Annotated in this window: 47 protein-coding genes and 3 pseudogenes (2 of these 50 only partly in view); 24 read left to right on the forward strand and 26 right to left on the reverse strand. The window is 67.2% G+C overall.

Annotated features, from left to right (window positions below; translation table 11 throughout):
* Positions 1-441, reverse strand: the 5' end (the start) of a protein-coding gene (locus BN4346_RS27675) for an LLM class flavin-dependent oxidoreductase (RefSeq protein ID WP_067968724.1). It extends 657 nt beyond the left edge of the window; only the first 441 of its 1098 coding nucleotides appear in the window; its start codon is at positions 439-441; the stop codon falls past the left edge of the window.
* Positions 442-600: 159 nt separating this feature from the next.
* Between BN4346_RS27675 and BN4346_RS27680 the strand changes: the two genes are divergently transcribed.
* Both BN4346_RS27680 and BN4346_RS27685 read left to right on the forward strand, forming a co-directional pair.
* The gene (locus tag BN4346_RS27680) at positions 601-1059 is read left to right on the forward strand and encodes a MarR family winged helix-turn-helix transcriptional regulator (RefSeq protein WP_067968726.1); all 459 of its coding nucleotides are present in this window, start codon (positions 601-603) and stop codon (positions 1057-1059) included.
* Positions 1060-1112: 53 nt separating this feature from the next.
* Positions 1113-2090: a phosphotriesterase family protein gene (locus BN4346_RS27685; RefSeq protein ID WP_067968730.1), complete on the forward strand. Its 978-nt coding sequence runs from the start codon at positions 1113-1115 to the stop codon at positions 2088-2090.
* Positions 2091-2105: 15 nt separating this feature from the next.
* Here the strand turns inward: BN4346_RS27685 and BN4346_RS27690 are convergent, their stop codons facing one another.
* Positions 2106-2681, reverse strand: coding sequence for a TetR/AcrR family transcriptional regulator (locus tag BN4346_RS27690; protein WP_067968733.1), 576 nt, complete (start codon positions 2679-2681; stop codon positions 2106-2108).
* Positions 2682-2776: 95 nt separating this feature from the next.
* Here BN4346_RS27690 and BN4346_RS27695 point away from each other — a divergent pair, with 95 nt between their 5' ends.
* Positions 2777-4105 (forward strand): oxygenase MpaB family protein, encoded by a 1329-nt coding sequence (locus BN4346_RS27695; RefSeq protein WP_067968736.1) that lies wholly within the window; start codon positions 2777-2779, stop codon positions 4103-4105.
* Positions 4106-4128: 23 nt separating this feature from the next.
* On the opposite strand, the gene BN4346_RS27700 is transcribed toward BN4346_RS27695, so the two are convergent.
* Complete coding sequence (locus BN4346_RS27700) at positions 4129-4722, reverse strand: TetR/AcrR family transcriptional regulator (RefSeq protein WP_096867620.1); 594 nt, start codon at positions 4720-4722, stop codon at positions 4129-4131.
* Positions 4723-4871: 149 nt separating this feature from the next.
* On the opposite strand from BN4346_RS27700, the gene BN4346_RS27705 reads away from it, so the two are divergent.
* Positions 4872-6200 (forward strand): oxygenase MpaB family protein, encoded by a 1329-nt coding sequence (locus BN4346_RS27705; protein WP_067968739.1) that lies wholly within the window; start codon positions 4872-4874, stop codon positions 6198-6200.
* On the opposite strand, the gene BN4346_RS27710 is transcribed toward BN4346_RS27705, so the two are convergent.
* On the reverse strand, positions 6137-7327 hold the full coding sequence (locus tag BN4346_RS27710; protein ID WP_067968876.1) for an acyltransferase family protein: 1191 nt from the start codon (positions 7325-7327) through the stop codon (positions 6137-6139). The genes BN4346_RS27705 and BN4346_RS27710 overlap by 64 nt on opposite strands.
* Before the next feature lie 104 nt (positions 7328-7431).
* Between BN4346_RS27710 and BN4346_RS27715 the strand changes: the two genes are divergently transcribed.
* Both BN4346_RS27715 and BN4346_RS27720 read left to right on the forward strand, forming a co-directional pair.
* Complete coding sequence (locus tag BN4346_RS27715) at positions 7432-8700, forward strand: DUF3068 domain-containing protein (RefSeq protein ID WP_078058459.1); 1269 nt, start codon at positions 7432-7434, stop codon at positions 8698-8700.
* Positions 8701-8707: 7 nt separating this feature from the next.
* Positions 8708-10399, forward strand: coding sequence for a hypothetical protein (locus BN4346_RS27720; RefSeq protein WP_067968742.1), 1692 nt, complete (start codon positions 8708-8710; stop codon positions 10397-10399).
* Here the strand turns inward: BN4346_RS27720 and BN4346_RS27725 are convergent.
* Entirely contained in the window at positions 10396-11175 is a 780-nt protein-coding gene (locus BN4346_RS27725; protein WP_067968745.1) for a PhzF family phenazine biosynthesis protein, read from the reverse strand. The two genes, BN4346_RS27720 and BN4346_RS27725, sit on opposite strands and share 4 nt — an antisense overlap.
* Positions 11176-11601: a thiol-disulfide oxidoreductase DCC family protein gene (locus BN4346_RS27730; protein ID WP_067968882.1), complete on the reverse strand. Its 426-nt coding sequence runs from the start codon at positions 11599-11601 to the stop codon at positions 11176-11178. It lies immediately after the preceding gene.
* An 82-nt stretch (positions 11602-11683) separates the two neighbouring features.
* Between BN4346_RS27730 and BN4346_RS27735 the strand changes: the two genes are divergently transcribed.
* From BN4346_RS27735 to BN4346_RS27750, 3 genes are all read left to right on the forward strand, one after another.
* The gene (locus BN4346_RS27735; RefSeq protein ID WP_235653539.1) at positions 11684-13015 is read left to right on the forward strand and encodes an amidase; all 1332 of its coding nucleotides are present in this window, start codon (positions 11684-11686) and stop codon (positions 13013-13015) included.
* A gap of 411 nt (positions 13016-13426) precedes the next feature.
* Positions 13427-13693, forward strand: coding sequence for a hypothetical protein (locus BN4346_RS47550; RefSeq protein WP_067968747.1), 267 nt, complete (start codon positions 13427-13429; stop codon positions 13691-13693).
* A gap of 14 nt (positions 13694-13707) precedes the next feature.
* Positions 13708-15270, forward strand: a complete 1563-nt coding sequence (locus tag BN4346_RS27750) for a PPE family protein (RefSeq protein ID WP_235653712.1) — start codon at positions 13708-13710, stop codon at positions 15268-15270.
* Here BN4346_RS27750 and BN4346_RS27755 read toward each other — a convergent pair.
* Positions 15249-16403 (reverse strand): glycosyltransferase family 4 protein, encoded by a 1155-nt coding sequence (locus tag BN4346_RS27755; protein WP_067968753.1) that lies wholly within the window; start codon positions 16401-16403, stop codon positions 15249-15251. The genes BN4346_RS27750 and BN4346_RS27755 overlap by 22 nt on opposite strands.
* Positions 16404-16446: 43 nt before the next feature.
* On the opposite strand from BN4346_RS27755, the gene BN4346_RS27760 reads away from it, so the two are divergent.
* Together BN4346_RS27760 and BN4346_RS27765 are read left to right on the forward strand one after the other, a co-directional pair.
* Positions 16447-17223, forward strand: coding sequence for a class I SAM-dependent methyltransferase (locus BN4346_RS27760; RefSeq protein ID WP_067968756.1), 777 nt, complete (start codon positions 16447-16449; stop codon positions 17221-17223).
* A gap of 54 nt (positions 17224-17277) precedes the next feature.
* A complete protein-coding gene (locus BN4346_RS27765) occupies positions 17278-18750 on the forward strand; it encodes an aldehyde dehydrogenase (RefSeq protein WP_067968759.1) in 1473 nt (490 codons plus the stop codon).
* A 98-nt stretch (positions 18751-18848) separates the two neighbouring features.
* Here the strand turns inward: BN4346_RS27765 and BN4346_RS27770 are convergent, their stop codons facing one another.
* From BN4346_RS27770 to BN4346_RS27795, 6 genes are all read right to left on the reverse strand, one after another.
* The gene (locus tag BN4346_RS27770) at positions 18849-19343 is read right to left on the reverse strand and encodes a hypothetical protein (RefSeq protein WP_067968762.1); all 495 of its coding nucleotides are present in this window, start codon (positions 19341-19343) and stop codon (positions 18849-18851) included.
* An 18-nt stretch (positions 19344-19361) separates the two neighbouring features.
* A complete protein-coding gene (gene modA, locus BN4346_RS27775; protein ID WP_067968888.1) occupies positions 19362-20114 on the reverse strand; it encodes a molybdate ABC transporter substrate-binding protein in 753 nt (250 codons plus the stop codon).
* Positions 20115-20127: 13 nt separating this feature from the next.
* The gene (locus BN4346_RS49670; protein WP_067968765.1) at positions 20128-21774 is read right to left on the reverse strand and encodes a PPE family protein; all 1647 of its coding nucleotides are present in this window, start codon (positions 21772-21774) and stop codon (positions 20128-20130) included.
* Positions 21775-22045: 271 nt separating this feature from the next.
* Positions 22046-23881 carry an acyl-CoA dehydrogenase gene (locus BN4346_RS27785; protein WP_067968768.1) on the reverse strand — a complete coding sequence of 612 codons (1836 nt, stop codon included), beginning with the start codon at positions 23879-23881 and terminating at the stop codon, positions 22046-22048.
* Positions 23882-23947: 66 nt separating this feature from the next.
* A complete protein-coding gene (locus tag BN4346_RS27790) occupies positions 23948-24574 on the reverse strand; it encodes a S1 family peptidase (protein WP_067968771.1) in 627 nt (208 codons plus the stop codon).
* Positions 24574-25428: an arylamine N-acetyltransferase family protein gene (locus BN4346_RS27795; RefSeq protein ID WP_067968774.1), complete on the reverse strand. Its 855-nt coding sequence runs from the start codon at positions 25426-25428 to the stop codon at positions 24574-24576. Before BN4346_RS27795 ends, BN4346_RS27790 begins: the two co-directional genes overlap by 1 nt.
* Positions 25429-25593: 165 nt before the next feature.
* Between BN4346_RS27795 and BN4346_RS27800 the strand changes: the two genes are divergently transcribed.
* Together BN4346_RS27800 and fadD12 are read left to right on the forward strand one after the other, a co-directional pair.
* Positions 25594-26334: a 1-acyl-sn-glycerol-3-phosphate acyltransferase gene (locus tag BN4346_RS27800; protein WP_235653715.1), complete on the forward strand. Its 741-nt coding sequence runs from the start codon at positions 25594-25596 to the stop codon at positions 26332-26334.
* 5 nt (positions 26335-26339) lie between these two features.
* The gene (fadD12, locus tag BN4346_RS27805) at positions 26340-27971 is read left to right on the forward strand and encodes an acyl-CoA ligase FadD12 (protein ID WP_067968780.1); all 1632 of its coding nucleotides are present in this window, start codon (positions 26340-26342) and stop codon (positions 27969-27971) included.
* Here fadD12 and BN4346_RS27810 read toward each other — a convergent pair.
* Both BN4346_RS27810 and BN4346_RS27815 read right to left on the reverse strand, forming a co-directional pair.
* The gene (locus tag BN4346_RS27810) at positions 27968-29386 is read right to left on the reverse strand and encodes a WS/DGAT/MGAT family O-acyltransferase (protein ID WP_067968783.1); all 1419 of its coding nucleotides are present in this window, start codon (positions 29384-29386) and stop codon (positions 27968-27970) included. The genes fadD12 and BN4346_RS27810 overlap by 4 nt on opposite strands.
* A gap of 44 nt (positions 29387-29430) precedes the next feature.
* Positions 29431-30663 (reverse strand): alpha/beta hydrolase, encoded by a 1233-nt coding sequence (locus tag BN4346_RS27815; RefSeq protein WP_067968786.1) that lies wholly within the window; start codon positions 30661-30663, stop codon positions 29431-29433.
* 89 nt (positions 30664-30752) lie between these two features.
* Between BN4346_RS27815 and BN4346_RS27820 the strand changes: the two genes are divergently transcribed.
* Genes BN4346_RS27820 through BN4346_RS27830 form a run of 3 tightly spaced genes read left to right on the forward strand, consistent with a single transcriptional unit; the run spans position 30753 to position 33882 of the window.
* On the forward strand, positions 30753-31649 hold the full coding sequence (locus tag BN4346_RS27820) for an alpha/beta hydrolase (protein WP_067968789.1): 897 nt from the start codon (positions 30753-30755) through the stop codon (positions 31647-31649).
* Between the two features lie 3 nt (positions 31650-31652).
* On the forward strand, positions 31653-32720 hold the full coding sequence (locus BN4346_RS27825) for an acyl-CoA dehydrogenase family protein (protein ID WP_078058461.1): 1068 nt from the start codon (positions 31653-31655) through the stop codon (positions 32718-32720).
* A gap of 1 nt (position 32721) precedes the next feature.
* Entirely contained in the window at positions 32722-33882 is a 1161-nt protein-coding gene (locus BN4346_RS27830) for an acyl-CoA dehydrogenase family protein (protein WP_067968792.1), read from the forward strand.
* A gap of 35 nt (positions 33883-33917) precedes the next feature.
* Here BN4346_RS27830 and BN4346_RS27835 read toward each other — a convergent pair whose 3' ends face one another.
* On the reverse strand, positions 33918-34886 hold the full coding sequence (locus tag BN4346_RS27835; RefSeq protein WP_208863214.1) for a MaoC family dehydratase: 969 nt from the start codon (positions 34884-34886) through the stop codon (positions 33918-33920).
* Positions 34887-34913: 27 nt separating this feature from the next.
* Here BN4346_RS27835 and BN4346_RS27840 point away from each other — a divergent pair, with 27 nt between their 5' ends.
* Positions 34914-36065 carry an acyl-CoA dehydrogenase family protein gene (locus BN4346_RS27840; RefSeq protein WP_067968795.1) on the forward strand — a complete coding sequence of 384 codons (1152 nt, stop codon included), beginning with the start codon at positions 34914-34916 and terminating at the stop codon, positions 36063-36065.
* Between the two features lie 8 nt (positions 36066-36073).
* Here the strand turns inward: BN4346_RS27840 and fadD4 are convergent, their stop codons facing one another.
* From fadD4 to BN4346_RS27860, 4 genes are all read right to left on the reverse strand, one after another.
* Positions 36074-37603: a fatty-acid--CoA ligase FadD4 gene (gene fadD4, locus BN4346_RS27845; protein WP_067968798.1), complete on the reverse strand. Its 1530-nt coding sequence runs from the start codon at positions 37601-37603 to the stop codon at positions 36074-36076.
* Between the two features lie 137 nt (positions 37604-37740).
* Positions 37741-39561 (reverse strand): phosphoenolpyruvate carboxykinase (GTP), encoded by a 1821-nt coding sequence (locus tag BN4346_RS27850; protein WP_067968801.1) that lies wholly within the window; start codon positions 39559-39561, stop codon positions 37741-37743.
* Between the two features lie 131 nt (positions 39562-39692).
* Complete coding sequence (locus tag BN4346_RS27855; RefSeq protein ID WP_078058462.1) at positions 39693-41246, reverse strand: AAA family ATPase; 1554 nt, start codon at positions 41244-41246, stop codon at positions 39693-39695.
* Positions 41243-42202 carry a hypothetical protein gene (locus BN4346_RS27860; protein ID WP_067968804.1) on the reverse strand — a complete coding sequence of 320 codons (960 nt, stop codon included), beginning with the start codon at positions 42200-42202 and terminating at the stop codon, positions 41243-41245. Before BN4346_RS27860 ends, BN4346_RS27855 begins: the two co-directional genes overlap by 4 nt.
* 245 nt (positions 42203-42447) lie before the next feature.
* Here BN4346_RS27860 and trmB point away from each other — a divergent pair, with 245 nt between their 5' ends.
* The 3 genes and pseudogenes from trmB to BN4346_RS48795 form a co-directional block, all read left to right on the forward strand.
* The gene (trmB, locus tag BN4346_RS27865; protein WP_067968896.1) at positions 42448-43209 is read left to right on the forward strand and encodes a tRNA (guanosine(46)-N7)-methyltransferase TrmB; all 762 of its coding nucleotides are present in this window, start codon (positions 42448-42450) and stop codon (positions 43207-43209) included.
* A complete protein-coding gene (locus BN4346_RS27870) occupies positions 43209-43904 on the forward strand; it encodes a PIN domain-containing protein (protein WP_096867460.1) in 696 nt (231 codons plus the stop codon). Before trmB ends, BN4346_RS27870 begins: the two co-directional genes overlap by 1 nt.
* A gap of 75 nt (positions 43905-43979) precedes the next feature.
* Positions 43980-46286, forward strand: a pseudogene (locus BN4346_RS48795) (MMPL family transporter); the annotation flags it as partial.
* A 124-nt stretch (positions 46287-46410) separates the two neighbouring features.
* Here BN4346_RS48795 and BN4346_RS27880 read toward each other — a convergent pair.
* Positions 46411-47451 (reverse strand): annotated as a pseudogene (locus BN4346_RS27880) (AI-2E family transporter); the annotation flags it as partial.
* 78 nt (positions 47452-47529) lie between these two features.
* Between BN4346_RS27880 and BN4346_RS27885 the strand changes: the two are divergent.
* Positions 47530-48804: a lysylphosphatidylglycerol synthase transmembrane domain-containing protein gene (locus tag BN4346_RS27885; protein WP_067968810.1), complete on the forward strand. Its 1275-nt coding sequence runs from the start codon at positions 47530-47532 to the stop codon at positions 48802-48804.
* A gap of 16 nt (positions 48805-48820) precedes the next feature.
* Here the strand turns inward: BN4346_RS27885 and BN4346_RS48800 are convergent.
* Positions 48821-49162, reverse strand: a pseudogene (locus BN4346_RS48800) (hemophore); the annotation flags it as partial.
* Positions 49163-49508: 346 nt separating this feature from the next.
* On the opposite strand from BN4346_RS48800, the gene BN4346_RS27895 reads away from it, so the two are divergent.
* Together BN4346_RS27895 and BN4346_RS27900 are read left to right on the forward strand one after the other, a co-directional pair.
* Positions 49509-52508: an MMPL family transporter gene (locus tag BN4346_RS27895; protein ID WP_067968813.1), complete on the forward strand. Its 3000-nt coding sequence runs from the start codon at positions 49509-49511 to the stop codon at positions 52506-52508.
* A complete protein-coding gene (locus tag BN4346_RS27900) occupies positions 52505-52999 on the forward strand; it encodes a helix-turn-helix domain-containing protein (RefSeq protein ID WP_067968816.1) in 495 nt (164 codons plus the stop codon). The genes BN4346_RS27895 and BN4346_RS27900 overlap by 4 nt, the downstream gene beginning before the upstream one ends.
* Before the next feature lie 23 nt (positions 53000-53022).
* Here BN4346_RS27900 and BN4346_RS27905 read toward each other — a convergent pair whose 3' ends face one another.
* Both BN4346_RS27905 and BN4346_RS27910 read right to left on the reverse strand, forming a co-directional pair.
* Positions 53023-53736 carry a hypothetical protein gene (locus BN4346_RS27905; protein ID WP_067968820.1) on the reverse strand — a complete coding sequence of 238 codons (714 nt, stop codon included), beginning with the start codon at positions 53734-53736 and terminating at the stop codon, positions 53023-53025.
* On the reverse strand, positions 53733-54449 hold the full coding sequence (locus BN4346_RS27910) for a hypothetical protein (RefSeq protein ID WP_067968823.1): 717 nt from the start codon (positions 54447-54449) through the stop codon (positions 53733-53735). Before BN4346_RS27910 ends, BN4346_RS27905 begins: the two co-directional genes overlap by 4 nt.
* A gap of 51 nt (positions 54450-54500) precedes the next feature.
* On the opposite strand from BN4346_RS27910, the gene BN4346_RS27915 reads away from it, so the two are divergent.
* Entirely contained in the window at positions 54501-56555 is a 2055-nt protein-coding gene (locus BN4346_RS27915; RefSeq protein ID WP_067968826.1) for a M13 family metallopeptidase, read from the forward strand.
* 16 nt (positions 56556-56571) lie between these two features.
* Here BN4346_RS27915 and BN4346_RS27920 read toward each other — a convergent pair whose 3' ends face one another.
* Together BN4346_RS27920 and BN4346_RS27925 are read right to left on the reverse strand one after the other, a co-directional pair.
* Positions 56572-57447: a L,D-transpeptidase gene (locus BN4346_RS27920; protein ID WP_235653540.1), complete on the reverse strand. Its 876-nt coding sequence runs from the start codon at positions 57445-57447 to the stop codon at positions 56572-56574.
* Positions 57448-57638: 191 nt separating this feature from the next.
* Positions 57639-57671, reverse strand: the 3' portion of a protein-coding gene (locus BN4346_RS27925; RefSeq protein WP_067968833.1) for an MFS transporter. The gene runs 1179 nt beyond the window's last position; the window shows 33 of its 1212 coding nt (coding positions 1180-1212); the start codon falls outside the window, past its right edge — the gene reads right to left on this strand; the stop codon is at positions 57639-57641.

Genomic DNA, 57671 nt, shown 5'->3' on the forward strand with positions numbered 1-57671 from the left:
TTCCTCGCGCCACAGCCGGCGCAGCAACTGATAGTTCTCCACCGTCAGCGGGAGCGCGGCCCGGATGTCCTTGCCGAACCAGGGGTACACCGGTCCGGTGTTGCCACGCCCCAGCATCAGGTCCACCCGGCCGTCGGCGAGGTGTTGCAGCACGCTGTAGTCCTCGGCGATCTTCACCGGGTCGTTCGTGGTGATCAGCGTGGTGGCGGTGGTCAGCGCAATACGCTCGGTCTGCGCGGCGATGTAGCCCAGCAGGGTGGTCGGCGACGACGGGACGAACGGCGGGTTGTGGTGCTCGCCGGTGGCGAAGACGTCCAGGCCCACCTCCTCGGCCTTCTTGGCGATCGCCACGGTCGCCTTGATCCGCTCGGCTTCGGTCGGCGCGCGGCCGGTGGTCGGGTCGACGGTCACATCGCCGACGGTGAAGATGCCGAACTGCATACCCGTGCTCGTCACGGCGGGCCCTCCTCGTTCATTGATCAATACTGTACCTGATAGTTGCTAACGCAACTAGTTGTTGTTCCATTCCCGCGTTCTCTAGCTGCTTAGCACGTCTATCCACTTAGACGATTGTGATTTCGTCAACTATATTTAGGTCCCATGGAGACAGGGTGGCTCAACGAGGAGGAACAGCGGATGTGGCGGGGCTACCTCGACAGCACGCGCCTGCTGCTGCGCAGCCTGGACCGGCAGTTGGTCAGCGACTCAGGGCTGAGCCTGTCGGACTTCGAGATCCTGGCACTGTTGTCCGAGGCGCCGGACCGCCGGCTGCGGATGAATGAGTTGGCCGACATCACCGTGACGACCCGCAGCGGAGTCACCCGAGCGGTCAAACGGCTGACCGACGCCGGCTGGGTCCACCAGGTCAAGTGCGAGGAAGACAAACGGGGGCAGTACGCCGAGCTCACCGAGTCGGGCCTGGACAAGCTGCGCGCGGCAGCGCCCGGTCACGTCCAAGCGGTGCGTGCCGGCCTGTTCGACTCGCTCAGTCCGCGTGAGGTGGAACTGTTCACTCACTCCTACGCGCGGATCCGCGACAATCTGCTCGAGCACCAGTAGGCATTCTCGGCGAAGGCAACCGGTCGACGCACCAATCTCCATACGATCGAGCCATGTCGCAGTGCCACACCGCGCGCGGACCCATCGATACCGCCGACCTCGGCGTCACCCTGATGCACGAGCACGTGTTCATCATGACCACCGAGATCGCCCAGAACTATCCGGACGCCTGGGGCGACGAGGACGCTCGGGTAGCCGACGCGATCGCCCGGCTGGGCGCATTGAAAGCGGCGGGCGTCGACACCATCGTCGACCTGACCGTGATCGGACTGGGCCGCTACATCCCGCGGATCGCCCGCGTTGCCGCCGGCACCGATCTGAACATCGTGGTGGCCACCGGGATCTACACCTACAACGACGTGCCGTTCTTCTACCACTATCGCGGACCCGGCACCATGCTGGACGGACCCGAGATCATGGCCGACATGTTCGTCCGCGACATCGAGTCCGGCATCGCCAACACCGGGATCAAGGCGGGAATCCTCAAGTGCGCCACCGACGAACCGGGCGTGACTCCCGGCGTTGAGCGAGTGCTGCGTGCGGTGGCCAACGCCCACCGGCGCACCGGCGCACCGATCTCCACCCACACCCACGCCGGCACCCGCCGCGGTCTGGAGCAGCAGCGCATCTTTGCAGAAGAAGGCGTCGACCTGTCCCGGGTGGTGATCGGGCACTCCGGGGACAGCACCGACCTGGGCTACCTGGAAGAGCTGATCGCAGCGGGATCGTATCTGGGCATGGACCGCTTCGGCATCGACCTGATTCTGCCGTTCGAGGAGCGCGTGAACACGGTGGCGGCCATGTGCGAGCGCGGCCACGCCGACAAGATGGTGCTCTCCCACGACGCCAATTGCTATTTCGACGCGTTGCCCGGCGACCTGAGTTCGGTGGCCGCACCAAACTGGCACTATCTGCACATCCACAATGACGTCATTCCGGCGCTACGACAGCGCGGCGTCACCGAGGAGCAGCTGCGCACCATGCTGGTCGACAATCCGCGCAAGATCTTCGAGCACTCCGGCGGCTACTGAGTCCGCACCCGGACGTCACCGCGCCGGCGCAGCAGCACGTAGCGCCAAGGACCGGGCCAGCGCGTGCAACCGCTGGTGCGTAGCAGCGTCGGGATCACTGAGGCGCAACCGCAGGAGTTCACGAGCGGCCGCCTGCAGCACGCGGGCGGTGTAGTCCGGATCGGACAGGTCGGGGTAGATGCGCAGCAACTCGCCCATCAAGTAGCCATGCACGACTTCTTGCGCCTGCGCCAGTCGCTCGTGCAGCTCTGGCGGCGCGCCCTGCGGCGGGAACAGGAACAGCCGCCAGGTCGCCGGGCAGGCGTCGGCAGCCTTGACCACGCTGTCGAATCTGTCGACCAGATCGCCGTCCTCGCCCGAGTCCGCCGTTTCGGCGATCACCTCGGCGAACTGAGCTCCCGCCCGCGCAACCTCGCGATCGATCAGCGCCACGAATAGGCCTGCGGGGTCACCGAACTGCTGATAGAGCAGCGATCGGTTGATCCCGGCCGCACGGGCGATCCGGTTCGGCGTCGCGGCGTGAAACCCCTCCGCATCCACGATCGCGTGGGTGACATCGAGGATCTGGCTACGCCGGGCCTCGGCTGTCATCCGCCGCCGCGACTGCGCCGAAGTCATAGTTGACAGCATAACTAACAGTCTGTTACTTGTGTAACTAACAATATGTTAGTTATCTGGAGGCGTTGATGCCCACGCACTACCCCGAGCTTGCGCGACGTGTTCACAGTCAGCGCGAACTGCAGCCGGGCCTCTACGGCGACATCGACTTCGACGCACAGCCGTACCGCACCACCACCGATCCGGCCGACCTCTCGGCGCTGCCGGAGTGGGTCGCCGACCGCGCCCCCTATCTGGCCGACGAACAAGCCGTCGAACTGATCCGCACCGCGACCCTGCTGGGCGACGTGGTGGCCGACCCCTATGCGGCGCTGATGTCCGAATACAGCGTCACCGCGTTGATCGACATGCTCCAGTTGGCCTGCCGTGAGGGCATCGATGCGGTCGCCGACGCACCGCCGGAGCTGGTGGCGTTCATCGCCGACATGGAAGCCGCCCCGCCGTGGCTGGACATGGACCTGGTGCGCGAAGGTGCGCGGCACGCACGCGTCCCGGCGGCTCTGGTGGCGCCATTTGTCACCCGAGGCGCCTTCATCGCGACCTTCGTCAATACCTACGCCGCATTGCCGATGGCGCTGACCGGCGCGTTGTCCGGCCGCCGTGCCGCGCGCCGGGTCAACGAGACGACGAGCTTTTTCGCCGTCACCACATTGCCCGGCGCGTTGGATCGCTACGGCCCGGGCTTCGAGGCCGCCGCGATGGTGCGACTGATGCACTCGATGGTTCGCTACAACGCGCTCAAGCGTTCCGAGAAATGGGACGTCGGCGTCTACGGGATCCCCGTCCCCCAGGTCGACCAAATGCCGGCCGGAATGATCAACCTCTACCTGCTGGCCACGGCTGCCCACCGGAAAGGGCACACCGAATTCAGCGCGAGCGAGCGCGCCGTCGTCGAGTTCACGCGCTACCGGGCGTTCTTGCTCGGCCTGCCCGAGGAACTGCTGCCGACCACACCCACCGAAATCATCCACCTCATTCACACCCGCGGCGCCCTGCTGCGTGAGGACTTCGACGACGCCACCTGCGGGGAGATGGTGCGCTCGACCATGGCTGCCTATCTGCGGCCCGTCGACACCCGATGGGAGCGCATCGCCGACGCTGTCGAGAAGAGCTACAGCAAAGCCGCTTTCACGAAGGCCTTCTGCAACGGCGACCGCGCCGCCGCCAAGGACAAGGGGGTGTCGATCGGCCTGGCCGACTACCTGCGCATCGGTCTGACGGCACCGTTCATTATCGGGCGCCTGCTGGTGGTGCGGCGCGCCAACCGCATCCCGGCACTGCGCCAGATCACCGACGACTATCTGGTGCGGCTCGTCAAGCGTCGGCTGAAGACCTACGGCAAGCCCGAATTCACTAGCGATGCAAGTGATTACACACCGGCCGGGCAGCTGGCGTAATGAGCCGAGGCTCCGCCGGCCGACTACCAGACCAGACGGGCAAGGTAAGTCTGAGCGTAGTTGCGGACGGCGAGGGTGTCGTTGATGTCGAGGACCCCGGCCCTGTTGGCGAGCAGTGATGCGACCAGGCGCACCAGGATCTCCGCGGTGGTAAGGACCGCTTCGTCGGGCATGGTCACGCCGCAGAGCCGCAGCGTCGCGGCGACCAGATGGCTGGCACGCACCAGAGCCTTTTCACCGCTGGGGGTGTTGACTCCGATGAGCAGTTCCGGTTCGCTTTCGATGACCGCGGTAGCCAGCGGACTCTCGGTGATGCGGCGCATGGCGAGGGTGAAGCATTCCACAATCGCGCCGGCGGCATCCTGCGCCCGGGCGGCGTTGCCGAGTTCGACGAACAGGGCCTGGGTGTCGGTCTCCACGAGTTGCTCGAAGAGTGCCTCTTTGGTGGGGAAGTGCCGGTACAACGTGCGTCGGCTCACTCCGGCGCGCTGGGCGATGGCGTCGATGTTGGCCCGGCGAAAGGCATGCCGGGTGAACTCCACCCGAGCGGCCTCAAGGATGGCGCCCGCCGTGCCACTCATCGGATCTCCGACCTTGACTGCTGCCGGACCGGCCATGCCATTCATCCTGTCATGCTCGGCGGTGAGCTGGGTCGACGTGCGGCCGCTGCCGGGTCTGTCCACCGGACTTCCTCGTGTTATCGTGACACAATTGCATGAAGTTGTGCCAATGTGCGGATAATCTGTCGTTTATTCGGAGGTCTTGGATGGCTACGCACTACCCCGACCTGTATCAGCGCGTGCGCCGCCAGGCCGAGCTGTTGCCGGAGCTCTACGGCGACCTGGACTTCGATGTGCAGCCCTACCGCACGGCCCTCTCCCCCGACGACGTCTCGTCGCTGCCAGGTAATCCGGCTACCCGGGCCAAGTTGCTGGCCGACGATGCCGCCGTCGAATTGATCACGACGGCCACCTGGCTGGGCGACGTGGTGTCGGACTCCTACGCCGCATTGATGGGCCAGTACAGCGTCAGCGCCCTGATCGGCATGCTCAAGCAGGCTTGTCGGCACGGTATCGACGCGGTGCCCGACGCGCCGCCGCAGTTAGTCGCGTTCATCGCCGACCTGGAGACCACCCCGGACTGGCTGGACATGGACCTGGTTCGCAAGGGCGCAGAGCACTCCCGGCTCCCGATGGCGCTGTTAGCACCGTTCGTCGTCCGCGGTGCGTTCATCGCGACCTTCCTCAACACCTACGCGGCGCTGCCGATGGCACTGACTGGTGCGCTGTCGGGCAAGCGTGCCGCCGGGCGGGTCAACGAGACCACCAGTTTCTTCGCCGTCACCACACTGCCGGGCGCACTGGACCGGTACGGCCCGGGCTTTGAGGCGGCGGCCATGGTGCGGCTGATGCACTCGATGGTCCGATTCAACGCGCTCAAGCGATCCCCGAAGTGGGACATCGGCATCTACGGCCTGCCGATTCCGCAGATCGACCAGATGCCGGCCGGGATGATCAACCTCTTCGTGCTGGCGATGGACGCCCGCCGCCAAAAACGCGCGGAGTTCACGCCGAGCGAGCGCGCTCAGGTCGAGTTCACCCGCTACCGCTGCGTTCTCCTGGGCCTGCCCGAGGAGATGCTCCCGACCACACCCGACGAGATCATCCGGGTGTTCAGCGCCCGCGCTGCGTTGCTGCGCGACGACTTCGACGACTCCACCTGCGGGGAGTTGGTCCGCTCGACGATGGCCGCCTATCTGCGGCAGGAGGACACCCTTCGTGAGCGCATCGCCGATGCGGTCGAGAAAAGCTACAGCAAAGCCTTTTTCGTCAAGACGTTCTGCGGCGGTAAACGTGACGTGGCAGCCAAGATGAGCGTCACGCTGGGCGTGGGCGACTATGCCCGGATCGCCCTGACGGCACCGTTCGTGATCGGCCGCCTGCTGGTGGTGCAACGCGCTGTGCGCACCCCCGGCCTGCGCCGGCTGACAGGAGCCTACATACTCCGGCTGCTCAAGCGGCGACTGAAGGCCTACGGCACGCCCGAATTCACCAGCGACTCCGCCGAGTACACCCCGTCAGGCAAGGCAGCCTGAGCGGCATCGGGGCGCTCGACCGGATGCCGCGTCTCCCAGCCCCGTAGCTTCTCTCGGCACGGCTGCTCCACCAGGGCATAGCTGACCGCGGCGATAGCGATGGTGAACACCAGCGTGAGCGCCAGCACCACCGCCATGTCCCCGGTGAATGCGAAGCGGCCGATCACGGGGAACACCATGTCGAGGGCCGCCAGGTGCCAGATGAAGATCCCGTAGGACCAGCGGCCCAACGTCACCATCGGCGCGCTGGCCAAGAACCGGTGCGGTGTGTCGGGCCGGTCCAGCACCAACGGCGCCAACAGCGCCCACGCCAGTACGCCGCCCATCGCCGTGCGCACGATGAACTGTCCGACGGTGGCCGAGGTCAGCCCCTCCGGCCCGGCCAGCGGTGACGCCGCCACGCCGAAGGCCACCAGGATCAGCAGCGCCATCGGCAGCCGTCGACGGGCCAGCCGGTGCACCCGCCCGACCGGGCGGTACGCCCACTCCGCCAGCAGCATGCCCGCGCCGAACCAGCAGCCGTAGGCCGGCGCCCAGTTCAACGGATTCACCCCGTAGGGCGTGTGGATGGGCAGGAACCCCCACCCCAGGCTGAGCAGCGCCACGCCCGCGATCGCCGGGATTCGGGCCCGCACCGGCAACCGCCGCGCCGCCAGCGCCAGCAGGGGTAGCACGATGTAGAAGCTGACCTCCACGGCCAAACTCCACATCTGGGTCAGGCCCGGTGTCAGGGTCAGCGGCACATAGATCTGCGTCATCGTGAGATTGGCCAGCCACACCACCAGGCTGGCGCCCCCGGCATCGGGCAATAGCGCCAGGATCACCACCACCGACACCAGGTAGGCCGGCATGATCCGCACCACGCGCGACCGCAGATAATGCCCGGTCGGCGGCGCCGGACGCAGCCCGCGCGCGGCCGCCGCATGGCTACGCCACAGCAAAAACCCGCTCAGCGCGAAGAACACCGCGACGGCCATGTCGAATCGACTCCACAGCCGGCCACTGATCCCCGCGGAGTGCCCGGTCTGAAACGCGACGTGGGTGATGACGACCCCGATGGCCGCGCAGGCACGCATACCCTCGACGGCGGGCAGGAAGCTGCGTACGCCACCCACCTGCTGACTCATCTGATTTCCGACCGAGGCATCGATGGACACACAGTAGCTGCTGCATCTGTTGCTGTTAGGGTCAAACAAATTTGGGTACGGGGTCAAAAGGAGGATGCGGCGACGTGAACCGAGCAATCATGATGCGTATCGCGGCATGCGCAGTCATGGGCCTCGGCGCCGCCCTGATGGTCGCGGCACTGTTGCTGTCCACTTATACGGTGGGCAAAATCGCCAAGATCCCACTCGACATCGACGTCACGCTGATCAGCAACGGCAGCGGCGCCGCGTTGGACCCCGAGTCACTCGGCAGTGAACACGCCGTGGTCGACCAGGACGTGCCGCTGGTGTCCCAGCAACAGATCGGTGTCGAGTCGCCCGCCAACGCAGACGTGGTGACCCTGCAGGTGGGCTCGTCGCTGCGGCGCGCGGACCGGCAGAAGGACACCGGGCTGCTGTTGGCCATCGTCGACACTGTGACGCTGAACCGCACGACCGCCGAGGCGATTTCAGATGACACCCACCCGGGTGGCTCGGTGCAGCGGCCGCGCAACTTTGAGGACGAGACCCCGCCCACCAACATCGCCCTGCCGCACGAGGGACTGTCCTACCGGTTCCCCTTCGACACCAAGAAGCAGTCCTACCAGTATTTCGACCCGATCGCGCAGAAGGCCTACGAGGCCAACTACGAGGGTGAGGACGACGTCAACGGGCTGACCACTTACCGGTTTGCCCAGAATGTCGGCTACGACGGCGACGGCCGCCTGGCCGAGCCGGTGCGCTACCCGTCGCTCTACGGCCACGACGAAGACGGTGAGATCACCGCGCCCGCCCGGCTCTGGAACATCGAAGGCGCCGACCCCGACGAGGACGTCACGATGACGCGGTACTACGCCGCGCAGCGCACGATGTGGGTCGACCCCGTCTCGGGCACCATCGTCAAGTCGAAGTTGCACGCCAACCACTACTACGCGCGGGACGCGCTCAAGCCGGAGATTGCACTGGCCGATTACACGGTCACCAGCTCCGAGGAGACCATCGAAGAGCAGGTCAACGCCGCCCGTAACGAGCGCGACCGGGTGGCGCTGTGGTCCCGGGTTCTGCCGATCACCTTCACCGCGGCGGGGCTGATCTGCTTGATCGGCGGCGTCCTGGTCGGCTGGTTCAGCCTGCCGGCCGAGGCCGCATTGGGCCGTCCCGACCGGCACGGCTCCGACGGTGGATTCTTCGGCGGTTTCACGCCCAAGGCGCCCACGGCCGACCGCCCGTCCGGTGCGGAGGCCGAGACCGAGAAGCTGCCGGCGCAACGTCCCCAGTTGGACCGTCCAGCGGCGCCACCAGAGTCGAGCGCCCCGGACCGCGGCACCCCGGATCCGGCTCCCGACCAGCCGTAATTCCGCGGTGGCGCGAGCCGGGCGCTGGATCGCGCCGTGCTATGCACTCGGGCTGACGCTGCTCATCCTGGCGCCGTTGCTGCGTCCGGGTTATCTGCTGTTGCGAGATGCGGTTTCGACGCCGCGGTCATATCTGACTGGCGCAGCCCTGGGGCTGGGTGAGGCGTCACCGCGAGCGGTGCCCCAAGACTTCGCGGTAGCGCTGGCGTCGCGGCTGATTGACGGCGGGACCGTGGTCAAGACACTGCTGTTCGTGGGCCTGTGGCTGGCTGGATGCGGTGCGGCACGGCTGGTGGCGATCGTGCTGCCGGAGGCCGGGCTGCCGGGTCAGCTGGTGGCAATCACCGTGGCGATCTGGAACCCCTATGTGGCCGAGCGGCTGTTGCAGGGCCATTGGAGCCTGCTAGTCGGCTACGGCTGCCTGCCGTGGGCGGCGGCGGCGATGTTGGGGTTGCGGGCCGGTGCCACCGGGCTGTTCGGCCTGGTGTTCTTTCTGGCGCTGGCCGGCTTGACCCCGACCGGGCTGCTGCTGGCGGCGGTGGTGGCGCTGGTGTGTGTCGCGGCGCCCGGGTCCGGGCCGCCGCGATGGTGGTGCGCGGCGAGTGCGGTGGCGATCGCGGCGACCGCCGCGCTGCCTTGGCTGATGGCGGTGGTGCTGAGCCCGGGATCGGCGCGGGGCGAATCGTCCGGGGTCGCGGCATTCGCGGCCCGCGCCGAGCCCGGCCTGGGCACCCTGGGCAGCCTCGCCGGGCTCGGCGGGATCTGGAACGCCGAGGCGGTACCCGGTTCGCGACGAACGGCTTGTGCGCTCCTGGCGACGGCGGTGTTGATCGGGGTGCTGGCGCTGGGATGGGCATCGGTGCGAGAGCTGCCTGCGGTGCGTCCGCTGCTGATCCTGGCGGGTTCAACGGTGCTGGTGTTCACCCTGTTGGCCACCGGGCCGGGGCTCGCGCTGCTGCGCTGGGCTACGGACGTCGCACCGGGGCTCGGCGTGCTGCGCGACGGCCAGAAGTGGGTGGCGCTGGCGGTGCCGGGCTACCTGCTGGCCGGGGCCGGGGCGGTCGTGGGGCTGCGAGACCGGCTGCCGCCGGCGCGGGCAGCGCTGGTCTGCTGCGTCGCGCTGATCGTCGTCCTGCCCGACCTGGCCTGGGGAGTGGCCGGGCGGGTCATGCCGGTGCACTACCCGGCCGGATGGGCGGCGGTGGCGGCCAAGATCAATGCCGATCCGCGGCCGGTGGCCGTGCTGCCGGCCGACACCATGCGCCATTTCGGCTGGGCGGGGCCGGCTCCGGTGCTCGATCCGCTGCCCCGGTGGGTGCGCGCCGAGGTGCTCACGACCGGCGACCTGACCGTCGGTGGGCAGATCGTGCCCGGAGAGGGTACTCACGCCCGCGAAGTGCAGCAGGCGCTGTTGTCCGGGGCTGAGCCGGCCGCGCTGGGAGTCAAAGGTGTGGGCTGGGTGGTCAAGGAATCCGACGCAGACGGCGAAATGGGTTCTGCGGCAAAGACGTTGAGTCGGCTGCCGGTGGCATACAAGGATTCGGACTTCATCGTGTACCGGGTCGGCGGCCGTGCGCCGAAGGCATCGGCCGGGCAGCGCCGGGCCGCGATAGCCGCCCACCTGGTGTGGCTGGCAATGCTGATAGCGGGCGCGGGAGGTCTAGCGGCGCCGACGCTGCGACGACGCTTGCGCGGTTAACGGCGAAGTTCGCCGCGCAGGACAGTCACGGCGTGACCGATCAAGATAACTTGGTCGCCGTCACGGCGGACCCGCAGTTCCCCGCCCCGCGCTGAGGCCTGCTCGGCCGAGAACTCCTCAACCCCAAGACGCTTGCCCCACAACGCGGCGAGAGTGCAGTGCGCCGAGCCGGTCACCGGATCCTCGGTCAGTCCGAAGCGGGGCGCGAACACCCGGCTCACGATGTCGGCGCCGCCGTCACCGGCTGCCGTAACCACGACGGCGCGGGCGTCGACCTTCGCCAGCGACGCCGTGTCCGGCTTCAGCGCACGGACTTCGGCTGCCGATGCGGCTTCCACAATCACGTCCATGCTGCCCCGCCACACCGAGCGGATGCTCACCCCGGGTAAGCCCGCGACCAGCTCGGCCGTCGGCGACTCGCCGCGCACCGGGTCGGCCGGAAACCCCATCGCGATGGCACCATCCGAACCCGTCGTGCACGACAGCAACTTATCGCCCGCTTGGAACGACTGGTCCCCGCCGAGGACGTGCGCACTGGCCAGGGTTCCCGAGCCGCACAACGCCAATTCGGCCACCGGACTGAACCACCGCAGTTCTCGCGGTCTGGCTCCAGCCTTGTCCGCACCGATGAATGCCGTTGCCGGGCAGTTGAACTCTGCTGCCACCGCCTGCATCCACGCGGTGTCTGCCGGACCGTCCAGCAGCACCACGCCGGTGGGGTTCCCCCGGAACCTGACCGCCGTGAACGTGTCGACTACATAAGCCGGGACGCCCACCTAGGCGTCCAGGAAGCGGGCCCGCACATCGGGTCCCGGGATCGGGCAGGTGTCGTGCCGACCGCCCAACCGATAGCGGACGGCGGCGAAGCGGTCGTAAAGCCAGTCGCGCAGTCCCGCCGGGATGATGCGGGCCGCGAGCAGTAGCCGGAAGGGCCCGCCCAGATAGCTGAACACCCGCAGAGCCGCCGCCGATCGAACATCGATGTGCTCATCGGCCCGACCGGGGTTCTCCACGAAGACCATCGAGTCGACATCCCGCAGCTGCGGATGGCGCTCGATGATCGCACGCGCGAAGTCGCTTTCCAGTGCTGCAAATCGCAGGGTGCCGCGCCGGTCGAATCGCAGGATGCTCTGCACCGATCGATTGCAGATCCCGCAGACACCGTCGTAGAGCAGCACCGGCGTAGCACCATCGTCGGACATCGACACACCTCCGTCTTCTGCACACTCCCCTTCGGCCAGTATGACCCGGTAGGACCGGGAGTGCGCGCGATAAAGTCTCGACGTGGAGTTCACCGCGACCGAGATTGCGGACGCAGTTCAGAGCGGCATGCTGACGGCCCGAGCCGCCACACAGCAAGCGCTGCACCGAATCGAGCAAACCCAGCCGATCTTCAACGCATGGCAGGTGATCCGCCACGACGCTGCGTTGGCTGAGGCGGCGGCGATCGATGCCCGCGACGATCGCGGGTCGCTTCCGTTGGCGGGCGTTCCGATTGCCATCAAGGACAACATCGCCGTCGCCGGGGAGCCGATGCGGGACGGCACGCTGGCCACCAGCACGGCGCCTCGAACAACCGATCACGAGGTCGTTCGTCGCCTTCGGGCTGCCGGCGCGGTGATCGTCGGGCTGACCCGCGTTCCCGAGCTCTGCATTTGGGGCGCAACCGATTCGGCTTTCGGCGTCACCCGCAATCCCTGGAATCCGGAGCGGACGCCGGGAGGCTCGTCCGGGGGGTCCGCGGCTGCGGTCGCATCGGGCGCGGTACCCATCGCCCACGGAAACGACGGCATGGGCTCGATTCGGATCCCGGCGGCATGCTGCGGATTGGTTGGCCTCAAGCCTGGCCACGGGGTAGTGCCGGTCGGCGAGGCGCACGCATCCTGGGGAGGGATGTCGGAGAACGGACCGCTCGCGACCACGGTCGCAGATGCCGCGCTGATGTTCTCGGTCATGGCCGACGATCCCGATGCCGCGGCGCTGATCCCTCCGCCCACCCTGCGGATCGCAGTATCGACTTCGGCCCCCAGCCCCGCGACGCCGGTGGCGCGCGGTTGGGCTGAGGCGGTCCATCGGACTGCCGAACTACTTCGCGACGGCCACCTCGTTCGGTCGGCGACCCCGCGTTACCCGGCGACGCTGATGAACGCGACCGCACTGGCGTTGTGGACGGCGGGAGCGGCAGCCGATGCACACGTCTCGACGGACGCCTCGTTATTGGAGCGCCGCAACCGTGTCCATGTGCGGATCGGAGACGCCGTCGAGAAGCGGGGTCTTTCGAACCCTAGGGGGCGCGAGGTGTGGCGGCGGCGCGCGTTCGACTTCTTCGCCGACACTGACGTCCTGGTCACGCCGACGCTGGCTCAACCGCCGATCAGATCACGACGCTGGGCGCAGCGGGGCTGGCTCGCCTCGCTGGTCAGCAACGCTCGCTACGCACCCTTCGCGGCACCGTGGAACATCATCGGTTGGCCCGCGATGACCGTGCCCGCCGGACTCGACCGCCAGGGCCTGCCCGTCGGCGTGCAGTTGGTGGGCAAACCCGGGTCGGAGCGGACCTTGTTAGGCCTCGCCGCTGCGATCGAGCAGCTCCACCCCTGGCCGCGCACCGCTTAGGGAGACGCCCGCGGCTACGCCCGGCTAGGCCGAAAACTTGTCACACCCGAAGGATTGGTTCAATTCCGTAACGGAACCGTGCCACATCACGGTGTTCATGCTGACGCCTGGCTCTTTGACGATCGCTCGTGTCGAAAGCTTGGCTACACCATCATGATTCAGCACGGCTAATGCTGCGGTGACCACATCGTCGACCGTGAGCCCAGCTTTGACTCCCCCGCGGGGACCATTTGCCTCTTGGTCACTGACCTAGTATAGAGTAGCTCTCATCTTGGTCAGCGATAGAGAGGATGGGGTGTGCGCTCACGTGTCTTCATCTGCGAACGATCGAAACGCTCGCGTTGCGAGACGCGCATCATGATCTGCTGGCCGAAGGTGGCTAGATCCCGAGCGGACACTTCGCTGCGCTCGATGGCCGACTCGAACTCGGCCGGCTTGACACCGATTTCCCTTTCAGGTTGGCGATCAACCAGGCGCGCACAACAGAACTACTTCAACGGCGCGGTCGAATTCATCGATACGTCATTGATGCACCCCGTATTCGTGGCTCACCGATCCAGCAGCCAGCAGATCGAGGAAGTACGCCGACCCGAGGGCGTCGGTGAATCAGCCACCCGCGAAGCCAGCGGAGACACCGTGGCGGGCGCGGCCAACCCGAATGCGCGGCGGCGAGTATGACCGAACCCATCTGGATGGCACTGCCACCGGAGGCGCATGCGACGTTGCTCAGCGCTGGCCCCGGCCCCAGCTCCCTGCTAGCAGCCGCAGCAGCGTGGAACGCGCTCGGCAACGAATATCGCTCTACAACAACCGAACTCGCCGCGCTGTTGAGCGCGGTACAAGCAGGATCATGGCAGGGCGTCAGCGCTGAGCGGTACCTGGCCGCGAACACGCCGTACCTGGCCTGGCTTTCCAAGGCCAGCGCCGACACCACAGCTATCGCGGGAGGACACGAGGTGGCCGCGTCCGCCTACAGCACCGCGCTGGCCACCATGCCCACGCTGGGCGAGCTGGCCGCCAACCACGTCACACATGCGGTGTTGCTGGTAACGAACTTCTTTGGGATCAACGCGATTCCGATCGCGCTCAACGAATCCGACTACGAGCGGATGTGGATTCTGGCGGCCACCACGATGAGCACCTATCAGACGATCTGCGACACGGTCGTGGCAGCCGCACCACCCACTGCCCCGGCTCCGAGGGTACTGAAACCCGGGGCGAACACGCCGGTTTCCGGCCCGCTGTCATCGGTGCTGAACTCCACCAGCATCTGGCAGCAGCTCATACAGTTTTTACAGAACCCGCTTCCAACGTTGCAGCAGATACTCACTGCCCTCCAGACAGATCCGGTGGCCGCGCTGGACGTATGGGGGCCGACGCTAACCTTCATCGTCGCGTACGTCCTTTTCGTCGCCGGCGGCATACTCCAGAACGTCTTGGAGCTGGCGTCACCGCTCTTGCTGCCGATCTTGCTGCCGCCACTGCTGGGCATGGTGGCCCCCGCAGCTGTCGTTGCCGAGACCCTGCAAGAGCCTTTGCATGACCGACCCGTGACTAAATCCCCCGCGACCGCGATACAGAGTGTCACCGAAGCGCAAACCCTACCTGCCGTCGTGCCAGCCCATCCGAGCACTGCCACCCCCTCCAGCATCGCTGGTGCATCCAGCACTGCCGCGCCCGCACCCAGTACGCCCGCGAGCGCGGCGGCCCCGGCATACCTTGTGCACGCAAGATGCGAAGAGGACCCCGGTTCGGGCTTCGGCCCAACCCTGAACGAGAGCAGCGCAATAACGGCATCTGCTGCCAGAATCCCCACCGCGGCAGGCGTATTGGCTCACCGCAACCAGCGTGCGCGGCTAAGGCGTGGCACAGTCAAACACCGGGGGTACCGCGACGAGTTCATGGACATGAACGCGGTACTCGACACCGGACCATCGGCCGTCGGTGAGCGACGGATCACCGCATCGAGCAAAGGAGTCGGGCCGACCGGATCCGACGGCGTCACATCGAAGGCCGACGCGCAACCAGCCGGATTGGCCTCACTGTCGGCAGACCGGTTCGGTAGTCGCGCGGCCAGCCCTATGCTGCCCACGACGTGGGATGAGGGCCGCAATGACAATGACACGGTGGCACCGTGCCCCGGGCCCACCGGCGAACGCGCCCAATGGTGTTGGTACGAACCATTCCAACCACAAGCCCCACCGATGAAACAACTGATCAGCCGATCTCCCTGTCACACCACGCCGCTGACATAGCGACGTTCTCGGACTGCCGCCAACACGGTATGCAAGCCCTCGGCGCTTTGTCGCCAGGAGAATTCGGCGCTGCGGTCCTGCGCCTTGGCGCCGAGTTGCTCGCGCAGCACCGCGTCCGCCAGCAGTCGGTGTAGTTGCTCAACCAGCTCGTCGCGGTCGTCGACCAGCATCCCGGTGACCCCGTCGACGATCGAGTCGCACAGTCCACCGGAGGCCCGGTAGCCGACGGTGGGCACACCGTGCTGGCCCGCCTCGATGACGGCCAGACCCCACCCCTCCTTGCGGGATGGCAACACATGTACCCAAGCCTGTTGCACGAGCTCATGTTTGGTGACCTCGTCGACGTGGCCGTGAAAGGTGACCGCGTCGGTGATCCCCAGCTCTGCGGCGTGCTCCGCCAGCCGGTCACTCCACCAACCTCCGCCGATGACGTCGAGGTGCAGACCCGGCACCCGGGCACGCAGCGCCGCAACCGCGTCCAGCGCGTCCTCGATCTGCTTATGCGGCACCAGGCGGGACAACACCACCACCCGCGGTCTCGGCGAGCGAGGATGGGTCAGCGTCGCCGGCGGCGCCTCATCGAGGCCGTTGCGCACCACCGCGATGCGCTCGGGGGCCACTCCGAGCTCGATCAGGTCGCGCACCGAGGGCAGTGACACCGTCAGGTACTGGTTGCGCCGGTTCAGCCAGGGCGACAGCCTCGACTCCACCAGCCAGCCGATCCGGCTCAGCACCGGCCCGGCCACCGGCCACTGCTCGCGGTGGCAGTGGTGCACCAGCACCGCGACCCGCCGCCCGTAGGCGAGCCGGGCTAGGAACGGCAACCCGTTCTGGGTGTCGATCACCGCGTCGGGCCGCACCCGCCGCAGCTGACCGAGGCCGAACCGGGCGGCCACCATGGCCGCCCCCGCCCACAGGTACACGGTGTACGGCCCGCCGCGGCGGTTGATGTGCACCCCGTCGACGACCTCGTGTTTGGGCGCGCCCGGATAGCGGGCGGTACGCAGAGTGACCGCCACGCCGGCAGCGGCCAGCTCGGCGCCGATGCGCTGCAGGTAGGTCTCGCTGCCGCCGCCCTGCGGATGCCCGGTGTCACGCCAACACAGCAGCAGGACCGAGCGGACAGCAGACACGCCGACCAGGGTAGTCGGCCGACTCGCGGCCTAGGCTGGCTCGGTGGCTGCCACCGACCTGTTCGCGCGACGCGCGACGCTGGCCCGTTCGGTGCGCCTGCTGTCGGCGTTCCGCTACGAGCAGACCGCGCCGGCCCGGTTCTACGGTGCGCTGGCCGACGACACCGCCGCCATGGTCACCGAGCTGTGGCGGGGGATGTGCGGCGACGATCCGGCCGGCAAGACGCTGCTCGACGTCGGCGGCGGGCCGGGCTACTTCGCCACCGCGTTCGCCGACGCTGGGCTGCGCTATATCGGCGTGGAGCCCGACCCGGACGAGATGCATGCCGCGGGCCCGCGGCCCGCAGACACTGGGCCCCTGGGCGGCACCTTCGTGCGGGCCTCGGGGATGGCCCTGCCGTTCGCCGAGGACAGCGTGGACATCTGCCTGTCGTCCAACGTCGCCGAGCACGTTCCGCGGCCCTGGCAGCTCGGCGACGAGATGCTGCGAGTCACCCGGCCCGGTGGACTGGCGGTGCTGTCCTACACCGTGTGGCTGGGTCCGTTCGGTGGCCACGAGATGGGTCTGACGCACTATCTGGGCGGGCAGCGCGCCGCCGCGCGCTACACCCGCCGGCACGGTCATCCACCGAAAAACAACTACGGCTCGTCATTGTTCGCGGTGTCCGCCGCCGAGGGGTTGGACTGGGCCCGCCACACCGGCGCCCTGGTCGCGGCTTTCCCCCGCTATCACCCGCGATGGGCGTGGTCGATGACGAAGGTCCCAGGCATTCGCGAGTTCGCAGTGAGCAATCTGGTGCTGGTCCTGCAACCGGACTAATGGATTGACTGCAACGTGTTCTAATCCGTCGGTCGGCTAGGTAGGGTGACGCCCATGACCGACTCCAGCATCACCGAATACGACACCCTCTTCATCGGCGGCAAGTGGACCGCCCCGTCCACCGATCGGGTGATCGAAGTTCACAGCCCGGCCACCGGCGAGTATGTCGGCAAGGTGCCGCTGGCGACCAAGGCCGACGTTGACAACGCAGTCGCGGCCGCCCGCACCGCGTTCGACTCCGGCCCGTGGCCGTCCACCCCGCCGGCCGAGCGGGCCGCGGTCATCGCCGCCGCGATCAAGCTGATGGAAGAGCGCAAGGACCAGTTCACCGCGCTGCTGGGCGCCGAGACCGGTCAGCCCCCGCTGGGTGTCGAGACAATGCACTGGATGAGCTCGCTGGGTGCCCTGAACTTCTTCGCCGGCCCCGCCGTCGACGAGGTCAGCTGGGAAGAGATCCGCACCGGCGCCTACGGCCAGACCATCGTGCGCCGCGAACCGATCGGCGTGGTCGGCGCGATCGTGGCGTGGAACGTGCCGCTGTTCCTGGCGGTCAACAAGCTCGGTCCGGCGCTGCTGGCCGGCTGCACGGTGGTGCTCAAGCCCGCTGCCGAGACGCCGTTCAGCGCGAACCTGCTGGCGCAGGCCTTCGCCGACGCGGGCCTGCCGGAAGGCGTGCTCTCGGTGGTGCCGGGCGGCGCCGAGACCGGCCAGGCACTGACCTCCAACCCGGGCGTGGACATCTTCTCCTTCACCGGCAGCTCGGCCGTCGGCAAGGAGATCGGCAAGCGCGCCGCGGACCTGCTCAAGCCATGCACGCTGGAACTCGGCGGCAAGTCGGCGTCCATCGTGCTCGAAGACGTCGACCTGGCATCGGCGATCCCGATGCTGGTGTTCTCCGGGATCATGAACACCGGGCAGGCCTGTGTGGCCCAGACCCGCATCCTGGCGCCGCGCTCGCGCTACGAGGAGATCGTCGAGGCGGTCAAGAACTTCGTCACCGCGATGCCGGTCGGTCTGCCGGATGACCCGGGCGCCCAGATCGGCGCGCTGATCAGCGAGAAGCAGCGCGAGCGGGTCGAGGGCTACATCGCCAAGGGCATCGCCGAAGGCGCCCGGCTGGTCTGCGGCGGCGGCCGCCCCGAGGGCCTAGATGGGGGCTTCTTCGTCGAGCCGACCGTGTTCGCCGACGTGGACAACTCCATGACCATCGCCCAGGAGGAGATCTTCGGGCCGGTGCTGTCGATCATCGCCTACGACACCGAGGACGACGCGGTCGCGATCGCCAACGACTCGATGTACGGGCTGGCCGGCAGCGTGTGGACCTCGGACGTGCCGCGCGGGATCGAGATCGCCAAGAAGATCCGCACCGGAACCTACGGAATCAACTGGTACGCCTTTGACCCGTGCTGCCCGTTCGGCGGCTACAAGAACTCCGGTATCGGCCGGGAGAACGGTAAAGAGGGTGTCGAGCACTTCACTCAGCAGAAGAGCGTGCTGATGCCGATGGGCTACACCCTGGACGCCTGATCGGGTAACGCCCCCGATCGGTTCACCTTGCCTTTGTCGCAACGGTAAGCCCCCATACTGCGGTCAGTGGTTCGGCAACGGCGCGGCTGATCGGCGGCTCAGCCGTTGAGCCGGCGCCGTCGGCGGTACTCAATGCAGCGCCCCACCTGGGCGCGGTAGAAATCTTCATCGCGCCCGCCGACGGCGTACAGCCGCGCACCGAGCCGGTCCCGGAGCTCATCGAGATCCACCTGATCGGCCGTGGCGTTGGCCAGCACCCAGTCGACAGCGGCTTCGCTGCCCTGTTCCCGGCAGATCCGCTCGGCCTGTTTGGCCGCAGCGCGCTTGTGAAACCTGGCGAACCCGCGCTTGCTCCAGCCACGCAGCTCCAGGGCTTCCAGGTCGAGCAGTTCGCGCAACACCGACAGCGGTCCGTCCGGCACAGTCTTGAACGGTGCAGCATCGACGAAAGTCAGTGCGCCGTCACGACGACGGATCCCCTCGATGTCGGGTTCCACTACGACCGCCCCGCGCCCCTTGGCCAGCTCGTGGGCCCACCGGACGATGACGTAGCCATGGTCGGGTAGCAGGTATTTCCGGGTGTGGATGTCCACGGCAATCGAGGGTAGCGATCAAGGCTTGGCGAATCCGGCGTGATCCAAGATTTTCTGTCCCGCCTCACCGGTCACCAGGTCGACAAAGCTCTGCGCCAACTCAGGCCGCTTGGTATCTTTCAGCACCGCAATGGGATAGACGTTGATCGCATCGGTAGCTTCGGCGAATTCGACTATGCCCACCTTCTCGCCAACGGCAACGGCATCGGTGACGTTGACCAGACCGGCATCAGCCTCGCCGGTGGACACTTTGTTGACGACATCCTCCACATTCGGTTCTTCGCTGATCGGATTCAGCCGAATCCCAGTGCTGTCCTGGATCTTCCGGGTCGCCACTCCGCACGGCATCGGCGGCGCGTTCGTCACTACGAGGAGGCCGGGTCGGGCCAGGTCGGCGAACGACCCGACATGCTTGGGGTTGCCCGGTGCGGTGACGATGACCAGCCTGTTGGAGGCGAAGTCGACCGGCTTGCCGGCCAACAGTCCAGAGGTGGCGACCTTGTCCATTTGTGCGGTGTCAGCCGAGGCGAAAACGTCGGCAACAGCACCCTCGGTTAGCTGAAGGGCCAGATCCGAAGAGCTGGCGAAGTCGAATCGCACCGCTGCGCCGGGGTGGTCGGCCTGGAACCGTTCACCGATCGCGGTGAAGGTAGGCCGCAGGGAAGCTGCGGCGAGCACCACGATCGCCTGCGGGTCCGCCGCAGGGCTGCAACCGGATTGGCTCGCCGCAACGATACACAGCACTGCGGCGAGCACCCTGATTCTGCGCACGATGAGCAATGTCCTAGCGGCTCTGGTCGGCATCAGCGTCCCAGCTGTCCGGCACCATGGGCACCATCGGGCCGCCGCCGAAGGTGTGGCCGGCAAGAGTGGCCAAGCCCGACGGCCGGGCCACGCCGGTCTTGAACGCGACGCCGTCGAAACCGGCCGATTCAGACGCCTGGGTGCGTGAAGCACCGGCATCGGCTACTTCCGGAGCCAAATCCAGGTATTCGTGGCGGTAACCGCGGTCGATGAGCGTGCGGCGTGGCCGCCGCCTCCGGGCCTGTTGCGGCCGCAGCTGCGGTGTAGCGGCAGCGGCCGGGGCTGCGGCAGGTGCTGATGAAGTCCTGCCGACCCTGCTTCGGGCACTTGACTTCGCCTCCGCGCCGACGCCCCCCACCAGATACGAATAGGCCAGATTTTGCGCGCCCACGGCTCCTTCTGTACCGACGAAAGGCGGCGTCGCGCTGGGCGGGGGCGGAGGTGGCGCGGGCGGCGCCGGCGCCGGCGTCGGCGTTGCGGCGACGGAAGGAGATGCCCCAACGATGCCGGCCGCGTTCGGCAGCGGCGGTGCGGAAAGCGGTGTCGGCGCAACGGGAACCGGGATCGCCGGTGCGGAAACACCCGCGAGCCCGGCGAGACCAGAAAGGCCCGCGAATCCGCCGGGTGCTACCGCAGGTGCGGTCACCAGGGGTGCGGCCAGCGCGGCGGAGTAGATCGGATTGGCGGTGATGAAGGTACCCAACATCCCCGGGTTGTTCAGGATGATCCAGGTCAAGAACAGTGTCCGGTGCACGACGAATTGGGTGCCCAGCAACAGCACCGCTTGAATCAGCTGCGAGGGATTGCTCGCGTACATCGGAATCATCTGCTCCACCCGCGGGAGGAAGTTCGCCAGGCTGGGGTACATCATCGAAAAGGAGTTCGGCGAAAACGGGTTGAACTGCGGCGGGAAGATGGCTTGCAGCCACTGATCGAATGTGGTTGGCAGGCTGGTTCCCATCCCCGGCATGTTCCCCATGCCGCCGCCGTTCATACCGCCGCCGCCGTTCATACCGCCGCCGCCGTTCATACCCCCGCCGCCGTTCATGCCCGAGCCGCCGTTCATGCCCGAGCCGCCGTTCATATCCATTTTTGTGATCTGCGGCGCTGCCGTGGTGTGCGGTGCGGTGGCGACCGCTGCGGCCGCGGTGGTCTGGTAGGTCGCCATCGTGGTGGCGGCCTGGATCCACATCCGCACGTAGTCGGCCTCGTTGAGGGCAATCGGGATGGTGTTGATACCGAAGAAGTTCGTGGCAACTAGCAGTCCGTGAATGGCATGGTTGGCGGCCAATTCCGGCAACGTCGGCATGCCGGCCAACGCGCTGACGTATGCGGCGGCTGCCACCTCCTGCCCGGCGGCCTCTCCGGCGCTGTCAGCGCTGGCCTCCATCAGCCACGCGAGATAAGGCGTATGGGCTGCCAGATAGGACTCCGCGGCCGGCCCTTCCCAGGCCCCGCCCTGCACCGCCGCCAAGACCGCTGCGAGCTCGCCGGCGAGTTCTGCATATTCGGCACCGAGCATGTGCCACGCCTCAGCAGCGGCCAGCAGTGGACCCGGCCCGGGTCCACTGCTCAGCAATGCCGAGTGCACCTCCGGTGGAGCTGCCATCCATACCGATGCGGTCATCGTCACCTACCCAGTGCCGAACACGTCAAGACGGCGAACGCGCCTCGACAGAGGTCATGACGCAACGTTGCGTACGCGGTAGTTTATGTTCCTAAACTCCGCAATTGCGTATAAATAGCATGTTTTTACCTGATTCACTGACCCAGGCCAGCTGTACTGACCACGGACGTTAGCTACAGCGTGGCGTGGGGACACGACGAAGTCCTCCGAGTGGAGTACGAGCTGCTGAAGAACGCCCCAGTCGCTGCGACGATCCAGTGAAAAATCCCCGCTAGAACGCGTCCTCGGCGAGATCCATCAACGCGAGGTCCTCGCTTTCCACCATGCGTCGGTCCGCGCCGAGGCGGGGTAACACATTGGCCGCGAAGAACGTTGCCGCTGTCACTTTTCCGCGGTAGAAATGCTGCTCGTCGCCGGACGCTCCTTGATCCAGTGCCGTCAGCGCGACCTCGGCCTGACGCAGCAGCAGCCAGCCGATCACCAGATCGCCGACGGCCAGCAAGAACCGCACCGAGCCCAAGCCCACCCGATAGAGCTCGCGGGCCTCCTGCTGTGAGGCGAACATGTATCCGGTCATGGCGGCCACCATCGCCCGCGCGTCGTCGAGCGCAGCCGCCAGCAGCTTGCGCGCCTCGGCCAGTTCCTTATGGCCGTCGGGGTTGTCGATCAACGCCTCAATCTGGGTTACCAGATGCGCCAGCGCCACACCGCGGTCGCGGGCGATTTTGCGGAAGAAGAAGTCCTGCGCCTGAATCGCGGTGGTGCCCTCGTACAGACTGTCGATCTTCGCGTCCCGGATGTACTGCTCAATCGGATAGTCCTGCAGGAAACCCGAGCCGCCGAACGTCTGCAGTGAATCGGTCAGATACTGATAGGCCCGTTCCGATCCGACCCCCTTGACGATCGGGAGTAGCAGGTCGTTGACCCGTTCAGCCAACTCGGCGTCGGCACCGGACACCAGCATGGCCACCTGCGGGTTCTGGTGAGCGGCGGTGTAGAGGTACAGCGCGCGCATGCCCTCGGCGTAGACCTTTTGCATCATCAGGGCGCGCCGCACATCCGGGTGATGGAGGATCGTCACCCGCGGCGCGGTCTTATCGGTCATCTGAGTCAGGTCGGCGCCCTGAATGCGGGTCTTGGCATACTCCAGCGCATTGAGATAGCCGGTGGACAGCGTCGCGATCGCCTTGGTTCCCACCATCATTCGCGCATATTCAATGACGTGGAACATCTGCGCGATGCCGTTGCGGGTGTCGCCGACCAGCCACCCTTTCGCCGGGATGCCGTGCTGGCCGAAGGTCAGTTCGCAGGTGGTCGAAACCTTCAGCCCCATCTTGTGTTCCAGCCCGGTGACGAACACCCCGTTACGCTCACCGGGTTCACCGGTCTCGGGATCCGGTAAGAACTTGGGCACCAGAAATAGGCTGAGCCCCTTGGTTCCGGGCCCGGCACCCTCCGGGCGGGCCAGGGTCATATGCATGATGTTCTCGAACAGATCGTCGCTGTCGCCGTTGGTGATGAACCGCTTGACCCCGTCGATATGCCAGCTGCCGTCGGGCTGCTCGATGGCCTTGGTCCGCCCCGCCCCGACGTCAGAGCCGGCGTCCGGCTCGGTGAGCACCATGGTGGCGCCCCAGTTCCGCTCAATCGCCATGGCGGCCCAGTGCCGCTGCTGTTCGTTGCCCAGCCCGTAAAGGATGTTGGCGAAGACCGGGCCGGCCATGAACATGAACACCGCCGGATTGGCGCCCAGCACCAGCTCAGCGATCGCCCACGACACCATCGCGGGCGCCGGCACCCCGCCGACCTCCTCGCACAGCCCGATCCGAAACCACTCGCCGGCCTGCCACGCTCGCAGCGATTCCTTGAAGGGTTCCGGCAGTGTCACGTGATGGGTAGCCGGGTCGAATACCGGCGGATGGCGGTCGCTGGCGGCAAAGGACTCGGCCACCGGCCCCTCGGCCAGCCGGGCGGCTTCGGCCAGCATCTGGCGCACCGTGTCGCCGTCAAGATCTCCGAACGCCCCGTCAGCCAGGCATTGCTCCAGCCCCAGCAGTTCGAACAGATTGAATTCCAGGTCGCGCACATTGCTCTTGTAGTGACCCATAAAGTCCAGCATGCACCTTGACGATGCGCAGGTCGCCGGAATCGCGACGTTCTAACGGACTACGCGCTAACGGACTACGTGCAATCCCCACTGGCGCAGGATCGGGTCCACCAAGACGAAGTCGGTACTGGAGTCGTCGTCCACAGGTCCGCCTTGCAGAAGCCCGACCGCACTGACACTGCCGTCGGGGTTGACCACGAAGCCGGGACTGCCGCTGTCACCGACAGTGCTGTAGACGCGGGTCTCCACGAGGTTGCCGTTGACGGCGGTCACGGGACCGCAGGTCTCACCGGTCTGGGCGCCGACCTTGCAGATCGTCATACCGACGTGAATCTGATCCGCCGACAGCACGCCGGCCACCGGGTAGCGGCCGGCAATTCTCGGGTTGGGCCGGCCGGCGTCCGGGTCGAGCCGGATGATCGCGGCGTCACGGTCCTCACCGTTGTCCTCGCTGGCGGTGATTCTGCCGAGCGGTGTCTCGAAGATGTCGGTCCATTGCGATCCGTCGTGTGAGTCGCAGTGCCCGCTGGTCAGCAGGTAGTAGCCGCCGGCGCCGTCCTGGGTGAGAAAGCCCGCGGTGCAGCTGCTGCTGTCGTCGAGCAACTCGATGCCCGGCATCGGCCCGGCCGACGCGACGCCGGCAAAGGCCAGTCCCGCGGCCGTCATGACGCCCGCCACCGCAATCTTGACCATCAGGTGTCCAGTACCGATGCCACGGTGGCCTCGACGTCGCCCAATCCGGCCAGGTCGATGCCGAAGCGTTCGCTCAGAGCCGTACATACCTGGGCGGCGTCGTCGAACCGAATCCGCTCGGTGCCGCTGCGGGCGTGGACGGCGAGGTTACGACCGCGCAGGTTCCAGCGGGCATCGTCGGTCACCAACGCCGCGCTGAGGCCGACGACGAAGTTCGATTCGGGGTAGGTGGACACATACCAACTGCCCACCTGCATGTCGATCAGCGGCCGTGGCCGCAGTCCCAGGATGTACAGGGGCCGCCAGCGCTGGCCGATCAGCGTCTCCAACACGTATTCGTCCCCGTCACTTGCGCGGCTAACCAGCCGGAACGGCTCGTGGGAGGTCTGCTGAACTTCGTCGGGAACCATCGGGATCGGCGCCGTCGGTGTCTGCCCGCCGAATCCCACGTCGACGAGATACTGCTGGTCCGATCCCGGAATCGTCACCGCTAAGGCCTGGTGCGTCTGAGGATGCGGCGGCCCGTCCAGTCCCTCCGGGCTCATCCACACCACCCGCCCGGCCAGCCGGTCGACTTCGAAGCCGAGCGCGCACAGCACCTCGCGCATCAGGTTGTTGTGCTCGTAGCAGTAGCCGCCACGGCGTCGCGCCACCAGCTTGGCACTCAGTGCCGCCGAGCCGAGGTCAATCACCGGCACACCCATCAGGGGGTCGAGGTTCTCGAAGGGGATGCGACGGACGTGCGCGGACACCAGAGCGGTGAGCGTCTCATGCGTCGGCTCGGTGCCACCGCGATAGCCGATGCGGTCGAAGTACGCCTGCAGGTCGATGCGGAGCTCCCCTCGGCCACTCAGAACAGTGCGCTGATGGTATCCACTACCGGGACTGAGCCGGTAATATGAGCAAAACTAGAACACGTTTCAATTGAGGGGGCCGCGGTGGACACGCCGGACAACGACTGGTCGGACGACCTTGCCCGGCCCATCACGAAATGGGACCCGGGCCTGACCGAACGGGTCATGGGCCTGTTGAGACCGCTCATCAAGGGCTACCACCGGGCCGAGGTGCGGGGCCTGGAGTCGTTCCCGAACGGCGGTGCCCTGGTGGTGTCCAACCATTCCGGCGGCCTGTTCGCGATGGACGTCCCGGTATTCGCCACCGGCTTCTACGACACCTTCGGTTACGAGCGTCCGGTCTACACGCTGAGCCACGACCTGATCTTCACCGGTTTCACCGCCGATTTCTTCCGCAAGACCGGGTTCATCCCGGCCAACCACGCCAACGCCGACGAGGCCCTGCGCTCCGGCGGCGTGGTGGTGGTCTTCCCCGGCGGCGACTACGACGTGTACCGGCCGACCTTGGAAGAGAACAAGATCGACTTCGGCGGCCGCAAAGGCTACATCCGCGCCGCGCTCAATGCCGGTGTGCCGATCGTGCCGACGGTCGGGATTGGCGGCCAAGAAAGCCAGTTCTACCTGTCTCGCGGCACCGGACTGGCCAAGGCCCTGCGACTGGACAAGCTGATGCGGGTCAAGATTCTGCCGATCTCGTTCGGCTTCCCGTTCGGCCTGTCCGCGGTGTTGCCGGTCAACCTGCCGCTGCCCACCAAGATCGTCATGCAGACCTGCGAGCCGATCGACATCGTCGCGGAGTTCGGCGAGGACCCCGACATCGACGTCGTCGACGCGCACGTGCGCGACGTCATGCAGAAGGCGCTGGACAAGCTTGCCAGCGAGCGCCGTCTGCCGATCCTGGGCTGAGCGGTATGGGTCTGTTCGACTCGCTGCATCGGGTCGGCTCGATGCTGGTGACCTTCAGTCGGGCTGGACTGTTGGCGCCCATGCGCCCGGACAAGTACCTGCGGATAGCCGCCGCGGCGGCCGCTGAAGGCGGCACCACCACCACCGGGATCGCCATGGCGGCCCAGCGGTGCGGCGACCGCGCGGCGATCATCGACGAGCACGGCACGTGCAGCTACGCCGAACTCGACCGGCGCTGTAACGCGCTGGCCGCCGCCCTGCAACGGTTGCCCGGACGGACCCCTCGGGCGATCGCGCTGATGTGCCGTAACCATCGCGGCTTCATCGAGGCACTGGCGGCCGCCAACCGGATCGGCGCCGACGTGCTGTTGCTCAACACCAGCTTCGCCGGGCCGGCCCTGGCTGAGGTCGTCGCGCGCGAAGGCGTCGACCTGATCTTCTACGACGAAGAGTTCACCGCCGCAGTGGATCTGGCCGTGCCGGCCGAATCGGGGTGCACCCGGGTGGTGAGTTGGACCGACAACGAGGTCCCCGGCCTGACTGCCGACGAGTTGATCAACGCCAACACCGGGCGCCGCCCTGCCAAAGCGTCTCGGAGCGGCAAGCTGGTCATGCTCACCTCCGGAACCACCGGCACGCCCAAAGGGGCACGCCGCTCCGGTCGCGGCGGGGGCGGGATCGCCGACCTGCAAGCCATTTTCGACCGGATCCCCTGGCACACCGAGGAAACCGTGGTCATCGCCGCGCCGATGTTCCACGCCTGGGGGTTCTCCCAGCTGGCGCTGGCGCTGACCATGGCCTGCACGATCGCCACCCGGCGGAAGTTCGACCCCGAAGCGACCCTGGCGCTGATCGAGGAGAACGGCGCGGCCGGACTGTGCGTCGTACCGGTCATGTTCGACCGGATCATGGCGCTGCCGGATGAGGTTCGATCCCAATACCCGTGCACGTCACTGCGTTTCGCGACTGCCTCGGGCTCACGGATGCATCCCGACGTGGTGACGTCATTCATGGACACCTTCGGTGATGTGGTCTACAACAACTACAACGCCACCGAGGCCGGCATGATCGCGCTCGCGACACCGGAAGACCTGCGCTACTCCCCCGACACCGCCGGCCGCCCGGCGCCGGGGAGCGAAATCCGGATCCTGGACGCTGATTTCGCCGAGGTGCCGGCTGGGCAGACCGGGCAGATCTTCGTCCGCAACTCCTCACAGTTCGACGGCTACACCGGCGGCGACTCGAAGCTGTTCCACGACGGTTTCATGGCGTCCGGTGACTTGGGCTACTTCGACAGCACCGGAAGGCTTTTCGTGGTCGGCCGAGACGACGAGATGATCGTCTCCGGGGGCGAGAACGTGTACCCGATCGAGACAGAGAAGGCGCTGATCAACCACGTGGCCGTCGCCGAGGCCGCCGTGATCGGTGTCGACGACGCCGACTACGGACAGCGCCTGGTGGCCTTTGTGGTGCTGGTGCCCGGTACCTCGGCCTCGCCCGACGAACTGAAGCAGCACGTCCGGGAGAACCTGGCCGGATACAAGGTTCCGCGCGACATCACCGTCATGGATGCGTTGCCGCGCAACAACACCGGCAAGGTGCTGCGTCGAGAGTTGCAGGCGCTGACTGAGACCTAGGCGGGTGCCATCGCGGTCTCTACCGGCGTCAGCTCCTCGGAAAGTCCAGCGGCACGGCGGATGTCGATGAACTCGTTGACCAGTGCATTGGTCACCTCATGCGGATCGTCAACGGTGGCCCCGTCGGTCAGCACCGAGATGTTCAGCTGGTCCACGTAGCTCCATACGGTGATGTTCAGACCACTTCCGGCGGTCAACGGTCCCACCGAATAAATCTCGGTGACCAGCGCGCCGCCCACCCTGCCACGCTCTCGCGGACCGGGAACATTGGAGATGTTGAGGTTGAGAACCTTGTTCTGACCGTCCTTACCCGACAGCCACCGGAACAATGACTCCGCCGGTGCCGGGGGCAGGTACGCAGACCACCGACTGACCAACTCCGGCCCGACCAGGTGGTGGGCCTCCTTGGCCAGGTCGGCCGCCTCCCGGGCCTTTGCGACCCGTTCCCGAACATCGGCCACATCGACCGGCAGCGCCACCAGCACACCGGAGAACCGGTTGCCGGAGATCCGGTCCGGGGAGAAGTCGAAACTCATCGGCACCGACGCCAGCAGCGGGTGATCCGACTTCCCGTCGTAGCGCAGCAGCAGCGTGCGCAACGCCCCAGCGGAGATGGCCAGCACCAGGTCGTTGATGGTGACACCCAACTTCTTGCTGGTCGCCTTGATATCGGCCAGCGCCAGCGTTGCGGTGGCGAACCGGCGTTCCGCAGTCAGCACATGATTGAGGAAGCTCGGCGGCGGGGTGAACGGCCGCGTCAGGTCGGCGGAGAGTTTGCGGGTGCTGCGCCGGACCCGTCCGATACCGGCTGCCGTGTAGCCGATGGTCGCCGGGATCTTGCCCATCTGCCGGAAATGGTCACGGAACGCCGACCGCACCAACTGCCCGCCGGTGGGGGCGGGATCGGTTTCGTAGGAGTCATCCTCGTTCAGCGCGCCTGCCACCAGATCCATACCGCGGGCCATCAGATTCGCCGACGCGATCCCGTCGGCCAGCGCGTGGTGGATCTTGCCGACCACCGCGATCCGGTTATTGGCCAGGCCATCGATGAAGTACATCTCCCACAGCGGCCGGCTGCGGTCCAGCGCAGTACTGCCGATCTCGCCGATGGCCTCATCGAGTTCGCGGCGGCCGCCCGGAGCGGGCAGCGACCACGGCCGGATGTGGTACGCCAGATCGACTTCGCAGTTTTCCCGCCACATCGGGTGATGAAATTTGCCGGGGATGTCCACCAGCTGGTACCGGAACGGATTCAACTTGTAGAGCCGGCCGTGGATCACCCGCCGGAAAGCCTCGACGTCGAACCCGTGCCGATCGGCGTCCAGTTCGATCACCGCGATCTTGAGAGTGTGCATATGCACGTTCGCCGTCTCGCTGTACAGCAGAAGCGCATCCCACCCGGTGAGCCGCTTCACCCCAGACCCCTCGCCATGCACGGACCCTACCGCGGCACGCGGGCTCAGATGATCTGTTTGCTCCCGACCGTGCTGCGGTCGCGATGAATCTGGTTGAGGAACAAACCGATTGCCGTGCTCATCGCACCGGTGCGGGCCCCGTCGGTCATGTCGAAACCGTGCCCAGCGCCCGGCAACTCCAGGTACCCGACCTTGGAGCGCGATACCGCCCGCAGTCGATCGGCGAAGCTACGGGCCTGCTGCACCGGGATGACGGTGTCGGCACTGCCGTGGACGACCAGGAATGGCGGCGCGTCCGGATGCACCCGTGCGATCGGGGACGCCTGCCGGTAGATGCCTGGATGGCGCCGCATCGACCGGCCGACCACGACCCGCTCCAAGAAGTCGACGAACGCGACCCGTTCGGGGGTGGAGCGATCCTCCCAGTCATAGCGGCCGTAGATCCCCACCACGGCGTCCACCGAGGTGTCGCCACCGGCCGGCAGTTGGTCGGCGAATTCGCAGTCGCTGACCGCACTTCCGGTCAGCCCGGCCAGGGCAGCCAGATGCCCGCCCGCCGAGGAGCCCGCCACGGCCACGAAATTGCGGTCACCGCCGAATTTGTCGACGTTGGCGTGCGCCCAGGCGATCGCGGTCTTGACGTCGACGATGTGGCTCGGCCACCGGTTGTGCGGGGCGACCCGGTAGTCGATCGACAGGCACACCCAGCCCTGCTCGGCCAAGTGGGACAGCAGCGCATAACCCTGCAACAGCCGGCTGCCGTGCACCCAGGCACCACCGGGGACGTAGATCAGCACCGGCGCCGGTCCGTCCGGCAGCTCGCGGGGCCGCCACACGTCGAGCACCTGCGCGGGGTCACTGCCGTATTGCACCCCGGAGCGGTAGATGTGCTTGCGGTGCTGCAACGCCTTGACCACCGGCGGAGCCTGCTCCGGTTCGGGCCAGGCGATGTCGAGGTCGGCCGCCGAGACCACCCCGCGCAGCGCGGCATCGCTCACCACAGGCGTCTGCTCGCGCTCCCGTTTGCGGACGGCGGCGGCCCCCGGAGCCAGCCAGGACTTGGCGGCACTGGAGAAGAACTCCGGCATATGGCGGGTGCCCCACACCCCCATCGCGGTCATCCCACCCAGCGGTTCCAGGTGCTTGCCGACCACCGGCAAGGACGCTGAGGCAACGCTGAGCGCCAGCAGGTAGTCGGCCGTCCGGGCTCGCTTCAGCCAACGCAGCCGGCCGGCCAGGTTGAGCCCGGTCTCCGGGGTCTGCGATCGTCCCGTCATTGGCGCAGGGTACCGCGTCGGGGCCCGGAGGCGGCCGCAATCAGGTGGGTTGGCGACGCCGCCGATCCGGCGCCGGTAATACTGAGCCGATGGTGAGCAGCGGGTTCCATCCAGATCTGCGCAGCACGGCCCGGATCCTTCCGCGTGGCGGGATCGGTCCTCGGACCGTGCCGCTGCTGCAGAGACTCACCGGGCTGCAGGGCCGTCGCACCCCCGGCGATGTCGAGGTCTTGGACCTGCCCTCGGGAGCAGGCGTCCGGATCTTTCGGCCGCCGCATCGCCCGGCCGATCCGGCACCGGCACTGCTGTGGATCCACGGTGGGGGCTACGTCATCGGCACGGCCGCCCAGGATGACCGGCTCTGCCGCAGGTTCAGCGCGGAATTGGGCGCCACCGTCGCATCGGTGGACTACCGACTCGCGCCGCAGAACCCCTATCCCGCCGCGTTGGAGGACTGCTGGGCAGCGCTGACCCGGCTCGCCGAGCTGCCCGGGGTCGATCCGGCCCGGATCGCGATCGGCGGCGCCAGTGCCGGCGGCGGGCTGGCCGCCGCCCTGGCGCAGTGGGCCGCCGACCGTGGCGAGATCTCCCCCGTGCTGCAGCTACTGGTGTACCCGATGCTCGACGATCGCAGTGCGGCGCTGCCGGCCAATCGCAGTTACCGACTGTGGAATCCGCGGAGCAACCTGTTCGGCTGGACCGCCTATCTGGGCGATGCGGATCCGCAGGTCGCGGTGCCGGCACGGCGCGCCGACCTGAGCGGGCTGGCACCGGCCTGGATGGGGGTGGGCACCTTGGACCTGTTCCACGACGAAGATCTGGCGTACGCGGAGCGACTGCGTCAAGCCGGTGTGCCCTGCCAGGTCGAGACCGTCCCCGGGGCATTCCACGGGTTCGACCTGTTGATGCCCAAAGCCGCAGTCTCGCGGGCATTCTTCGCCAGCCAATGCGAAAGCCTGCGTAACGCCTTCGGCCGGAAGGCCTGACCGGTGGCCGGCTCCAGCCCCGAAGAACTGCGGGCACTGCGCGGCGCGGTCGCAGAGTTGATGACCAAACGCTCACCCGACGACGATGTCTGGCCGGAGTTGGCGGCCATGGGCCTGCTCGGACTGCTGGTGCCCGAGCAGTACGGCGGCTCCGGTGCCGGATTGGTCGAGGTAGGCGTGGTCGCCGAAGAGCTGGGCCGGGTGCTGTTCTCCGGGCCTTACCTGTCGACGGCGGTGCTTGCGGTCAATCTTCTTATGGCCGTCGATGACCCGGCACAACGCGAGGAGGTGCTGCCGGCCGTCGCTGCCGGACGCACCCGGGTGGCCGTCGCCTTCGCCGAGGGCGATTCGACCCGTCCACCCGCGACACCGGCCACCGCGGCCCGCGGCGGAGCGAGCCCGCTGGTCTCCGGCGAGAAGCGGTTCGTGCTCGACGCGGACGGCGCCGACCTGCTCTACATCCTGGCCGACTCCGAGGACGGACCCGGGATCTTCGCCGTCGACCCGGCCGGACCCGGCGTGACGGTGGAACGGCTGACCACGGTCGATCCCTCACGCCGGCAATGTCTGGTCCGATTGGCAGAGGCCCCGGCGACCACGGTCGGCTCGCCCGGAGCCGGGGTCGCGGCATTGACCGCCGCACTGGACCGTTCCGCAGTGGCACTGCTCGGCGAGCAGGCCGGTGCCGCCCGGTTCGCCCTGGAGATGGCCCGCGACTACGCCAAAACCCGCTTCCAATTCGGCCGGGCCATCGGCAGTTTCCAGGCCGTCAAGCACATGTGCGCCGACATGTTGTTGGAGGCCGAGTCGGCAGTCTCGGCCGCTCGCCAGGTGGCTGCGGCCGGCGCCGACGGATCTGCGGACTGGACCGCGGATCTGGCACTGGCGCAGGCGTATTGCTCGGATGCCTTCGTCTTCGTGGGCGCCACCAACATCCAGGTACACGGCGGAATCGGATTCACCTGGGAACATCCCGCCCACCGGTATCTGCGCCGGGCGCGCAGCGACGCCCACCTTTTTGGCAGTCCCTCCTGGCACCGGGAGCGCTACCTGCACGAGATCGGAGCGTGAGATGACGCAGCCCGACGCAGCAGACGACGCACTTCGCGGGGAAGTCCGCGACTGGCTGGCCGCCAACTGGGCGCCCGGTACCGATCGGGCCAGCTTCGCCGCGGCGATGCTCGCCGCCGGATGGACCGCGCCAAGCTGGGAGCCGGACTGCTACGGACGCGGCCTGACCGATCGTCAATCCCGTTTGGTGGCAGCCGAATTCGCTGCTGTCGGCGCTCCAGGAACCGGTCATGACCGGGCCGACCTGTTCGCCTGCACCATCCACGACCGCGGCTCGGACGAGCAGAAGCGCAGGCTGCTGCCCCCGGCCCTGCGCGGGGAGACCAAGTCGTGCCTGCTCTACAGCGAACCCGGAGCGGGATCGGACTTGGCCGGTCTGCGCACCCGCGCCGAGCGTGACGGTGACGACTGGATTGTCAACGGGCAGAAGGTCTGGACGTCGTTCGCGACGACCGCCGACTACGGCATGCTGGTGGCGCGCACCAACCCGGATGTGCCCAAACACAACGGGATCACCTTTTTCATGCTGCCGATGCGCCAGCCCGGCGTGGAGGTCCGGCCGATCCACCAGATCACCGGCGAATCAGAGTTCAACGAGGTGTTTCTGACCAACGCCCGGGTTCCCGACGCCAATCGCATCGGCGAACCCGGCGAAGGATGGTCAGTGCTACAGGTCGCACTGGGCTACGAGCGCCGGCTGATGGGTGATGTCGCGCGCACCGCACGCCGTAAGGAGAAGTCCAGCGGCTTGGTCGAATTGGCCCGCGATGCCGGTTGTCTTGCAGACTCCCACATCCGTCAGGAGATAGCCCGCATCCAAGCGCTGGCCACGGTGAACCGATGGAACAATCAGCGGGCCAAGACCAGCACCGACCGCGCCGAGGCCGCCACCCTGCTGGCACTCGGCAAGATCGCCATGTCGCGCATCCTGCACGAGACGGCCCGAGTCCAGACCGAGATCGTCGGCGTCGAGTCGATGCTCGCCGGTCCGGACAATCCGGTCGGCGACGCGGTGACCTTCCGGGCGCTCAACGCCTACTTCACCTCGATCGGCGGCGGCACAGACCAGATTCAGCGCAACATCATCGGCGAGCGGGTGTTGGGCTTGCCCAAGGAGCCCGACCCCTATCGCGACGCCCCGTTCCGGGATCTACCGCACTAACCCGCCAGTCCCGCGAGCGCAAATGGGGCGTGGGGCTAGAACTGCAAGGCAGTGAAACGCCAGTCCAGTACCTGGCGATCCGGTTCACCGGCGGCGCCGACGGCGTAGACCACCGACCGCAGCCCCAGCACGCTGTCGCGGGCGGATTCGGTGTGCAGTTCGCTGTAGAGGGTGTCGCCTTCACGGACCGGCGCCGTGTGATCGCAGGACTGCCAGCCCAGCACCGTGACCAGGTTCGGCAACAGTCGAGACGCCTGAGCCAGCGCCAGCCCGATGGTGTGTCCGCCGTAGACCAGCCGTTGCCCGGCGACTCGCGAATCATGATGGGTGGCGGCTACGTTGAGGGTCAATCGAGCCAGCTCCGGGGCGCAGGAGACCACATCACCGGTGCTGGTCAGGACCGTGCCCGCTAGACCAGGGTCGAAGTGGGGCCCCGGCACCCGTTGCCGAAACTCCGCGGCATCCCAATCTGCGGTCACGTCCGGCGGCGCCGCGAGTCCTGCACCAATGGCAGATAGGTCATCGCGGTGGCCGGTATCAGGAGCATCGGGCGACAGCGGCAGCATCGCGCAGCGGTAGAAGTCGAGCACCAACCGGTCCAGCTGGTCGATGGTCGTTATCCGCAGCGCCACCAACCCGGTGGACTCACGTTCGGGCTTGGCTGAATTCTGCTTCAGTCCAACCACTTCCGTGCGGGTAAAAACGGTATCGCCGATCACCGGATACCGAACGAAGGCCAAGCCGCGGTAGAAGAGGTTGGCCTTGACGCGCCGAGTGACCAGAGTGGACTGCCCGATCGCGACGTCGCAGACCAGCCCGGGGTGGGCCAGTGGCGTCGTCGCCCCAGTCACCGCTCGGGACAATTCGGCATCCAGCGGCAGCCGTAGCCGATCCCCAAGGATCGCCTGATGCAGCGCGGCCGCACCGGCCGTCAGGGTCATCGCCGGAGCCTCGTCGAACACCTGGCCGACCCGGAGCTGGTCAAAGTAGGGGCCGCTGGTCACCAGAAAATCCTGACATACGGTGAACCGATGAACCACGAAGAGTCGATCTTGGTCGAAACCGTGCGTCAGTTCATCGACCGGGAGGTGAAGCCGACGGTCCGCGACGTCGAGCACGCCAACACCTACCCGCAAGCGTGGATCGAACAGATGAAACACCTCGGCGTCTACGGTCTTGCCGTTCCCGAGGAATACGGCGGTACCCCGGTGTCGATGCCGTGCTACGTACTCGTGACACAGGAGCTGGCCCGCGGCTGGATGAGCCTGGCCGGGGCGATGGGTGGCCACACCGTGGTCGCCAAGCTGCTGACCCTGTTCGGTACCGACGAGCAGAAGCAGCGTTACCTACCGGCCATGGCCACCGGAGCGCTGCGCGCCACTATGGCCCTCACCGAACCGGGCGGCGGCAGCGACCTACAGAACATGACGACGTCCGCCGTGCCGTCGGCCGACCCGGACACGCTGGTGATCAACGGCTCCAAAACCTGGATCTCCAACGCCCGCTACTCGGGATTGATTGCGCTGCTGGCCAAAACCGATCCGAAGGCCACCCCGCGACATAGCGGGATCTCGGTCCTACTGGTGGAGAACCCCAGCGCCGGGCTGACGATATCCCGGGATCTGCCGAAGCTGGGCTACAAGGGCGTCGAGAGCTGCGAGCTGAGCTTCGACGGCTGTCAGGTGCCGGCGGCTGCGGTGCTCGGCGGCACACCCGGCAACGGCTTCGCCCAGATGATGAAGGGACTGGAGACCGGTCGCATCCAGGTGGCGGCACGAGCCTTGGGTGTGGCGACGGCCGCGCTCGACGATGCACTCGCCTACGCCCAGCAACGGGAGAGTTTCGGCCAGCCGATCTGGAAGCACCAAAGCGTGGGCAACTATCTGGCCGAGATGGCGACTAAGTTGACGGCCGCCCGCCAGCTCACCCGCTATGCCGCGGAACGCTATGACAGTGGGCAGCGCTGCGACATGGAGGCCGGTATGGCCAAGTTGTTCGCCTCAGAAGCCGCGATGGAAATCGCACTGAACGCGGTGCGCATCCACGGCGGCTACGGCTACTCGACCGAATACGATGTGGAACGCTACTTCCGGGACGCACCGCTGATGATCGTCGGCGAGGGCACTAATGAGATCCAGCGCAATGTTATTGCGGCACAGCTGGTTGCCCGCGGCGGTATCTAACCGGCTCATCACGCCGAATACTTGGCCACCAATTCGTTCTTATAGAGCTTGCCGGTATCGGTACGCGGCAGCTGCTCCTCGAACGCGATCGATCGCGGACATTTGTAGTGCGCCAAGCGCTCCCGCACCCAGTCGAGCAGTTCTGCGGCGAACGCAGGCGTGGCGTCGGCCGGGTCGACGGTCTGCACGGCCGCCTTCACGCTCTGGCCCATCTCGTCGTCGGGGATGCCGAACACAGCCGCGTCCAACACCTTCGGGTGCGTGATCAACAGATTCTCCGCTTCCTGCGGGTAGATGTTCACCCCGCCGGAGATGATCATGTGGTGGCGGCGGTCGGTGAGGTACAGATAGCCCTCGTCATCGAGATAGCCGACGTCACCGACGGTCGTCCACCCTTGCGCGTGACGCGATTTCGCGGTCTTGTCCGGATCGTTGAGGTATTCGAAGGCGTTGCCGCCCTCGAAGTAGATCTCGCCGGCCTGCCCGGCCGGCAACTCCTTGCCGTCCTCATCGAGAATGTGCACCGCACCGAACATCGCCTTGCCCACCGAGCCGGGGTGCTTGAGCCATTCGTCGGCACTGATCAGCGTCGAGCCGTGCGCCTCCGATGAGGCGTAGTACTCGTCGACGATCGGCCCCCACCAGTCGATCATCTGCTGCTTAATCTCCACCGGGCACGGCGCGGCGGCGTGCATGACTCGCTTGAGACTGGACACGTCATAAGAATCACGCACTCCCGCAGGCAGTTTCAGCATTCGGGTGAAGTGTGCCGGCACGAACTGCCCGTGGGTGACGCGATAGCGCTGGATCGCGTCGAGCGCGGACTGCGCGTCGAACTTCTCCATGACGACGGTGGTCAGCCCGGCCGCCTGCACTTGCATCGACCACACCGACGGCGCGGTGTGATACAGCGGCGCCGGGCTCAGATAGACCGAACCCGGACCCATCCACACCGAGACCAGCATCGCCATCAGCCCCGGAACCTCGGCCGGGGGCAGGTGTGGCAGTGGACGTTTGATGCCTTTTGGCCGCCCGGTGGTGCCCGACGAATACTGCAGTAGATCACCCTCGATCTCGTCGTCGATGGGTGTATCCGGTTGGTCGGCAACGCATTCCGGGTAGCGCTGCCAACCGCTCAAGTCGGCCTCGTCCGTTCCGCAGGCGATCAGCAGCAGCTCGGGCAGGCCGGCCGGAAGATGCTCGGCGAGGCCGGCGCAGGTCTGGCGCAGCGCGGCCGATCCGATGATCGCCTTGGCGTTGCTGTTGTCGATGATGTACGCGGCTTCCGCCGCGGTCAGATGGGTGTTGATCGGCACGTAGTACAGGCCGCTGCGCCGCGCCGCCCACATCGCCGCGTGGAAGTGCTCGTTGTTCTCCATGAGAATCGCGACGACATCGCCCTCCACCAGCCCTGCGGCACGGAAGAAGTGCGCCAACCGGTTCGCCCGGGCTTCCAGCTCGCCGAAGGTGACGACGACGCCGGAGGGGTGCAGGATGACGGCCGGGTTGTCGGCATCGAGGTGCTCGCGAATCTGCATGGGCTGACTGTACCGCCCGCAATTTGACAGGTGTCAAGTGGGCGAGACAGTGGCGGCGAGGGTGCGCACCGGTACAACTGGACCCGGGGCGTGTCGCGTGCAAACGCGCACTCGCGCAGAAGAAAGCGAAAGGGGGACTAGCCCAGGCGCTGCTTCAGGGCCTCGAACTCGTCACGCAGACCGGTGGGCAGCTTGTCGCCGATGAACTCGAACCATTCCTCGATCAGCGGCAGCTCCGCTCGCCACTCGTCGGCGTCAACGATCAGCGCCTGGTCCACGTCGGCGGCAGTCACGTCCAGCCCGTCCAGGTCCAGATCGGCAGCGCTGGGCACCGTACCGATCGGGGTCTCCTGTCCGCCGGCATTGCCCTCGACCCGCTCGACGATCCACTTCAGCACCCGACTGTTCTCGCCGAAGCCCGGCCACAGGAAGCGGCCGTCCTCGCCGCGACGGAACCAGTTGACGAAGAACACCTTCGGCAGCTTGGAGGCGTCGGAGTGCTTGCCAGTATCGATCCAGTGCTGCATGTAGTCCCCGGCGTTGTAGCCGATGAACGGCAGCATCGCCATCGGGTCGCGGCGCACCTTGCCCACCGTGCCCTCGGCCGCGGCGGTCTGCTCGCTGCCCATGGTTGCGCCGATGAAAACGCCGTGCTGCCAGTCGCGAGCCTGACTCACCAGCGGCACCGTGGTCTTGCGGCGGGCGCCGAACAGGATCGCCGAGATCGGCACGCCCTGCGGGTCGTCCCACTCCGGCGCCAGGATCGGGCACTGTGACATCGGGGTGCAGTACCGCGAGTTCGGGTGAGCGGCAGGGGTGCCCGACTCGGGCGTCCAGTCGTTGCCCTTCCAGTCGGTGAGGTGCGCCGGGGTCTCCCCGTCGATGCCCTCCCACCACACGTCGTTGTCGTCGGTGTGGCCGACGTTGGTGTAAACGGTGTTCCCCCGCTCCAGCGTGATCATCGCGTTGGGGTTGGAGCTGCGGCTGGTGCCCGGCGCCACGCCGAAGAAGCCCGCCTCCGGGTTCACCGCGTAGAGCCGGCCGTCCTTGCCGAACCGCATCCACGCGATGTCGTCACCGAGGGTCTCGGCCCGCCAGCCCGGAATGGTCGGCTGGATCATCGCCAGGTTGGTCTTGCCGCAGGCCGACGGGAACGCCGCCGCCACGTAGTAGGCCTTGTTCTCCGGCGAGATCAGCTTGAGGATCAGCATGTGCTCGGCCAGCCAGCCCTCGTCGTGGGCCATCGCCGAGGCGATCCGCAGCGCGTAGCACTTCTTGCCCAGCAGCGCGTTGCCGCCGTAACCCGAGCCGTAGCTCCAGATCTCGCGGGTCTCCGGGAAGTGGGTGATGTACTTCTCGGAGTTGCACGGCCACGGCACGTCCTGCTGGCCGTCGGCCAGCGGGGCGCCAACCGAGTGCAGGCCCTTGACGTAGGCGCCGTCGTCGCCGATCTTCTCCAGCGCCGCGGCGCCCATCCGGGTCATCACCTTCATCGACGCCACCACGTAGGGCGAGTCGGTGATCTCGACGCCCAGCTTGGGGTCCTCGGCGCCCAGCGGGCCCATGCAGAACGGGATGACGTACATGGTGCGACCGCGCATACAACCGCGGTACAGCTCCGTCATGGTGGCCCGCATCTCGTCCGGGTCCATCCAGTTGTTGGTGGGGCCGGCACCTTCCTGGGTGCGGCTACAGATGAAGGTGCGCGACTCGACCCGCGCGACGTCGGCCGGGTCGGAGAGCGCCAGGTAGGAATTGGGCTTCTTCTTCTCGTCGAGCTTGACCGCCGCGCCGGACTCCACCAGCAGGGCCATCAGCCGGTTCCACTCCTCCTCGGAACCGTCGGACCATTCCACCCGGTCGGGCTGGGTGAGCTCCGCGACCTCCCGAACCCAGGCCAACAACTCGCCATGCTTCGTCGGGGCGGTGTCCAGACCGGGAATGGTCGCTGAGGTCATTGAGCTCTCCTGTGTAACCTGTGTCACTCGGTGGCGTTGTCGCAGCTGCGCGCCGCTGTCACCTCTTATACCGTCATTAAATAAGAGATTACCGTCAATAGCTACACGGATCGAAACAATCGCAACTCGGGCTATCTGTCACCCGTTACCGCGGCGTCGTCCGGGCCTGATTCGCCCAGCTCATGGGGCGGTCCCAGCTTCGCCTCTCCTCCGTCGAGCCTCGCTGAATCGCCCAGCTCAGCGCGTACATTGTCCAACGCCCGCCGCAATGCCGGCAGCCTGCGATCACGCACCGCGGCGGCGCGGGCCGCGGCGGCGGCATGCTCGCGCAGTTCCCGATCCAGCGCGGCGACCCGGTCGGCGACGCGCGCAGCCTCGGTCTCGTTGCGTCCGGCAAGTTCGGCGGTGAGTGCCGACTCAGCGGCCACCACCCGTAAGGCCACCAGTTCCTGTACCGAGGACCGCACCGCGTTGGCGGCCTGTCCCACCCAGCGATCGAGCACCACCCGGTCACGCAGCAACCCCCGAATCCTGACCACCCACACCGTGGCCACCACCCCGGCGATGGCGCATCCAGCAGCACCCACCGCGGCCAATCCCGGCGCGAGATGGGCGAAGACCCGGCTCAACGTCAGCGCCACGCCCAGCCCGAAGCCGATCCCCAGCACCGCCATCAACTGGGTCTCCAGCCGCCGGGACTGCAACGGCGGCTTGCCGGAGTCGACCTGCGGCAGCGGTGCCGTTGCCCCGCCCGGCGCGGTGTCTGCGGCCAACCCCAGTTCCTGGGCAACGTCGGCGAGGTGCTCGGAGATCCCCTGATCGACCTCCGTCACCACCTCGGTCAGCCGGTCGTGCACATAGGACTCGAACTCGGCCCACCGGCGGCGCGTCATGCCCGCCGCGTCTTCGGCAAGCTCACTGCGTACCGAGGCGCACCGCTTGCTGGCGAAGTAGGACAGTTGCACGCGGGCTTGGGCGATGCGGCTGCGCAGCGCGATCACGCGCTCCGATTTCGACATTCGCCGCTGGCGCACCAGGTCGTCACGCTGCTCCTGCAGTTGCGTGACCCGGGCGCGCCGCCCTTCCGCTCGGGCGTCGCGGTCGATGCGATCGGCATCGGTACGCAACTGGAACTCCCAAGAGCGCAGCCGGTTGCGCCGGTGAGCGTCGCCGCCTTCGAGCTGTTTGGTCAGTTCCGCGATCAGGTCGTCGACTTGCGGGTCGCCGCGCTCGGGTGCCGCGGCCGCCCCCACCCACGGCACGTCGCGATAGCGCGGCGCGTGGCATGCGAGGGTGTCGCGGGCTGCTGCCTGCATCTCGCGCCACTGCCGGTGGACGTCGATCTTGGATACGGCGCCGATCACCACATCGGTGTGGGCGGCGACGGTATCGAGCAGTGCACAGTCCGACTCCGTCAATGCGGCGGCTGCAGACACCACGAACACCACCGCCAGCGGCACCTCCCCCGGTGCCAAGTCGGTGGCTTCCATCACCAGCCACTGCGGCATCCGGTCGGCCAAGGCCTGTGTCATCGCACTGATCCCAGCCAGCCAGGGGCCGGCTACCACCACCACATCGCAGCGCCGCACCGCTGGTGCCCGCACTCCGGGTGCTACGTCAGCGACGAGGGCATCGACCCCGGCGATGGGGTCCGGATCGGACGAATCCGCACCCGATGCGGTCATGGGCGGCCCCGCGTCGCGGCCCAGACCCGCAGCGATCCCCGGGCGATGTCGGCGGCACATGCCCGCTGGGCGGCGCCGACCGGTGCGCTGCGGTGGGCCTGCCAGCGCCGAGCCCGCACCAGCGCCGTTTCATCCGGTAGGTCGAGCGCGGCCGCCGCAGCGGTCAGCCGAGCGGCGACCGTCACATCGCCGACCAGGAACTCGTCGATGCGGTGGTCGCCGACCGCCATCGCCTCCAACCGGGTTACCGCCTCCGACATCCGCCGGTGATAAACGCCGGCCCCCATCACCTTCAGCCGGGCGACCACGCGGTCGATGCCGCTGAGCTGGCGCAATTGGACGCGGGCCTGCGCCGCGGTGCCTTCGCGCCGGGCCAGGTCGAGCAGTGCCTCGATCCCGGAGAGGTCGATAGTGGCGCACAGCCGCTCGCGGGTCTGGCGTGGCACCGAATGCGGTCCGCTCACGAACTGTTCGGCGGAGCGCAGATCGGCGGGCTGGGCGGCCACGCAGCCCAGCGCCTCCCACAGTCGCTCGTCCAGCCCGCCACCGCAGGCGGCCAGCGCGAACAACGCCGACATCGGTTCAACCGGCCCTCGGGTCGCGCCCGCGACCTCGAAGACACCGTCGTGCCCGCGCAGGTCGGTCTTGTTCTGCACCACCAGCACCGGGCGCCGCCGGGTGGCGTGCAGCGCGGTGGTGTCCTCCGGCTTGATGACCTCGGCGACGACGTAGACAGCCAATTCGGCGGCTTCGGTCCCCGCAGGCTGCTCGGCGACGCGCACCCCGGCCGCGGCCAGCGCTGCGGCGACGGTGCGCCGGCCGACACCTCGGCGGCCGTGTACCGCGACCTGCAGCGGCGCGGTGATGGCTGCGGCGATCCTGGCCAATCGCGGGTCGCAGGTCTGGGTGGCCAGCCCGGTCAGCTCGTCGGCGAAGAGCTGGTGCCCCTGTGTCACGACCCTGCCTCCCCGTGCAATCGGCTCGGGGGCCATGGTGTCAGCTGCTCCGCCGCGGCGCGAGTCACCGCCGGATTCGGCGAGCGGTGTAGTTCCGCGAGCAAGAGATCCGGCGCATGGAGCCGCGGCGACGCGAGCGGCTATAGCGCCTCGGGGCGTCCTTCGGGGCCGCGCTAGGCAACTGTTGGGTATCAATATGGACCGCAAAGTGGGTACAGAGGCGTCCATGGGCCACCATGGACTGCATGCATGCGCCGCGCGACGTCGAGTCGGCATCAGACGTCCCTGGCGTCAACACCCCGGCTCCGCGCCGTTTCCGCAACTTCAGCGTCCGCTACCGGCACTCCGCACTATCGGACGGTCAACGCCAGACTTGGGAGCGGCTCTGGCCCGACCTGGGCGCCGAGGTCGTGCCACCGGACGGTCCCGACCGCCCTCAACCCCTGGACCCGCCCCGCTGGTTCGGCCGCGACGCACCGGTGGTGCTCGAGATCGGCTGCGGGGCCGGTACCTCCACCGTGGCGATGGCACAGGCCGAACCGGATCTGGACGTGATCGCTGTCGAGATCTACGAGCGTGGGCTGGCACAACTGTTGTGCGCGATCGACCGCGAGCAGCTGAGCAATATCCGGTTGCTGCGCGGCGACGGCCTCGACGTGCTGGAGTACCTGATCGCCCCGTCATCGCTGATCGGGGTGCGCGTCTTCTTCCCCGACCCGTGGCCCAAGGCCCGGCACCACAAGCGGCGGCTGCTGCAACCGGCCACCATGGCCCTGATCGCCGATCGGTTGCAGCCGGGCGGGGTGCTGCACGCGGCCACCGACCATGCCGACTACGCGGTGCAGATTGCCGAGTCCGGCGACGGCGAGCCGAGCCTGCGCCGGGTGGCCGACCCGTCCGGGAACGCCGGCCTACCCATCTCGATCGCGCGCCCCACCACCAAGTACGAGGCGAAGGGCCGCAATGCGGGCAGCGTGATCAACGAGTTCGTCTGGGAGCGGGTCTGATGACCAGCCCCGACCTGAAAGCCGGCGGGGACGCCGGGCCGACCGGGACCGACCCGACCGCCGAGGGACCACCGCCGCAACGGGTGTTACTGGTGTGGGACGCCCCGAATCTGGACATGGGTCTGGGCGCGATCCTGGGCCGTCGTCCAACCGGCGTGGAGCGACCCCGCTTCGACGCACTGGGTCGCTGGCTGCTCAACCGCACCGCGGAGGTGGCGGCGGCACACCCCCAGGTCAGGGTGGAGCCCGAGGCGACGGTGTTCACCAACATCGCGCCGGGCAGCGCCGACGTCGTCCGGCCCTGGGTCGAGGCGTTGCGTAACGTGGGTTTTGCAGTCTTCGCCAAGCCGAAGATCGATGAGGACAGTGATGTCGACTCCGACATGCTCGAACACATTGCGCTGCGGAAAGAACAGGGGCTGGTGGCGGTGGCGGTTGCCTCCGCCGACGGCCAGGCCTTCCGAGAACCGCTGGAAGAACTCTGCAGTCTCGGGATCGCCGCCGCTGTGCTCGGATTTCGCGAACATGCGAGCTGGGCGCTAGCCTCGGATACCTTGGAGTTCGTTGACCTGGAGGACATCCCTGGTGTGTTCCGGGAGAGGCTGCCGCGGATCAGCCTGGATTCGCTGCCAGAACAGGGGGCGTGGCTCCAGCCGTTCCGGCCGCTGAGCTCCCTACTGAACTCGCGGGAGTGACAACTGGAGAGCCTTGAAATAAGGGGCGCGCGGGTCCGAAAGATTTCTCCACAGACCTTAGTAAGGAGCGTATAGGTGTTCGCCTGGTGGGGTCGAACTGTATATCGCTACCGATTCATCGTAATCGGCGTGATGGTGGCGCTCTGCCTGGGTGGCGGTGTCTACGGAATGAGCCTGGGCGACCACGTCACCCAGAGCGGCTTTTACGACGACGGCAGCCAGTCAGTGCAGGCATCGATCGTCGGCGACGAGGTCTACGGCCGAGACCGCACCAGCCATGTGGTGGCGGTCTTCACCGCACCCAAGGGCGAGACGGTCGACGACCCGGAATGGTTCGATGCGGCCAAGAACGGGCTGAACAAGGTCAAGAATGACCATCCCGATCAGATTCTGAGCTGGGTCGGCTACTTCACTAATCCCGAAGCGCTGTCCACCATGGCCGACCCGAGCAAGAAACATGCCTTCGCGTCGATCCAGATCAAGGGCGACGACGACGACACCATCCTCAAGAATTTCCAGGCGGCCGAACCGGACTTGCAGCGGCTGGACGGCGGCACCGTCGAACTCGGCGGCCTAGAGCCCATCGCCAGCGCCCTGACCGGCACTATCGCGCGCGACCAGAAGCTGTTGGAGGTTTTCGGGCTGCCACTGGTAGCGGTGGTGCTGTTCTTCGTGTTCGGGGGCGTGGTCGCCGCCAGTCTGCCGGTCATCGTCGGCGGGCTGAGTATCGCCGGGTCGACGGGTATCCTGCAGCTCACCACCCACTTCGGGCCGGTGCACTTCTTCGCCCAACCGGTGGTCTCACTGATCGGTTTCGGTATCGCGATCGACTACGGGTTGTTCGTGGTGAGCCGATTCCGGGAGGAGATCGCCGAAGGCTACGACACCGAGGCGGCGGTACGGCGCTCGGTGATGACCGCCGGGCGCACGGTGGTGTTCTCGGCGGTGTTGATCATCGTGTCGGGAGCCAGCCTGCTGGTGATGCCGCAAGGTTTCGTGCACTCACTGACCTACGCGATCTTCGCCTCGGTGGGGCTGGCCGCACTGCTGTCGATCACCCTGCTGCCGGCCTGCCTGGGGGTGCTGGGCACCAACGTCGACGCGCTCGGGGTCCGCACCCTGTACCGGATACCGTTCCTGCGGGACTGGGACTTCTCCAACCGGATCATCGGCTGGTTCGCCGAGAGGACCCAGAAGACCAAGACCCGCGAAGAGGTCGAGGCCGGGTTCTGGGGCAAGCTGGTCAATTACGTGATGCAGCGGCCGCTGGCGTTCGCGATCCCGATCGTGATCGCGATGATTCTGCTGATCATCCCGCTGGGCAAACTGACGTTCGGCGGGATGAGCGAGAAATATCTGCCGCCGGACAACACCGCCCGGGTGGCCCAGGAGCACTTCGACGAGATCTTCCCCGGCTTCCGCACCGAGAAGCTGACCCTGGTGATCAAGAGCGAGGCCGACAAACCGGTCACCGACCAGCAGGTCGCCGAAGTCCGCAACCGCGCGATGGCGATCGGTGGGTTCGTCGTCCCCGACGACGATCCCGCCGAGATGTGGAAGGAGCGCCCGTATCTGCCCGGGGCCTCCAAGGATCCCTCCGTCCGGGTGATCGAGAACGGCTTGGTCAACCGCAACGATGCCGCGCAGAAGATCAAAGCCCTGCGCGCCATCAGCGCACCCAAGGGTCTGGACGTGATGGTCGGCGGTACCCCGGCGCTCGAGCAGGACAGCATCCACAGCCTGGTCGCCAAAGGGCCGCTGATGCTGGTAATCCTGCTGAGCACGACCATGGTGCTGATGTTCCTGGCGTTCGGTTCACTGGTGCTGCCGTTGAAGGCGGCGGTGATGAGCGCGCTGACCATCGGATCGACGTTGGGCATCTTGACCTGGATGTTCGTCGACGGCCACGGCGCCGGGTTGCTGAACTTCACCCCCACCCCACTGATGGTGGTGATGATCGCGCTGGTTGTTGCGGTGGGCTGGGGTCTGGCCACCGACTATGAGGTGTTCCTGGTCTCCCGGATGGTGGAGGCCCGAGAATCCGGCATGTCGACCACCGAGGCGATCCGGATCGGCACGGCCACGACGGGCCGGCTGATCACCGCGGCCGCACTGATCCTCGCGGTGGTTGCCGCGTCGTTCGTGTTCTCCGACCTGGTGATGATGAAGTACCTGGCGTTCGGCCTGATGGCGGCGCTGTTGATGGACGCCACCGTGGTCCGGATGTTCCTGGTGCCGTCGGTGATGAAACTGCTCGGCGACGACTGCTGGTGGGCACCGCGCTGGATGAAGCGTCTGCAGAACCGGATCGGTCTGGGCGAAATCCGGCTGCCCGACGAGCGGCGCCGGGTGACCCGCCGCCCGGCGACGGCAACCGTCGCACCGGCTGCTGAATTGCTGCGTCGGGAGGGTCGGTACTGACGTCGTCGGCTGACGGGTCCGGCGGATCGGTAGCCACCGGGTCTAGGGCATCCGCAGCGTCCGGTGTGCCCGAATCCGCAGCTCCGATCAGTACCCGCACCGCCCGGTCGACGAATGCGATCGTCGGGACGGCGAGCAGCGCACCGACGATGCCCGCCAGGATTCCGCCGGTGGAGATGCCCAACACCACCGCCAGCGGATGGATCGAGACGGCACGGCCCATGACCAGCGGCTGCAGCACATGGGCTTCCAATTGGTTGACCGCGATAATCAGCCCCAGGGTGACCAGGCCGTAGATCCACCCCTTGGCGATCAGGGCGACTAATACGGCCAGCAATCCGGTGAGCACCGCACCGACCAGCGGGATGAAGGCGCCCAGAAACACCAACGAGGCCAGCGGCAAAGCCAACGGCACCGCCATGACGGCCAAGCCGATGCCGATTCCGAGTGCGTCGACCAGCGCCACCAGGAACGTCGCCCGCACATAGCCGATCAGTGATTCGAATCCCGCGACGCCGGCCGCGTGCACGGTGGTGCGCACCTGGCTGGGGAAGAACTTCACCGTGAATCGCCAGATGTCGCGGCCGCCGTAGAGGAAGAAGATCAGCGTGAACAGCACGACGAAGGCGCCGGTGATGATCTTGGTGACGGTCTCTGCGGTGGACAGGGCGCCGCTGGTCAGCTTTGCCTGGTTATTGCGCAAACCGTTCACCACGGTGTCGCCGGCGCTGTCGATCTGTTCACTGCTCAGATGTAGCGGCCCCTCGACCAGCCAGTGCTGGGTCGAGTTGATCACCTGGGTGACCTGCTCGACCAGTTCGGGCACCCCGTCGATGAACTGGTCGACCACGAAGCTCAGCAGCGCCGCGAGCACCGCCAGGCCGCCGAGCAGCAGCAGGAACACCGCCAGCCCCCGATGCACGCCGTGCCGGGACAGCCAGTCCACGCCGGGCAACAGCAGGGCCGACATCATCATCGCGATCGCCACCGGGACGACGATCACTTCGAGGCGCCGGATGATCAGCAGCACCACCAACGCCGCGGCGAAGAGCACCAGCAAGCGCCAGGCCCATGCCGCCGCCTGGCGCACCGTCGGATGTACGGATTCGTCTGCGCTGGCTGACATTCCGGTAGCGTAACGATGCCGCAGCGGGTGCACATCAGGTAGCTGAATATCGACGTGGCGCGGCTAACCTTTAAATTCGTGCCCCACGCCCCCGTTTCCCACGACTGCGTCGTTCCCGACGTCGTCGTTTCCGGCGTTGACGGGCGAGGAACCTCGGCTCGGCAGCGCCCCGGTGGCAAATACCGGTGGGTGCGCCCGGTTCTGGTGGGACTGATCCTGGCGGTGCTCACGGTCGAACTCGTGCTGGTGTGGGACCAGGTTTTTTCCGCGTGGTGCAGTCTCTGCCGCGCCGACGCCCGCTGGCTGATCGGGGCGTTGGTGGCCGCGGCCGCTTCGATGCACAGCTTCGCGCAGATCCAGCGGACGCTACTGGGCTCGGCCGGTGTGCGCGTGTCGCAGGGGCAGTCCGAGGCCGCGTTCTACGCCGCCAATTCGCTCAGTACCACCCTGCCCGGCGGCCCGGTGCTGTCGACGACCTTCCTGTACCGGCAGCAACGCCGTTGGGGGGCGACCCCGGTGGTGGCCTCGTGGCAGCTGGTGATGTCGGGGGTACTGCAGGCGGTCGGGCTGGCCGTACTGGGCCTCGGCGGGGCCTTCCTCCTCGGTGCCCGCAGCAATCCCTTCTCGCTGTTGTTCACCCTCGGCGGCTTCATCGCGTTGCTGCTGCTGGCGCAGGCGGCCGCCTCGCGACCGGAGCTGATCGACGGCATCGGGGTTCGCGCGCTGTCCTGGTTCAACTCGGTACGCTCCCGGCCCGTGGACGCCGGGCTTGCGACCTGGCGCCGAATGTTGGGCCAACTGGAGTCGGTCAGCCTGGGCCGTCGCGATCTGTCGACGGCGTTCGGGTGGTCGCTGTTCAACTGGGTCGCCGACGTCGCCTGCCTGGCGTGCGCCGCCTATGCCACCGGTGGGCGGGCGTCGGTTGCCGGTTTGACGGTGGCCTACGCCGCCGCCCGCGCGGCGGGAACGATTCCCCTGATCCCCGGCGGCCTGTTGGTTGTCGAGGCCGTGTTGGTGCCGGGCTTGGTGTCCAGCGGGCTGACCTTGCCGGACGCCATCTCTGCGGTACTGATCTATCGGATGATCAGCTGGGTGCTGATATCAGCCGTCGGCTGGGTGGTGTTCTTTTTCGTGTTCCGCAGCGACAACGCGGCCGACCAGGCCACCGACGACTACGCGCCGGTCCTCAGCGAACCGCTATCGGTTGGGTCACCGCACCGCCCGCAGGTCCACTCACCGGCAGACCGGTCACCGGCAGGCCGCCCACGGGCAGTCCGCCGGGCAGTCCGCCTCCCGGTAGGCCGCCTTGAGCCTGCACGGCCTGCAGTAGCCCGAGCACCTGCGGCAGGCTGACCGCCAGCTTGCACTGGTCGGTCACCTCTTGGACCGGCGCGATGATCTTGGCCAGGTCGTCTTGGACCTTCGGGTTGGCCTCGAAGTGCGCCTTCAGGTTTGCCAGCGTCTGCGGGCCGGGCTGCTGCTGCAGCGCACCGGTCATCACCTGATTGGTGTCCGGGTGCGCGTCCAGGTAGTCGCCGGTCGAGGTGACGACCTTCCCCACGGTCCGGGCGATCTCGCTGGCCACGCAGGGGTCTTTGGCTGCGGTGGCCGAGGGTGCCGACGGGGTGGCCAGCAGCGTGGCCGTGACGGCACCACCCAGAAGGACAGGCACGGCGGCAAGGACGCCCTTGCCCGACAGACTGCGACGCATGGTGGCACGGGTGATGTTCACGAACTCTCCTCACGACTGGCAAGATTTCCGATCAGCCCCGGCCAGCCCGCCACATTGCGGATGACGCTTGACGATGCTCTGGTGTGCGTGCGATGCCCCCCGGCAGCTCCGGCAGATCGAAAGACGGCCTTTGCCTATCCTGGCAGTAACCACCTGATGCCGCCACCCGAGCACCGGTCAGCCTGGTCACAGTGTGGTTCCCGGACGGCATCGGAGCAGCTCAGAGGCGACGGAAACAGCCAGTGCAACAGGGTGCTGCGGTAGGCTCGCTGCACGCAGCGCACCGGTGCGGGCGAGAGCGGGGAGAGACGAAATCCAGCAGTTCATGATGCGCTTCAGCAGCAACCTGCGCAGATTCCGCTGGGTGGTCTTCACAGGGTGGTTACTTGCTGTGGTCCCCTCGCTCTACCTGGCCGCCACTCAGTCCGGCCACCTCACCGGTGGGGGCTTCGAGGTCCAGGGATCGCAGTCGCTGCACGTGCAATATCAGCTCGAGGATCATTTTCCCGAGCAGGGCGCCTCACCGCTGGCCTTGGTGGCCGCACCGCGCGCTGACGCCACCTATCGGGACATGCATGACGCCGTCGCGCTGCTCCAGCGGGCCGCCGGCGAGGTCCCCAGCGTGAAGGTGTTGCCGGATACGACGCAGCCGCCCCCGCGGCCCGACCGGCCTTACGTGGTGTCCCTGCGGGTGGACTTCAACAACACCGGCGCGGTCGACGTCGCCAAGAAGCTGCGCACGAAGCTGGGGGTGGAAGGCGAACATCCTGGCCGGGTCGAAAACGGTTCGGTCAACCTCTACGTGATCGGGCAGGGCGCACTCGGCGCCGCGGCATCGGCGAAGACCAAGCAGGACATCGGCGCAGCCGAGCGATGGAACCTGCCGGTCGTGCTGATCGTCTTGCTGGCGGTGTTCGGCTCACTGGCGGCCGCCGCAATTCCGCTGGCGCTGGGAATCGGCACGGTGATCGTCACCATGGGGCTGGTCTACCTGCTGTCGATGTTCACCGCGATGTCGGTGTTCGTCACGTCCACGGTATCGATGTTCGGCATCGCACTGGCGATCGACTACTCGCTCTTCATTCTGATGCGCTACCGCGAGGAACTGCGGGCCGGTCGCCAACCCCAGGAGGCCGTCGATGCGGCGATGGCGACGTCCGGGCTGGCCGTGGTGCTCTCGGGTCTGACCGTGGTGGCCTCCCTGACCGGGATCTATCTGATCAACACGCCGGTGCTGGTATCGATGGCAACCGGAGCGATCCTGGCTGTCTCGGTGGCGGTGCTGGCATCGGTCAGCCTGACCCCGGTGGTGTTGGCCCTGTTCGGCCGGGCAGTCGCCAAACGGTCGTCGCTGCTGCACTGGGCACGCGGCCCGCAGCTGGCCCAGTCCCGGTTCTGGACCAGCTGGACGGCTTCGGTGATGCGGCGCCCCTGGGTCTCGGCCTTGGTGGCCGCGGGATTCCTGCTGGCGCTCGCGGCGCCGGCGCTGTCGCTGTCAACGGGCAACAGCATGCTGCGCCAGTTCGACTCCTCCCACGAGATCCGCGGCGGAGTGGCCGCAGCAGCTCAAGCCCTGGGCCCGGGTGCGCTGGGGCCGGTCCGGGTGTTGGTCACCATCCCCGGCGCGAACGCGTCGGCGCCCGCCCACGCCGAGACCTTCGCCGCGATCCGCCAGGAGATGTCGCAAGCCCCCAACATCGCTTCGGTGTCCCCGCCGGTCTTCGGCAATGACGACAGCAGCGGCCTGCTGTCGGCCGTGCTGTCCGTCGACCCCGAAGACATGGCCGCTCGGACAACCGTCGACTGGATGCGTGAACACCTGCCGGCGGCGGCCGGCTCGCCGGCGGTCCAGGTGGATGTCGGCGGACCGACCGCGTTGATCAAGGACTTCGACGACCGAGTCGCGGCGGCCGAACCGATGGTGCTGGTGTTCGTGGCGCTGATCGCCTTCCTGATGTTGTTGGTCTCGATCCAGTCGGTGTTCCTGGCGCTCAAAGGCGTCGTGATGACGGTGCTGTCGGTGGCGGCTGCCTACGGCAGCCTGGTGATGGTGTTCCAGTGGGGTTGGCTGGAACGGTTCGGCTTCGCATCGACCGGTTCCATCGACACCTTCATTCCGCCGCTCGTGCTGGCGATGACGTTCGGTCTGTCGATGGACTACGAGATCTTCCTGCTGACCCGCATCCGTGAGCGTTTCCTGCAGACCGGGAACACCCACGACGCCGTCGCCTACGGGGTGAGTACCAGCGCGCGCACCATCACCAGCGCCGCCCTGATCATGATCGCGGTGTTCATCGGTTTCGCGTTTGCCGGCATGCCGCTGGTCGCCGAGCTGGGGGTGGCCTGCGCGGTGGCGATCGCGGTCGACGCCACGGTGGTGCGGCTGGTGCTTGTTCCCGCACTGATGGCGATGTTCGCTGAGTGGAACTGGTGGCTGCCTCGCTGGCTGGCCCGGATCCTGCCGTCGGTTGACTTCGAAAAGCCTTTGCCCACAGTTGATTTGGGCGACGTCGTGGTGATCCCCGATGACATCTCCGCCCTGATCACACCCAGCGCCGACCTTCGGGTGGTGGTCAAGTCGGCGGCCCGGCTCAAAGGGCTGGTTCCCGACGCGGTCTGCGTCAGCGACCCGTTGGCGCTGCGCGGCTGCGGCGTGGCCGAGGTCGCCACCAGCAAGATCGAAGCGGTGCGGGTCGCTTCCGGGCCGGCAGGACCGCCTGCGGCGGCGGGCGGCAGGGTGGTGAGCCATGCACTGGCCCGGCTGACCGGCGGCTGGCAGTCGCGTACCGGTACGGACCGGGCGCAGCCCCGCACCATCCGTCCGGTTCACCCGGTCACCGTGTGGCGGCGCCGGCTCGCCATCGCACTGGACGCGCTGGAAACCGAGTCCTGGGCGGCCACCGAGATCGGACTCGATTTCCCGGCGTTGACCCGGTGCCGCCCGATGGAAGCCGCCGCAGTCCAACTGCCCACCGGCGACCGGCTACAGATACCCACCGGCGCCGAAACGCTGCGCCTGGCCGGCTACCTGGCGCTGGCACGCAACAGCCCCCGCGACTACGCCACGCTAGCCGATCTGGCCGATGCGCTGGGCCCGAAAACCGTTGCTGGGGCACTCAGCGGAATTGATGCGTACTACTCTGGTCAACCAGCCGACGGACACTGGATGGCCACCCAGCTCGTCTGTCGACTCGCCGATCCGGAGCCCACCGCACGCGGCGACTACACCTCCGGCGACGATGCGCTTGGAGCGAGTACGGACTGGGAACACGTACAAGGGCGCTGCCTGGCAGTTGCCGTGGCGATGCTGGAGGAGGAGAGGTGACGTTGGCCGCGGACCGACGCCGTGGGCCGCTGCCCCGGCAGCCGTCCGGCGACACCGACCGGCCGGTCGAGTTCTGGCCCACGTCGGCTATCCGCGCTGCGCTGCAGACCGGCGACATCGCCACCTGGCAGCTCATCGTGGTGGCACTCAAGCGCGATCCCTACGGCCGCACTGCGCGCCAGGTCGAAGAGGTGCTGGAAGGCACCGAATCCTTCGGTATCGCTAAAGCTCTGTCGGAGGTCCTGACGCGTACCCGGGCGCACCTGGAGGCCAACGAGCGCGCGGAGGTCGCGCGTCACATGCGAGTACTGATCGAGCGGTCCGGATTGAGCCAGCAAGAGTTCGCCTCGCGGGTCGGAGTACCCGCCGACACGCTCGGTGTATACCTCAACGGCACGGTCAGCCCACCGGCCTCGCTGATGATCCGGATGCGCCGCTTGTCAGACCGCTTCGTCAAGCTGCACACCCGCGAAGCGCCCGACATCGTCTGACGCCGGTCGCCCCGCCCGGTGCGTCAGCGAGCGTGGATCGGTGACATCTCCAGGACCATCCACTGACCGCCGCGCTTGGTCAGCGTCACCCGCACCGGCACCACCGACTGCTTGACCTGCTGGTTGGCGATGGTCTGGACGCTACGCATCACAACCGCGACCCGCGCGGCCGACGGCCCGAGCGCCTCGACACCGGCACTGAGCGTCTGCGCCTCGACGGCGATGTTGCGGTTGGCCATGTCGGTGGCGGTCCGGCCGATGCTCTCCCGGAATGCGTTGACCCGGTCCGGGACCATGTAGGTCGCAGCCTTCTCGATCGATGCGTCCGGGTTGGCCGGCGAGACCGTGGCCGCAGCTTCGGCCATGGCGACGGCGGTCTTGACCGCCTCACCCGAGTCGGCCTCCAGGTCGCGGTCGGGAACAGTCCAGCGCAGGTATCCGAGCACCGCCGCGGCCACCAGCGCCGCGGCGGTCAGGCCGACCACCCCGAAGCGCAGGCCGGGCCGCTCGTTGTCGGTGCCGACCGTGACCGCGTCGCGGCGCAGCAGCACGAAGTTGACCACCATGCCCTCAACGATCAGCAGCACCAGCACCGAGCACAGCGACACGTACCAGAGCGGCCAGTCGAGTGTCAGCCCGACCAGCACCAGGCCGCCGATCGCGGCCAGCGGCGCGACGATGTCGACGGCCAAGACCCGCCACAGCGACTGCGATTTCAGCAGTTCCAGCTTGCTCATCGAATGGACCTCAATCGGGAAATCATCATATTGCCGGCGACGTCGGTGACGTCCAGGTGCAAAGCCCAGTGCACGGTCTGCGGCCTGCCTCCGACGTTCTCGGCGATCGAGGTGGCGATCACCATCACCGGGTCGGTACGGCCGGGGTTCGACGGCTTGTCACTGCCGGTGGCCGCCGGCTCGTCAAGATCGTGTTGCTCCAGCTCGATGGCGACGGCTTCGATCCGGCCGCTGCTGCGCGACTGGATCCGCTGCACCACATCACGGTAAGGCGCCAAGGCCGCGTCGAACTCGCTGTTGAGCTCGCCAACGGTCTTGTCGCGCAGCCGCGCCATGCCTTTCTCGACGTTCTCGGCGTTCAAGTTGATCAGCACACTGGTCCAACTGGCGGCGGTCTGTAGGACTCGACTGCGGTAACCGCGCTCGTTGACGTCCTCACGGTGCTGGTACAAGGTGATCAGACTGAACACCAACGCGGCCACCGCGACCAGGCCCAGGGCCACCGATCCCCAGCCGTAGCCGGAGAGGCCACCGCCCGAGGCCGCCGGAGCCGGCTTGCTGTGGGCGGTCTTCTTGGCGGCTTTCTGCGGCTCTTTCCCGCTGGCCTCTTCTTCAGCGTCCTGGTCCGCGGTGCTCTCTAGTGTGACGTCGTCAAGCTCGGTGATTTCATGGTCCACCTCGGCGGAGACGTCGGGTTGCTGCTCGTCCGGCATGGCGGTGACGCTACAGGAGAGCTGCAGCGTTCGTCGTGGAAGGATGGGCTGGTGACCTCACCAGCCACCCGATCCGGCCTTGATCTCACCTATATCGATAGTGGCGTCCGTCCGCAGGACGACCTTTTCGGTCACGTCAACGGCCGCTGGCTCGTCGGCTACGAGATGCCACCGGACCGTGCCACCGACGGAGCCTTCCGTGCTTTATTCGACCGGGCCGAGGTCCAGGTCCGCGATCTGCTCACTGAGGCCGGCGATTCAGCGAGGCTCGACGCAGGAGAGGCGAAGCTGGGATCGCCGCATGAGCCGAGCGAGTCGGCCGCGGCGGGTGCGGATGCGGTCGATACCGATGAGCGCCGGATCGGCGACCTCTACGCCAGCTTCTTGGACGAGGAGGCCGTCCGTGAGCGCGGCGTGGCGCCGCTGCGCCAGGAGCTGTCCGCGATCGACGATGCCGGTGACCGCGAGGCCCTGGCGCGGGTGGTGGGCGCAGGTCAGCGCACCGGGGTGGGCGGCGGCGTCGGGCTCTATGTGGACACCGACTCAAAGGACTCGACCCGCTATCTGCTGCACCTGAACCAGTCCGGCATCGGGCTGCCCGACGAGTCCTACTACCGCGAGGAACAGCACGCCGAGATCCTGGCGGCCTACCCGGGCCACATCGCGGCGATGTTCGCTCTGGTCTACGGCGGAGAACCGGACGAGCACGCCGCGACCGCGGCACGCATCGTGGCGCTGGAGACCCGGTTGGCAAGCGCGCACTGGGACGTGGTGAAGCGCCGCGACGCCGAGCTGACCTACAACCTGCGCACCTTCGCCGGGCTGCCGGACGAAGCGCCTGGCTTCGATTGGGCCGGCTGGGTGAGCGCTCTCGGCGTGCGCCCCGACGCCGCCGACGAATTGGTGGTGCGCCAGCCCGACTTCCTGACAGCCTTCGCCGGGCTCTGGGAGAGCGCGGATTTCGCCGACTGGCAGGACTGGGCACGGTGGCGGGTTATTCATGCTCGCGCCGGACTTCTGACCGAGGAGTTGATCGCCGAGGACTTCGAGTTCTACGGGCGCCGGCTGTCGGGTACCGAGCAGATCCGGGACCGCTGGAAGCGCGGCGTGTCCGTGGTTGAGTCCCTGATGGGTGATGCCGTCGGAAAGCTTTACGTGGCAAAGCATTTCCCGCCGGACGCCAAGGCACGCATCGACGAGCTGGTAGCCAACCTGCGCGAGGCCTACCGGGCGAGCATCACCAACCTGGACTGGATGACCCCGGCTACCCGGGAGCGGGCATTGGCCAAGCTGGACAAATTCACCGCCAAGGTCGGCTATCCCGCACGGTGGCGGGACTACTCAGCGCTGGTCACCGACCCAGCCGACCTGTACGGCAACTACTTGCGCGGTTATGCGGTCAATTACGACCGCGAACTGGCCAAGTTAGGCCAGCCGGTGGACCGCGACGAATGGTTCATGACACCGCAGACCGTCAACGCCTACTACAACCCGGGTATGAACGAGATCGTCTTCCCCGCTGCGATCCTGCAACCGCCGTTCTTCGACCCCGACGCCGACGACGCGGCCAACTACGGCGGTATTGGTGCGGTGATCGGGCACGAGATCGGGCACGGTTTCGACGACCAGGGCGCCAAGTACGACGGCGACGGCAACTTGATCGACTGGTGGACCGACGACGACCGCGCCGAATTCGGTTCCCGCACCAAGGCGTTGATCGCCCAGTACGAGACCTACGTGCCGCGTGAACTCGATGGTGAGCGGCACGTGAACGGCGCGTTCACCGTCGGGGAGAACATCGGCGATCTCGGCGGGCTTTCCATTGCTCTGCTCGCCTACCAGTTGTCACTGGCCGGCGCGCAGGCTCCGGTGATCGACGGCTTGACCGGTGTCCAGCGCGTTTTCTTCGGCTGGGCACAGGTGTGGCGCACCAAATCCCGTGAGGCCGAGGCGATCCGGCGTTTGGCGGTGGATCCGCACTCACCGCCGGAGTTCCGCTGCAACGGGGTGATCCGCAACATGGACGCCTACTACGAGGCCTTCGGCGTCACCCCGGACGACGCGCTCTACCTGGAGCCCACTTCGCGGGTCCGGATCTGGAACTGAGCACCAGGAGCGTGCGCTACATCTGCCAGTCTTGGGAACCGTCGTTCTTGGTGTAGCTGCCGACGGAGTTCTTCACCACGACGGGATCGCCGCTGCCGAAGTTGTCGTAGAACCACTTGGCGTTGGCCGGGCTGAGGTTGATGCAGCCGTGGCTGACGTTGCGCTTGCCCTGATCGGCCACCGACCACGGCGCGCTGTGCACGAAGCCGCCGCTGTTGTCGATCCGGACCGCATCCTGCACGGTGAGCTTGTATCCCCAACTGGAGTTCACCGGAACGCCGTAGGTGGAGGAGTCCATCACCACTGTGGGGAACTTCTCCAGCACGTAGTAAGTGCCGTTGGGGGTCTCGTGTCCACCGGCGCTCATCCCCATCGACATCGGGAAGGTCTTCTCCACCTTGCCGTCTCGGGTGATGGTCATCTGGTGTGTCTTGTCATCGGCGGTGGCCACCAGGGAGTCGCCGATGCGGAAGCTCGACTTGGTGCCGCCGGCGTCGATGTTGACGACGGTGTGGGCAGGCCAGAAGTTCAGCGGACGCCACCGCACCTGGCTCGGGGTCATCCAGTAGAACTTGCCGGACACCGGCGGGTTCGAGGAGATGTGGATGGCCTGCTCGGCCATCGCCTTGTCGGCGATCGGCCGCTGGAAGTCGATGATGATCGGCTTGGCGACACCCACCATCGAGCCGTTGACGGGGTTGAAGGTGGGTGGCAGGAACGGCGGCGTGCCGGTGAACGGCTCCGGGTTCTGCCCGACAACCGGTCCGGAGGCGGCCGCCGGCACCGCACCGGGCTGCGCCGGGGCTGCAGGGTCTACCGGGCCGGCCGGAACGGCCTGCGGGTCCGGGCCGGGGGGAACGCCCTCGGGCGCGATCCAGCGGCGCTGAGCCACGCGCCGAATCGCGTGAGCTTCCAACCCGACATCTACCTACCTCCGGTCACGATCTCGATCCAGTGTCTCACAGGATGGTTGCCAGCTAACTGCTACGACGGACGAAATGCGGCGTCAGGAGCGGACTGAAGTGGCCTTTAGCAGCACTTTTACCTGTCGGCGAAGTGGCGAACGTTACCGCGCGAGACGCGTCAGGGAACGACGAACAGGCGCTTGCTGGCCGC

The sequence above is a fragment of the Mycolicibacter icosiumassiliensis genome, assembly GCF_900078685.2.
In the GTDB taxonomy this organism is placed as follows: Bacteria; Actinomycetota; Actinomycetes; order Mycobacteriales; family Mycobacteriaceae; genus Mycobacterium; species Mycobacterium icosiumassiliensis.

Excerpts from the sequence above, each read along its gene's own strand:
- BN4346_RS27680 (WP_067968726.1), top strand. The coding sequence starts at position 601 with ATGGAGACAGGGTGGCTCAACGAGGAGGAACAGCGGATGTGGCGGGGC.
- BN4346_RS27685 (WP_067968730.1), top strand. The coding sequence starts at position 1,113 with ATGTCGCAGTGCCACACCGCGCGCGGACCCATCGATACCGCCGACCTC.
- BN4346_RS27690 (WP_067968733.1), bottom strand. The coding sequence starts at position 2,681 with ATGACAGCCGAGGCCCGGCGTAGCCAGATCCTCGATGTCACCCACGCG.
- BN4346_RS27695 (WP_067968736.1), top strand. The coding sequence starts at position 2,777 with ATGCCCACGCACTACCCCGAGCTTGCGCGACGTGTTCACAGTCAGCGC.
- BN4346_RS27700 (WP_096867620.1), bottom strand. The coding sequence starts at position 4,722 with ATGGCCGGTCCGGCAGCAGTCAAGGTCGGAGATCCGATGAGTGGCACG.
- BN4346_RS27705 (WP_067968739.1), top strand. The coding sequence starts at position 4,872 with ATGGCTACGCACTACCCCGACCTGTATCAGCGCGTGCGCCGCCAGGCC.
- BN4346_RS27710 (WP_067968876.1), bottom strand. The coding sequence starts at position 7,327 with ATGAGTCAGCAGGTGGGTGGCGTACGCAGCTTCCTGCCCGCCGTCGAG.
- BN4346_RS27730 (WP_067968882.1), bottom strand. The coding sequence starts at position 11,601 with ATGTCCGACGATGGTGCTACGCCGGTGCTGCTCTACGACGGTGTCTGC.
- BN4346_RS47550 (WP_067968747.1), top strand. The coding sequence starts at position 13,427 with ATGGCCGACTCGAACTCGGCCGGCTTGACACCGATTTCCCTTTCAGGT.
- BN4346_RS27750 (WP_235653712.1), top strand. The coding sequence starts at position 13,708 with ATGGCACTGCCACCGGAGGCGCATGCGACGTTGCTCAGCGCTGGCCCC.
- BN4346_RS27765 (WP_067968759.1), top strand. The coding sequence starts at position 17,278 with ATGACCGACTCCAGCATCACCGAATACGACACCCTCTTCATCGGCGGC.
- BN4346_RS49670 (WP_067968765.1), bottom strand. The coding sequence starts at position 21,774 with ATGACCGCATCGGTATGGATGGCAGCTCCACCGGAGGTGCACTCGGCA.
- BN4346_RS27785 (WP_067968768.1), bottom strand. The coding sequence starts at position 23,881 with ATGGGTCACTACAAGAGCAATGTGCGCGACCTGGAATTCAATCTGTTC.
- BN4346_RS27790 (WP_067968771.1), bottom strand. The coding sequence starts at position 24,574 with ATGGTCAAGATTGCGGTGGCGGGCGTCATGACGGCCGCGGGACTGGCC.
- BN4346_RS27800 (WP_235653715.1), top strand. The coding sequence starts at position 25,594 with ATGGGCCTGTTGAGACCGCTCATCAAGGGCTACCACCGGGCCGAGGTG.
- fadD12 (WP_067968780.1), top strand. The coding sequence starts at position 26,340 with ATGGGTCTGTTCGACTCGCTGCATCGGGTCGGCTCGATGCTGGTGACC.
- BN4346_RS27815 (WP_067968786.1), bottom strand. The coding sequence starts at position 30,663 with ATGACGGGACGATCGCAGACCCCGGAGACCGGGCTCAACCTGGCCGGC.
- BN4346_RS27820 (WP_067968789.1), top strand. The coding sequence starts at position 30,753 with ATGGTGAGCAGCGGGTTCCATCCAGATCTGCGCAGCACGGCCCGGATC.
- BN4346_RS27830 (WP_067968792.1), top strand. The coding sequence starts at position 32,722 with ATGACGCAGCCCGACGCAGCAGACGACGCACTTCGCGGGGAAGTCCGC.
- BN4346_RS27840 (WP_067968795.1), top strand. The coding sequence starts at position 34,914 with ATGAACCACGAAGAGTCGATCTTGGTCGAAACCGTGCGTCAGTTCATC.
- fadD4 (WP_067968798.1), bottom strand. The coding sequence starts at position 37,603 with ATGCAGATTCGCGAGCACCTCGATGCCGACAACCCGGCCGTCATCCTG.
- BN4346_RS27850 (WP_067968801.1), bottom strand. The coding sequence starts at position 39,561 with ATGACCTCAGCGACCATTCCCGGTCTGGACACCGCCCCGACGAAGCAT.
- BN4346_RS27855 (WP_078058462.1), bottom strand. The coding sequence starts at position 41,246 with ATGACCGCATCGGGTGCGGATTCGTCCGATCCGGACCCCATCGCCGGG.
- trmB (WP_067968896.1), top strand. The coding sequence starts at position 42,448 with ATGCATGCGCCGCGCGACGTCGAGTCGGCATCAGACGTCCCTGGCGTC.
- BN4346_RS27870 (WP_096867460.1), top strand. The coding sequence starts at position 43,209 with ATGACCAGCCCCGACCTGAAAGCCGGCGGGGACGCCGGGCCGACCGGG.
- BN4346_RS27895 (WP_067968813.1), top strand. The coding sequence starts at position 49,509 with ATGATGCGCTTCAGCAGCAACCTGCGCAGATTCCGCTGGGTGGTCTTC.
- BN4346_RS27905 (WP_067968820.1), bottom strand. The coding sequence starts at position 53,736 with ATGAGCAAGCTGGAACTGCTGAAATCGCAGTCGCTGTGGCGGGTCTTG.
- BN4346_RS27910 (WP_067968823.1), bottom strand. The coding sequence starts at position 54,449 with ATGCCGGACGAGCAGCAACCCGACGTCTCCGCCGAGGTGGACCATGAA.